Origin of the sequence: Ramlibacter sp. (assembly GCF_035627355.1) — a bacterium.
Taxonomy (GTDB): domain Bacteria; phylum Pseudomonadota; class Gammaproteobacteria; order Burkholderiales; family Burkholderiaceae_C; genus Ramlibacter.
In genome coordinates this window covers 1-45880 of record NZ_DASPLW010000033.1, presented here as the reverse complement: position 1 = coordinate 45880, position 45880 = coordinate 1, and the positions used below count along the sequence as shown (strand labels likewise).

At 69.9% G+C, this 45880-nt stretch carries 46 protein-coding genes and 2 pseudogenes; 25 read left to right on the top strand and 23 right to left on the bottom strand.

Going from position 1 to position 45880, the window contains the following annotated elements; translation table 11 throughout:
* Window positions 1-403: solute carrier family 23 protein (locus VEC03_RS09055; protein ID WP_324914512.1), on the top strand; the 403-nt coding region annotated here is incomplete at its 5' end.
* Between the two features lie 48 nt (window positions 404-451).
* On the opposite strand, the gene VEC03_RS09050 is transcribed toward VEC03_RS09055, so the two are convergent.
* Window positions 452-1021, bottom strand: coding sequence for a cob(I)yrinic acid a,c-diamide adenosyltransferase (locus VEC03_RS09050; protein WP_324914511.1), 570 nt, complete (start codon window positions 1019-1021; stop codon window positions 452-454).
* A gap of 158 nt (window positions 1022-1179) precedes the next feature.
* Between VEC03_RS09050 and VEC03_RS09045 the strand changes: the two genes are divergently transcribed.
* A complete protein-coding gene (locus VEC03_RS09045) occupies window positions 1180-1959 on the top strand; it encodes a hypothetical protein (protein WP_324914509.1) in 780 nt (259 codons plus the stop codon).
* A gap of 46 nt (window positions 1960-2005) precedes the next feature.
* Window positions 2006-3430, top strand: a complete 1425-nt coding sequence (locus VEC03_RS09040; RefSeq protein ID WP_324914508.1) for an FAD-binding oxidoreductase — start codon at window positions 2006-2008, stop codon at window positions 3428-3430.
* A gap of 139 nt (window positions 3431-3569) precedes the next feature.
* Here VEC03_RS09040 and VEC03_RS09035 read toward each other — a convergent pair whose 3' ends face one another.
* From VEC03_RS09035 to mnmG, 7 genes are all read right to left on the bottom strand, one after another.
* Complete coding sequence (locus VEC03_RS09035) at window positions 3570-4550, bottom strand: CsgG/HfaB family protein (RefSeq protein WP_324914507.1); 981 nt, start codon at window positions 4548-4550, stop codon at window positions 3570-3572.
* Window positions 4551-4663: 113 nt separating this feature from the next.
* Complete coding sequence (locus VEC03_RS09030) at window positions 4664-5584, bottom strand: ParB/RepB/Spo0J family partition protein (RefSeq protein ID WP_324914505.1); 921 nt, start codon at window positions 5582-5584, stop codon at window positions 4664-4666.
* Window positions 5585-5596: 12 nt separating this feature from the next.
* The gene (locus VEC03_RS09025; protein WP_324914504.1) at window positions 5597-6136 is read right to left on the bottom strand and encodes an RBBP9/YdeN family alpha/beta hydrolase; all 540 of its coding nucleotides are present in this window, start codon (window positions 6134-6136) and stop codon (window positions 5597-5599) included.
* 52 nt (window positions 6137-6188) lie between these two features.
* Window positions 6189-6959, bottom strand: a complete 771-nt coding sequence (locus VEC03_RS09020) for a ParA family protein (protein WP_324914502.1) — start codon at window positions 6957-6959, stop codon at window positions 6189-6191.
* 6 nt (window positions 6960-6965) lie between these two features.
* Window positions 6966-7580, bottom strand: coding sequence for a LysE family translocator (locus VEC03_RS09015; RefSeq protein WP_324914501.1), 615 nt, complete (start codon window positions 7578-7580; stop codon window positions 6966-6968).
* A gap of 38 nt (window positions 7581-7618) precedes the next feature.
* Window positions 7619-8263 (bottom strand): 16S rRNA (guanine(527)-N(7))-methyltransferase RsmG, encoded by a 645-nt coding sequence (gene rsmG / locus VEC03_RS09010; RefSeq protein ID WP_324914500.1) that lies wholly within the window; start codon window positions 8261-8263, stop codon window positions 7619-7621.
* Complete coding sequence (gene mnmG / locus VEC03_RS09005; RefSeq protein WP_324914498.1) at window positions 8260-10209, bottom strand: tRNA uridine-5-carboxymethylaminomethyl(34) synthesis enzyme MnmG; 1950 nt, start codon at window positions 10207-10209, stop codon at window positions 8260-8262. Before mnmG ends, rsmG begins: the two co-directional genes overlap by 4 nt.
* 128 nt (window positions 10210-10337) lie before the next feature.
* Here mnmG and VEC03_RS09000 point away from each other — a divergent pair, with 128 nt between their 5' ends.
* From VEC03_RS09000 to VEC03_RS08990, 3 genes are all read left to right on the top strand, one after another.
* Window positions 10338-10919, top strand: coding sequence for an NAD(P)H-dependent oxidoreductase (locus tag VEC03_RS09000; RefSeq protein ID WP_324914497.1), 582 nt, complete (start codon window positions 10338-10340; stop codon window positions 10917-10919).
* 13 nt (window positions 10920-10932) lie between these two features.
* Window positions 10933-11184 carry a YkgJ family cysteine cluster protein gene (locus VEC03_RS08995; protein ID WP_324914496.1) on the top strand — a complete coding sequence of 84 codons (252 nt, stop codon included), beginning with the start codon at window positions 10933-10935 and terminating at the stop codon, window positions 11182-11184.
* An 82-nt stretch (window positions 11185-11266) separates the two neighbouring features.
* Window positions 11267-12022: a class II aldolase/adducin family protein gene (locus VEC03_RS08990; protein ID WP_324914494.1), complete on the top strand. Its 756-nt coding sequence runs from the start codon at window positions 11267-11269 to the stop codon at window positions 12020-12022.
* A gap of 19 nt (window positions 12023-12041) precedes the next feature.
* On the opposite strand, the gene VEC03_RS08985 is transcribed toward VEC03_RS08990, so the two are convergent.
* A complete protein-coding gene (locus tag VEC03_RS08985; protein WP_324914493.1) occupies window positions 12042-13262 on the bottom strand; it encodes a hypothetical protein in 1221 nt (406 codons plus the stop codon).
* 101 nt (window positions 13263-13363) lie between these two features.
* Here VEC03_RS08985 and gstA point away from each other — a divergent pair, with 101 nt between their 5' ends.
* Window positions 13364-13972, top strand: coding sequence for a glutathione transferase GstA (gene gstA, locus VEC03_RS08980; protein ID WP_324914492.1), 609 nt, complete (start codon window positions 13364-13366; stop codon window positions 13970-13972).
* Here the strand turns inward: gstA and VEC03_RS08975 are convergent.
* Complete coding sequence (locus VEC03_RS08975; RefSeq protein ID WP_324914491.1) at window positions 13965-15167, bottom strand: YbfB/YjiJ family MFS transporter; 1203 nt, start codon at window positions 15165-15167, stop codon at window positions 13965-13967. The genes gstA and VEC03_RS08975 overlap by 8 nt on opposite strands.
* Window positions 15168-15281: 114 nt before the next feature.
* Between VEC03_RS08975 and VEC03_RS08970 the strand changes: the two genes are divergently transcribed.
* Window positions 15282-16391, top strand: a complete 1110-nt coding sequence (locus VEC03_RS08970) for an alkene reductase (RefSeq protein WP_324914489.1) — start codon at window positions 15282-15284, stop codon at window positions 16389-16391.
* Window positions 16392-16427: 36 nt separating this feature from the next.
* Window positions 16428-17306 (top strand): pirin family protein, encoded by an 879-nt coding sequence (locus VEC03_RS08965; protein WP_324914488.1) that lies wholly within the window; start codon window positions 16428-16430, stop codon window positions 17304-17306.
* A 10-nt stretch (window positions 17307-17316) separates the two neighbouring features.
* Here VEC03_RS08965 and VEC03_RS08960 read toward each other — a convergent pair whose 3' ends face one another.
* Window positions 17317-17715: a hypothetical protein gene (locus VEC03_RS08960; protein WP_324914487.1), complete on the bottom strand. Its 399-nt coding sequence runs from the start codon at window positions 17713-17715 to the stop codon at window positions 17317-17319.
* 225 nt (window positions 17716-17940) lie between these two features.
* Between VEC03_RS08960 and VEC03_RS08955 the strand changes: the two genes are divergently transcribed.
* On the top strand, window positions 17941-18423 hold the full coding sequence (locus VEC03_RS08955) for a Spy/CpxP family protein refolding chaperone (protein WP_324914485.1): 483 nt from the start codon (window positions 17941-17943) through the stop codon (window positions 18421-18423).
* Window positions 18424-18513: 90 nt separating this feature from the next.
* Here the strand turns inward: VEC03_RS08955 and VEC03_RS08950 are convergent, their stop codons facing one another.
* Window positions 18514-19032, bottom strand: coding sequence for a hypothetical protein (locus VEC03_RS08950; RefSeq protein WP_324914484.1), 519 nt, complete (start codon window positions 19030-19032; stop codon window positions 18514-18516).
* Window positions 19033-19198: 166 nt separating this feature from the next.
* Window positions 19199-19759, bottom strand: a complete 561-nt coding sequence (locus tag VEC03_RS08945; RefSeq protein ID WP_324914483.1) for an acyloxyacyl hydrolase — start codon at window positions 19757-19759, stop codon at window positions 19199-19201.
* Between the two features lie 184 nt (window positions 19760-19943).
* On the opposite strand from VEC03_RS08945, the gene VEC03_RS08940 reads away from it, so the two are divergent.
* The 4 genes from VEC03_RS08940 to VEC03_RS08925 are packed head-to-tail and all read left to right on the top strand — an operon-like array spanning window position 19944 to window position 24484.
* Window positions 19944-20711, top strand: a complete 768-nt coding sequence (locus VEC03_RS08940; RefSeq protein WP_324914481.1) for an endonuclease/exonuclease/phosphatase family protein — start codon at window positions 19944-19946, stop codon at window positions 20709-20711.
* Between the two features lie 8 nt (window positions 20712-20719).
* On the top strand, window positions 20720-21967 hold the full coding sequence (gene clsB, locus VEC03_RS08935) for a cardiolipin synthase ClsB (RefSeq protein ID WP_324914480.1): 1248 nt from the start codon (window positions 20720-20722) through the stop codon (window positions 21965-21967).
* A complete protein-coding gene (locus VEC03_RS08930; protein WP_324914479.1) occupies window positions 21964-23046 on the top strand; it encodes a lysylphosphatidylglycerol synthase domain-containing protein in 1083 nt (360 codons plus the stop codon). Before clsB ends, VEC03_RS08930 begins: the two co-directional genes overlap by 4 nt.
* 52 nt (window positions 23047-23098) lie before the next feature.
* On the top strand, window positions 23099-24484 hold the full coding sequence (locus VEC03_RS08925; protein WP_324914478.1) for a UdgX family uracil-DNA binding protein: 1386 nt from the start codon (window positions 23099-23101) through the stop codon (window positions 24482-24484).
* A gap of 23 nt (window positions 24485-24507) precedes the next feature.
* Here the strand turns inward: VEC03_RS08925 and VEC03_RS08920 are convergent, their stop codons facing one another.
* Window positions 24508-25008 (bottom strand): hypothetical protein, encoded by a 501-nt coding sequence (locus VEC03_RS08920; RefSeq protein WP_324914477.1) that lies wholly within the window; start codon window positions 25006-25008, stop codon window positions 24508-24510.
* Between the two features lie 181 nt (window positions 25009-25189).
* Here VEC03_RS08920 and VEC03_RS08915 point away from each other — a divergent pair, with 181 nt between their 5' ends.
* Complete coding sequence (locus VEC03_RS08915; RefSeq protein ID WP_324914476.1) at window positions 25190-25657, top strand: SRPBCC domain-containing protein; 468 nt, start codon at window positions 25190-25192, stop codon at window positions 25655-25657.
* Between the two features lie 67 nt (window positions 25658-25724).
* Here VEC03_RS08915 and VEC03_RS08910 read toward each other — a convergent pair whose 3' ends face one another.
* The 3 genes from VEC03_RS08910 to VEC03_RS08900 all read right to left on the bottom strand — a co-directional run bounded on the left by VEC03_RS08910 (window position 25725) and on the right by VEC03_RS08900 (window position 27571).
* A complete protein-coding gene (locus tag VEC03_RS08910; protein ID WP_324914474.1) occupies window positions 25725-26054 on the bottom strand; it encodes a hypothetical protein in 330 nt (109 codons plus the stop codon).
* Window positions 26051-26896 (bottom strand): SDR family NAD(P)-dependent oxidoreductase, encoded by an 846-nt coding sequence (locus tag VEC03_RS08905; protein ID WP_324914473.1) that lies wholly within the window; start codon window positions 26894-26896, stop codon window positions 26051-26053. Before VEC03_RS08905 ends, VEC03_RS08910 begins: the two co-directional genes overlap by 4 nt.
* 99 nt (window positions 26897-26995) lie before the next feature.
* Window positions 26996-27571, bottom strand: coding sequence for an NnrU family protein (locus tag VEC03_RS08900; protein ID WP_324914472.1), 576 nt, complete (start codon window positions 27569-27571; stop codon window positions 26996-26998).
* Window positions 27572-27718: 147 nt separating this feature from the next.
* Here VEC03_RS08900 and VEC03_RS08895 point away from each other — a divergent pair, with 147 nt between their 5' ends.
* Window positions 27719-29599: a PAS domain S-box protein gene (locus VEC03_RS08895; protein ID WP_324914470.1), complete on the top strand. Its 1881-nt coding sequence runs from the start codon at window positions 27719-27721 to the stop codon at window positions 29597-29599.
* On the opposite strand, the gene VEC03_RS08890 is transcribed toward VEC03_RS08895, so the two are convergent.
* Window positions 29579-30790 (bottom strand): arabinose transporter, encoded by a 1212-nt coding sequence (locus tag VEC03_RS08890; RefSeq protein ID WP_324914469.1) that lies wholly within the window; start codon window positions 30788-30790, stop codon window positions 29579-29581. The two genes, VEC03_RS08895 and VEC03_RS08890, sit on opposite strands and share 21 nt — an antisense overlap.
* 31 nt (window positions 30791-30821) lie before the next feature.
* Between VEC03_RS08890 and VEC03_RS08885 the strand changes: the two are divergent.
* Window positions 30822-31018, top strand: a pseudogene (locus tag VEC03_RS08885) (sulfate transporter subunit); the annotation flags it as partial.
* A 58-nt stretch (window positions 31019-31076) separates the two neighbouring features.
* On the opposite strand, the gene VEC03_RS08880 reads toward VEC03_RS08885, so the two are convergent.
* The 4 genes from VEC03_RS08880 to dnaA form a co-directional block, all read right to left on the bottom strand.
* Window positions 31077-32054: an HNH endonuclease gene (locus VEC03_RS08880; protein ID WP_324914466.1), complete on the bottom strand. Its 978-nt coding sequence runs from the start codon at window positions 32052-32054 to the stop codon at window positions 31077-31079.
* A 166-nt stretch (window positions 32055-32220) separates the two neighbouring features.
* Complete coding sequence (locus tag VEC03_RS08875; RefSeq protein WP_324914465.1) at window positions 32221-34878, bottom strand: DNA gyrase subunit B; 2658 nt, start codon at window positions 34876-34878, stop codon at window positions 32221-32223.
* Between the two features lie 177 nt (window positions 34879-35055).
* Window positions 35056-36162, bottom strand: coding sequence for a DNA polymerase III subunit beta (gene dnaN / locus VEC03_RS08870; protein WP_324914463.1), 1107 nt, complete (start codon window positions 36160-36162; stop codon window positions 35056-35058).
* A 250-nt stretch (window positions 36163-36412) separates the two neighbouring features.
* Entirely contained in the window at window positions 36413-37783 is a 1371-nt protein-coding gene (gene dnaA, locus VEC03_RS08865; RefSeq protein WP_324914461.1) for a chromosomal replication initiator protein DnaA, read from the bottom strand.
* A gap of 234 nt (window positions 37784-38017) precedes the next feature.
* Between dnaA and rpmH the strand changes: the two genes are divergently transcribed.
* From rpmH to mnmE, 5 genes are all read left to right on the top strand, one after another.
* Window positions 38018-38152, top strand: coding sequence for a 50S ribosomal protein L34 (rpmH, locus tag VEC03_RS08860; RefSeq protein ID WP_027101598.1), 135 nt, complete (start codon window positions 38018-38020; stop codon window positions 38150-38152).
* A gap of 64 nt (window positions 38153-38216) precedes the next feature.
* On the top strand, window positions 38217-38645 hold the full coding sequence (locus VEC03_RS08855) for a ribonuclease P protein component (RefSeq protein ID WP_324914458.1): 429 nt from the start codon (window positions 38217-38219) through the stop codon (window positions 38643-38645).
* A complete protein-coding gene (gene yidD / locus VEC03_RS08850) occupies window positions 38642-38914 on the top strand; it encodes a membrane protein insertion efficiency factor YidD (RefSeq protein ID WP_324914456.1) in 273 nt (90 codons plus the stop codon). The genes VEC03_RS08855 and yidD overlap by 4 nt, the downstream gene beginning before the upstream one ends.
* Complete coding sequence (gene yidC, locus VEC03_RS08845) at window positions 38911-40632, top strand: membrane protein insertase YidC (protein WP_324914455.1); 1722 nt, start codon at window positions 38911-38913, stop codon at window positions 40630-40632. Before yidD ends, yidC begins: the two co-directional genes overlap by 4 nt.
* Window positions 40633-40719: 87 nt before the next feature.
* Window positions 40720-42099 carry a tRNA uridine-5-carboxymethylaminomethyl(34) synthesis GTPase MnmE gene (gene mnmE / locus VEC03_RS08840; protein WP_324914453.1) on the top strand — a complete coding sequence of 460 codons (1380 nt, stop codon included), beginning with the start codon at window positions 40720-40722 and terminating at the stop codon, window positions 42097-42099.
* Window positions 42100-42122: 23 nt separating this feature from the next.
* Here mnmE and VEC03_RS08835 read toward each other — a convergent pair whose 3' ends face one another.
* Window positions 42123-44108, bottom strand: coding sequence for a monovalent cation:proton antiporter-2 (CPA2) family protein (locus VEC03_RS08835; RefSeq protein WP_324914451.1), 1986 nt, complete (start codon window positions 44106-44108; stop codon window positions 42123-42125).
* 35 nt (window positions 44109-44143) lie between these two features.
* Here VEC03_RS08835 and VEC03_RS08830 point away from each other — a divergent pair, with 35 nt between their 5' ends.
* From VEC03_RS08830 to VEC03_RS19120, 3 genes and pseudogenes are all read left to right on the top strand, one after another.
* Window positions 44144-45184 (top strand): KpsF/GutQ family sugar-phosphate isomerase, encoded by a 1041-nt coding sequence (locus VEC03_RS08830; RefSeq protein ID WP_324914449.1) that lies wholly within the window; start codon window positions 44144-44146, stop codon window positions 45182-45184.
* The gene (locus tag VEC03_RS08825; protein ID WP_324914448.1) at window positions 45184-45723 is read left to right on the top strand and encodes a KdsC family phosphatase; all 540 of its coding nucleotides are present in this window, start codon (window positions 45184-45186) and stop codon (window positions 45721-45723) included. The genes VEC03_RS08830 and VEC03_RS08825 overlap by 1 nt, the downstream gene beginning before the upstream one ends.
* A gap of 17 nt (window positions 45724-45740) precedes the next feature.
* Window positions 45741-45880, top strand: a pseudogene (locus VEC03_RS19120) (LPS export ABC transporter periplasmic protein LptC); the annotation flags it as partial.

The following is a 45880-nucleotide window of genomic DNA, read 5'->3' as shown; positions in this document are numbered from 1 at the left end:
GAACATCGGCGTGATGGCCGCCACCAAGATCTATTCGACGGCGGTGTTCGTGGTCGCGGCCCTGATCGCCTTGCTGCTGGGCTTCTCGCCCAAGTTCGGTGCCGTGATCCAGGCCATCCCGCTGCCGGTGATGGGCGGCGTCTCCATCGTGGTGTTCGGCCTGATCGCCGCGGCCGGCGCCAAGATCTGGGTCGACAACAAGGTCGACTTCTCGGACAACCGCAACCTGATCGTGGCCGCCGTCACGCTGGTGCTGGGCACCGGCGACTTCACGCTCAAGTTCGGCGGCTTCGCGCTGGGCGGCATCGGCACCGCCACCTTCGGCGCCATCCTGCTGTACGCCCTGCTCAGCCGCGGAGGCCAGCGGCCGGCGGGCGCGACCGCCGCCAGCGCCTCGCGCTGACCTTCACTACCTCGATGCCGGCGGCTCCGCCGGCGTCGGGGTCCATCCTCAATCGGCAGCGGTCGAACGGGCCAGCTTCTCGCTCTTCCAGTACACGTCGTCGCCGCCGTTCATGCGGTTGAGCACGCGGGCCAGCACGAACATCAGGTCGGACAGCCGGTTCAGGTAGCGGCGCGGGGTGTCGTGCAGCGCCTCGGCCTGCCCGAGCGCGACCACCGCCCGCTCGGCGCGCCGCGCGACGGTGCGGCACACATGGGCCTGGGCGGCGGCGCGGTTGCCGCCCGGCAGGATGAATTCCTTCAGGCGCGGCAGATGGGCGTTGTGCCTGGCCAGCGCCTCGTCCAGCACTGCCAGTGCCTCGGGCTTGAGCAGTTCGTAGCCCGGGATCGACAACTCGCCTCCGAGGTTGAACAGCTGGTGCTGCACTTCCACCAGCAACTCGCGCACCTCGTCGGGCACCGTCTCGCACAGCAGCACGCCGACGTGCGAGTTCAACTCGTCGACGTCGCCGAGCGCCTGCACGCGCGGGCTGCTCTTGGGGACGCGCGTGTTGTCGCCAAGTCCGGTGGTGCCGTCATCGCCGGTGCGCGTGGCGATCTGGCTCAGGCGGTTGCCCATGTGCGCTCCTTCGCTGATGTGGTGGATCGACGGGATTGTCCCACCCGGGCACAAGCCCTCCGGCGAATGCGGGTGCGAAGCGTCCTACGTCCACTGGCGCGCACGCACGACAGCGGCGGCCAACGGCCGCGCCACCATCGGACGGAAGGAGTGCCGCGATGACATCCCCCGTTCCATTTACGGCGCGCCGGCTGCTGCTGGCGGCCATCGTGCCGGCGCTGTGCGCGCCGATGGCGTTCGCACAGCTGCCGGCACGCAGTTCGACCTCGCCGCCGGCCGCGTTCAGTTCGCGCCCTGCCGCTGCGCCGGTGACGGTGCCGAGCCCAGGGACCGCGGCCGCAGCGGGCGCCAGCAGTGCGACGCTGCCCGCCGGCGTTGCGCCGCCCACGGGGGGCACCGCCGCCATCGCCCCGCCGACGACCGTCCCGGGTCCCGTGGTCGTGCCCGGGACGCCCAACGTCGCCGGCACCGTGCCGATGATTCCCAGCACCGTGCCCGTGGCCCCGGGCAGCACGCGCGGCGTGGTGATCATTCCCGGCGCACCGGCGCCGGCCGTGCCGGGAACCGCCGGCGTCGTGCCCGGCACCACGGCGATACCGGGGGCCGATGCGACCGGCACCGTCAATGCGGGCGCTGCGACTACCGGCGTCGGTGGCGTGGTGGTGGTCCCGGCGCAGCCGTCCGCCGGCGGCGGTTACGCGGGCGGGCTGACCGGCGGCACGCCCTCGGTCTCGCCGCAAGCCACCGTGGCGGTGCAGGGACCGCTCACCGCGCTGCAGATCGCACAGTTCTTCCTGCAGGCGGACGGCGACGCAGATGGCCTGCTCAGCCGGGCCGAGGCGCTGCGGCTGCCCGTGGTCACCATGACCTTCGAGGACATGGACCGCAACCGCGACGGGGTGGTCTCGCGCTCGGAGTACAGCGACAGCCTGCAGTGAACGGCGCCGCAGCCGCGTAAACTGGCCGCTGTCCAGGAGACCCGCCATGAACGCGCCGACCGCCGTGTCCCACCTCGTCCCCGAATTCCACCCGCGCCCGGTGCCGCAGGCGCTGCTGGATGCGCTCGCGCAGCGCTTCGGCGCCCAGTGCTCCACGGCCGCGGCCATCCGCGAGCAGCACGGCCGCGACGAGTCGTCCTTTCAGGTGCCGCCGCCGGCGGCCGTGGTGTTCGCGGAAAGCACGCAAGACGTGGCCGACGCGGTCGCGCTGGCGGCGCAGCAGGAGGTGCCGGTGATCCCCTTCGGGGTCGGCTCCTCGCTGGAGGGCCACCTGCTGGCGGTGCAGGGCGGCATCAGCATCGACGTGTCGCGCATGAACAAGGTGCTGGCGGTCAATGCCGAGGACCTGACGGTCACCGTGCAGGCCGGCGTCACGCGCAAGCAGCTGAACGAGGAAATCAAGAGCACCGGGCTGTTCTTCCCGATCGACCCCGGCGCCGACGCGACCATCGGCGGCATGAGCGCGACGCGCGCCTCGGGCACCAACGCCGTCCGCTACGGGACCATGCGCGAGAACGTGCTGGCGCTGGAAGTCGTGACCGCCAGCGGCGAGACGATCCGCACCGGCACGCGCGCCCGCAAGTCGGCCGCGGGCTACGACCTCACGCGCCTGATGGTGGGCAGCGAAGGCACGCTGGGCATCATCACCGAGGTCACGCTGCGGCTGTACCCCATCCCGGAGGCGATCTCGGCGGCGGTGTGCTCCTTCCCCAGCATCGAGGCGGCCGTGCGCACCGTCATTCAGGTGATCCAGCTCGGCGTGCCGATCGCGCGCGTGGAACTGATCGACGCCAACACGGTGCGCATGGTGAACAAGCACAGCAAGCTGTCGCTGCGCGAGGAGCCCATGCTGCTGATGGAGTTCCACGGCTCGCCGGCCAGCGTGAAGGAGCAGGCCGAGACGGTGCAGGAGATCGCCGGCGAACATGGCGGCAATGCCTTCGAGTGGGCCACCACGCCGGAGGAGCGCACCCGCCTTTGGACCGCGCGGCACAACGCCTACTTCGCCGCCATCCAGTCACGCCCGGGCTGCCGTGCCATCTCCACCGACACCTGCGTGCCGATCTCGCGGCTGGCCGACTGCCTGCTGGACTCGGTGGCCGAGGCCGACGCCGGCGGCCTGCCCTACTTCCTGGTCGGCCACGTGGGCGACGGCAACTTCCACTTCGGCTACCTGCTGGATCCGGACGACCCGCGCGAGCGCCAGGTCGCCGAGGAGCTCAATCACAAGCTGGTGGCGCGCGCCCTGGCGCTGGGCGGCACCTGCACCGGCGAACACGGCGTGGGCCTGCACAAGATGGGCTTTTTGGTCGACGAGGCCGGCGCCGGCACGGTCGACATGATGCGCACCATCAAGCGCGCGCTCGACCCGAAGAACATCCTGAACCCCGGGAAGATCTTCTCGCTTTAGCCAAGGCCCACGCTCGGGTCCTCATTCGTCCGCGCGGAATAACATGCAGCGCGGACACCCCTTGAGCGAAGATCCGGCTCCGCCGGTCTTCGCTCAACTGACCAGGCCACTTCCGAATCGCGCAGCGATTTGGAAGTGACTATTGTTTGCGGACGAAGATCGCCTTGACCCAGCCCGAGCCCTTGGGCGTGGCCATCTTCATGAAGCCGCCCTGCTCCTCGCCCTCGAAGATCATCTCGTCGGTCTTGCCCAGGGTCATGAGCTCGGCGCCCTCGTTCGCGCCGCGGTAGACCTTCACGCCAGCGATCTTGGGCACGTACACGTCACCGGCCGCGCCGGCGCCGGCCTTGACGCTGGCGGCGGCATTCGCCTGCGAGGCCGGGGCGGCCTTGGCCTGCACCAGCTGCGGGTTGTTGCGCACCTGGACCACGATCTGGTTCCAGTTGTCGAGGAAGGAGGCGGCGACGATCTTGCCTTCGGCCGTGTTGCCATAGCCGCCCAGCGCCGCACCGCCGCCACCGCCGAACAGGGCGCCGCCGAGCGCGAAATCGGTCTGCTGGGCGCTGCCCTGGGCCGCGGCCACCTGCAGGCCCGAGCGGGTGTCGGACATCATCATGGAGGTCTGGGCTTCCTTGAACTTCAGCCCGCCGGCGATCGCGCCCACCACGCCCAGCTTGCCGCCCAGGCCACCCAGCAGGCCGCCGCCGAAGCCACCCGCGTTGGGGTTGGAGAACACCACGCTGGGGGTGACCACGAAGTCGGCCGCCACCAGCTGGCCCTGCCCCATGTTCTGGCCGGCCTGCAGCTGGCCGCCGGCGGCCAGCGCGCGCTCCTGCATCACGTTCTGGAAGCCGGCCCCGCGCTCGACGATCTGGAAGCAGTTGGACTGCTGGATGATCAGCCGGATCATCCCGGTGGGCGAACCCAGCCCCATGGACTGCAGCGACTGCAGCACCGCGTCCTGCGGCTCGACCACGGCCAGCGTGCCCTTGGGCGCATCGCACTTCTCCACCTTGGTGGCGTCGCCGGCCGGGCCGCTGGCGCCGCCCAGCGTCTGGGCCAGCACGAACGGGGACAGCGCGGCCAGCAGGCCGGCGCCAAGCAGGGAACGGGTACGCATCGTCGGGACTCCTGAAGGATGAGGTGCGCGCCGACCCCCGGCGCACGTGACCAATTGTTAAAGGCCCCGATTGTGCCGGCAGCCCAGCCGTTTGCCGAGCGGGAAATGCGGCGTCAGCCCGCGCGCAGGCGTTCGATCAGGCCGTTGAGTTCGTCCAGCGAGCCGAAGCGGATCGCCAGCTCGCCGGCCTCCTCGGTGCGCCCGGCGCGCTTGACCCGCTTCTTCACCCGGATCTCGACCTCGGCCGTGAGCAGGTCCGACAGCTCCTCCTCCAGCCGGCGCAGGTCGCGCGACTTCTCCTTCTTCGGCTTGGGCGAGGTGAGCTGGAACTCGGCGCCGATCCTCTTGACCAGCGACTCGGCCTCGCGCACCGACAGCTTGCGCGCGGTGATCTGGTTGGCTGCCGTGATCTGGGCCGCCCGCTCCAGCGCCAGCAGCGCGCGCGCGTGGCCCATGTCGAGGTCGCCGGCCATCAGCATGGTCTGCACCGGGTCGGCCAGGTTCAGCAGCCGCAGCAGGTTGGACGCGGCGCTGCGCGATCGGCCCACGGCCTGCGCCGCCTGCTCGTGCGTCAGGCCGAAGTCGCGGACCAGCCGCTGCAGGCCCTGCGCCTCCTCGAGCGGATTCAGGTCCTCGCGCTGGATGTTCTCGATCAGCGCCATGGCGGCGGCCGCTTCGTCGGGCACGTCGCGCACCAGCACCGGCACGCTGTCCAGGCCGGCCAGCCGCGCCGCACGGAAGCGGCGCTCGCCGGCGATGATTTCGTACTTGCCCGCCTGCGCACCGTTGGCCAGCTTGCGCACCAGGATCGGCTGCATGATGCCCTGCGCCTTGATGCTCTCGGCCAGTTCGTACAGCGCGCCTTCGTCCATGCGGGTGCGCGGCTGGTAGGTGCCGGGCACCATGTCGGCCAGCAGCAGCGAGGCCGGCAGGCCGGGGTTGGTGGCGGGCGCGTCGGCGCCCGCCTCGCCGGTGGAGGGGCCGAGCAGGGCTTCCAGGCCGCGGCCCAGTCCCTTGGGTTTCTTGGTCGCCATGGTTGTGTGTTCCTAGAGTTGGATCAGGTCCTGCAGCAGCGCATGGCCTTGCGGCCAGCTGCCCAGTCCGGAATCGGCATTGACGTGGCCGGCGGCGCCGAGATCGACCACGCGGCTGCCCCAGGCCTGCGCCAGCTCGCCGGCGCGCTCGAAGGTGCAGAAGGGGTCGTTGCGGCTGGCCACCAGCACGCTCGGGAATGGCAGCGGCCGGCGGGCGATCGGGGCCCAGCTCGAGAGTTGCTCGCGGATCTCCAGCCGCTCGGTGTCGCCGGGCGCCACCAGCAGGGCGGCCTTCACCCGGTCCGTGTGGCGCGATACCGAGGCCCAGGCCGCCACCAGGATGCAGCCCAGGCTGTGCGCCGCCAGCACCGCCGGTTGCCCGCGCGCGAGCAGCACCTCCTCCAGCCGGGCGATCCAGTCGCCGCGCAGCGGCCGCATCCAGTCGTGCTGCTCCACGCGCAGGTAGCCGTGCTGCGCTTCCCACAGCGACTGCCAGTGCTGCGGGCCGCTGTTCTCCCAGCCGGGCAGCAGCAGGACGTCCGCGGTCTTCATCAGCTATCGAATTCGGAGCAACAGACCAAGAACGGATGCAGCTTTCCGGCCATCACATCCTCCGCACCCGTTCGACCATCTCGTTCGCGAAGTCGACGAAGGCCTGGCTGCCGCGGGCCGAGGGATCGAACACCACGCCGGGCAGTCCGTAGCTGGGCGCCTCGGCCAGCCGCACGTTGCGCGGGATCACGGTGTCGAACACCTTCTCCTTGAAGTGCGCCTTGAGCTGCTCGCTCACCTGCTGCTGCAGCGTGATGCGCGGATCGAACATCACGCGCAGCAGGCCGATGATCTGCAGGTCCTTGTTCAGGTTGGCGTGCACCTGCTTGATGGTGTTGACCAGGTCGGTCAGGCCCTCGAGCGCGAAGTACTCGCACTGCATGGGCACGATCACCCCGTGGGCGGCGCACAGGCCGTTGAGGGTGAGCATGGACAGCGAGGGCGGGCAGTCGATCAATACGAAGTCGTACTCGCCCTGCACCTGGGCCAGCGCCTCGCGCAGGCGGCGCTCGCGCCGCTCGACGTCCACCAGTTCCACCTCGGCGCCGGCCAGTTCACGGTTGGCACCCAGCACGTCGTAGCCGCACTTGTCGCTGTGCACGCGGGCCTCGGCGATGGTGGCCGACTCCAGCAGCACGTCGTAGACGCTGTGTTCGAGCTTGCGCTTGTCCACGCCCGAGCCCATGGTGGCGTTGCCCTGCGGGTCCAGGTCGACCATGAGCACGCGCTGGCCGACCTTGGCCAGGCCGGCCGCGAGGTTGACGGTGGTGGTGGTCTTGCCGACCCCACCCTTCTGGTTGGCGATGCAGAAAATCCGGGCCATCGCGCTTTACCGGGAGATGGCCAGCTTGACGCCGAAGCCGAGCAGGAACAGCCCGGCCACCTTTTCCAGGGTCCGGCCGATGACCGGGTTGGCGCGCAGGCGGGCGGCCAGGAAGTGGGTCAGCAGCACGGCGACCAGGCCATAGGCGAAGGTCAGCGCCGCGATGGTGGCGGCCATCACGGCGAAGGTCAGCAGCCCCTGGTGGCGCTGGGGGTCGACGAACAGCGGGAAGAAGGCCATGTAGAAGACGATGGCCTTGGGGTTGAGCAGGGTGATCAGCGCGGCCTGCCGGAAGTAGTGGCCGGTATGGATAGTCAGGATGGGCGCCGCCCCCGGCTTGGCCAGCAGCATCTTCAGGCCCAGCAAAGCCAGGTAGGCCGCGCCCAGCCACTGCACGGCATGGAAGGCGGCCGGATAGGCCAGCAGCAGCGCGGCGACGCCGGCCACCGCCGCCCACATCAGGACCTGGTCGCCGGCGATGATGCCCAGCGTGGCGGCCAGCCCGCCGGGGACGCCACCCTTGCCGGTGGAGGTGATCAGCGCCAGGTTGCCGGGACCGGGGATGGCCAGGAAGACGATGATGGCGACGACGAATGCGCCGTAGTCCGTGACCCCGAACATGAATCCCCCGGTTTTGCCTGTGCAGCGGCGAGTGTAAGTCAGCCGCGCGTGCCGACCGGACGCATCCAGACGATGCAGCGCTCGGCATCCAGCCCCGGGACGGCCAACTGTTCCACGTGAAACACGTCCACCCCGGCGGGCAGCGCATCGATCTCCGCCTGCGGGTGCTTGCCCTTCATCGCCATCCAGATGCCCTGCCCCGCCAGCGCCTGGCGCGAGCCGCCGACGAAATCGGCCAGCGAAGCGAAGGCGCGCGAGCTGACGACGTCGTAGCGGTCCTGCACGGCCTCGACCCGGGCATGGATGCCGCGCAGGTTGGGCAGGCCCAGCGCGCCGGCCACCTGCTGGACGAAGGCCGCCTTCTTGCCGACCGCGTCCAGGCAATCCACTTGCCAGCCGGGGCAGCAGATCGCCAGCACCGCGCCCGGAAGGCCGGCGCCCGAGCCGACGTCCAGCAGGCGGCCCGCCTCCCCCGCTTGCCGGCGAAGCGGCGCGACCACGGCCAGGCTGTCCAGCAGGTGGTGGGTGAGCATCTCCCCGGGCTCACGCACGGCGGTCAGGTTGTAGACCTTGCTCCACTTGCCCAGCAGGTCCAGGTAGCCGAGCAGCCGCTCCACCTGCTCCGGTTGCAGCTGCAGGCCCAGCGCTGCCAGCCCGGCATCCAGATCTGCGCGCAAGCTCATGCCGCCTGCTTGGACTGGTTGGCGGCGTCGGCGAATCCCGCGAAGCGGTTCTTCTTCAGGTGAATCAGCAGCAGCGAGATGGCCGCCGGCGTTACGCCCGAGATCCGCGAGGCCATGCCGAGGGTCTCGGGCCGGTGCTTGGTGAGCTTCTGGCGGACCTCGATCGACAGCGCCGTCACCTGCATGTAGTCCAGCTCGGGCGGCAAACGCAGGTTCTCGTAGTGGGCGGCGCGCTCGACCTCGTCCTTCTGGCGCTCGATGTAGCCCGCGTACTTTGCACCGATCTCCAGCTGCTCCACCACCGGCTCGTACAGCTCGCCCAGTGTTTCACGTGAAACAGCCGGGCTGGCATGACGACCACCCTCCAGCGACATCAGCGCCTCGTAGGCGACGCCGGGGCGCCGCAGCAGGTCGGCCAGGTTGTGCTCGTGCTCGATCGCCTTGCCCAGCACCCGCTCCGACTCGGCAGCCGGGAGGTTGCGGGGGCTGACCCAGGTGGCGCGCAACCGCTCTGTTTCACGTGAAACAGCGTCGCGCTTGCGGCAGAAGGCATCCCAGCGGTCATCCGGGACCAGGCCCAGCCGCCGCCCGGTCTCGGTCAGCCGCATGTCGGCGTTGTCCTCGCGCAGCTGCAGCCGGAACTCGGCCCGGCTGGTGAACATGCGGTAGGGCTCGGTTACGCCCTTGGTGATCAGGTCGTCCACCAGCACGCCCAGGTAGGCCTCGTCCCGGCGCGGCAGCCAGGCTTCGCGGCCCTGGCACTGCAGCGCCGCATTGATGCCGGCGAACAGCCCCTGGGCGGCCGCCTCCTCGTAGCCGGTGGTGCCGTTGATCTGGCCGGCAAAGAACAGGCCGGCGATCTGGCGGGTCTCGAAGCTGGCCTTGAGCGAACGCGGGTCGAAGTAGTCGTACTCGATCGCATAGCCCGGCCGCAGGATGTGGGCGTTCTCCAGCCCCGGCAGGGTACGCACCAGCGCGTACTGGATGTCGAACGGCAGGCTGGTCGAGATCCCGTTCGGGTAGAACTCGTTGGTCGTCAGTCCCTCCGGCTCCAGGAACACCTGGTGGCTGTCCTTGCCGGCGAAGCGGTTGATCTTGTCCTCCACGCTCGGGCAGTAGCGCGGCCCCACCCCTTCGATCTTCCCGGTGAACATCGGGCTGCGGTCGAAGCCGGAGCGGATGATCTCGTGGGTGCGCTCGTTGGTGTGAGTGATCCAGCACGGCACCTGGCGCGGGTGCATGGCGGCGTTGCCCATGAAGCTGAACACCGGCAGCGGGTCCAGGTCGCCGGGCTGCTCCTCGCAGCGGGAGAAGTCGATGGTGCGGCCGTCGATGCGTGGTGGCGTGCCGGTCTTCAGCCGCCCCTGCGGCAGCTTGAGCTCCTTGAGCCGGGCCGACAGCGACACCGCCGGCGGATCGCCCGCCCGGCCGGCCGCGTAGTTGTCCAGGCCGACGTGGATCTTGCCGTCCAGGAAGGTGCCGGCGGTCAGCACCACCGTGCGCGAGCGGAACCGGATGCCGACCTGGGTGACGGCGCCCACGACCCGGTCGCCCTCCACCATCAGGTCGTCCACCGCCTGCTGGAACAGCGTGAGGTTGGGCTGGTTCTCCAGCCGGCGGCGGATCGCCGCCTTGTAGAGGATGCGGTCGGCCTGGGCCCGGGTGGCGCGCACGGCCGGCCCCTTGGAGCTGTTGAGGATGCGGAACTGGATGCCGGCCTCGTCGGTGGCGATGGCCATGGCGCCGCCCAGTGCGTCCACCTCCTTGACCAGGTGGCCCTTGCCGATGCCCCCGATCGAGGGGTTGCAGCTCATCTGGCCCAGGGTCTCGATGTTGTGGGTCAGCAGCAGGGTCTTGCAGCCCATGCGGGCGGCCGCCAGCGCGGCTTCGGTACCGGCGTGGCCGCCGCCGACGACGAGGACGTCGAACTCTTCGGGATAAAGCATGGGGAGGCGCCGGTTCCGGGGCGCAGCGGTCGCAGGGGAAGGCCCTGATTTTACGGTCGGGGCGGGATTCGCGCGGCAGCAAGCGCTCACTGGCCGTGCGGCCCGCATGGATGTGGTGCAATCCCGGGATGCGCCTTCTCGTCTTCGCCGGCAGTACCCGGCAGCAGTCGTACAACCGCCGCCTCGCGGCCGTGGTCGCCCGCATGGCCCGCCAGCAGGGTGCCGAGGTCAGCCACATCGAACTGGCCGACTTCGACGTCCCCCTGTACAACGCCGACCTCGAGGCGCGCGGCACGCCGGCCGACGTGATGCGCCTGAAGCAGATCGCCTTCGAGCATCCGGCCTGGATCATCTGCGCGCCGGAATACAACGCCAGCTACCCGGCCCTGCTGAAGAACACGCTGGACTGGATCTCCAGCCCGGTGAAGGCGGACCCGGTCTGGAATGACGACTTGCGTGCCACGCGCGGCAAGGTGGTGGGCATGCTCAGCGCCTCGCCCGGCGCCCTCGGTGGCCTGCGCTCGCAGAGCCACCTGGCGCCGCTGCTGCTCACCCTGCGGTGCTGGCTGGCGCCCGAGCACTTCGCCCTCGGCCGTGCTGCCGAGGCCTTCGACGCCGATGGCGAACTGGTCGACGCGGCAGCGCGCCAACGCGTACAGGCCGTGCTCGACCAAGTGCTCTGGGCCGCGGCCCGGCTGCACGCGCCCTGACGGACATCCGGCCATGGAATGCCGACCGCACTGCGCCGCCTGCTGCATAGCGCCATCGATCAGCAGCCCGATCCCGGGCATGCCCGCCGGCAAGCCGGCGGGCATGCGCTGCGTGCAGCTGGACGGCGAGGACCGCTGCAAGCTGTTCGGCCACCCCAGCCGCCCGGCCGTGTGCAGCAGCTTGCGCCCGCAGGCCGAGATGTGCGGCGACACGCGCGAGCACGCCCTGCACTACCTGCGCCGGCTGGAAGCGCTGACCGCCTGAGCGACGCGCCCTGTCCCTTGGCCGACAGGCAGCCGGCGCCGATCGGATGAACAATCCGCTGGCCACACGCCAAGGAGCCGCCATGAACATCGCGTCCATGAAGGAAGTCGTCAGCGCCGAGGAATGGGCGCTGCGCGTGCAGCTTGCCGCCTGCTACCGCCTGGTCGCGCTGTACGGCTGGAGCGACCTCGTCTTCACCCACATCAGCGCCCGCGTGCCCGGCCCCGATCACCACTTCCTGATCAACCCCTACGGGCTGATGTTCGACGAGATCACCGCCTCCTCGCTGGTCAAGGTCGATCGGCAGTGCCGCAAGGTGATCGACTCGCCCTTCCCCGTCAACCCGGCCGGCTTCACCATCCACAGCTGCATCCACGACGCGCGCGCCGACGTCGGCTGCGTGCTGCACACGCACAGCCGCGCGGGCGTCGCGGTCAGCGCGCAGAAGTGCGGCGTGCTGCCCATCAGCCAGCAGAGCACCTTCGTGCTGGCCTCGCTCGCCTACCACGACTACGAAGGCGTGGCGCTGCGCGACGACGAGAAGCCGCGGCTGGTGGCGGACCTGGGCGAGCGCAACTTCCTGATGCTGCGCAACCACGGGCTGCTGGTCGTCGGGCCGACCGTGCCCGACGCCTTCCTCTCGATGTACATCTTCGAGAACACCTGCCGCATCCAGATCGACGCGCAGGCCGGCGGCGAGCTGGTGCAGGTGAACCCCGCCATCCTGCAGGGCATGGCGCAGGTGATGAAGACGGCGACCGCCGGCCAGGGCGCGCAGATCGCCTGGCCCGCGCTGCTGCGCAAGCTCGATCGCACCGACCCCTCGTACCGGGACTAGGCCCGCCGCGCCCGCGCGATCAGCGCCCGAACAGCCCGCGCAGGCCCTTCTCGACCTTCTCGCCCAACTGCGAAGCCGCCGACGCGCCGGGCAGCGACACGCCCGCCGGCGTGACCGAGGGCTGGTCCAGCGTACCCGCCACCTGCAGCGGCACTCCGGCGACGGAGCCCAGTGGCCCGGCCGTCAGCTGGGCGTTCACCCGGCCGTTCAGCGAGCGGTCGGCCGCCAGCGTCACGTGGCCGGTGGCCGAGAGCAGGCCGGAGTTGGCGACCAGATTGGTCAGCTGCACCACGCGGCCCTGCGTGGCCACCTGCCCGGTCAGCGTGTCCAGCGCCGTCTGGCCGCTGCGGCTGACGCCCAGCGTGCGCACCGCCTGCGCCAGGTCCACGCCCTGCAGCACCGCGTTACGCACGGTGAAGCGGGTCTGGCTGCGCAGCGCGTCGGCCAGCGCGGCGGGATCGCGGAAGTCCGCCTGCAGCGTGGTGCGTGCCTCCAGCTTGCCCGTGAGGGTGCGGCTGGGCGCCGTGAGCGCCGACACCTCGACGCCGTTGGTGGCCAGTTCGCCCGACAGCCGCCAGGCGCCGCTGCGCTGCGACTGCAGGCGCAAGGGCCCGCTGATGGTGCCGCCGCCGATGTCCGCCCGCAGCTGCCAGGCCTCGGCCTCGCGCTGCAGGCGCGCCTTGGCGCCGGCAAAGCGGCCCGCCACCACGTCCACGCGCAGCGAGCGCGGCAGCGGCTCGCTCTCGAACGCCACCTCGGCATCGACCGTCAGCCGCTGCGACTTGGCATCGACCCAGGTCACATGATCCAGCACGATGCGCCGCGGCAGCATGGGGCCCGCGGCATCGGCCGCCGGCTTGGCGCCGCCCGAGGGATCCTGCTTCTGCAAGCGCGTGGCCAGGGCCACCAGCCCCTGCTGCGGCAGCACCGCGTTGCGCACCACCAGCGCGTCCAGCGCCGGCTGGCCGGCCAGCAGCGAGGACCAGACCGGGCGCGCCTCGACGCGCTCCAGCGTGAGCGCCGGCCGGGTCTGCACGCGCACGTCCTGCACCGCCACCGAGGGCAGCGGCCACACGGCGATGTCGATGCCCCCCAGTTGCACCGTAACGCCCAGCGCCTGCGAGGCCTGCTGCTGCGCCCGCTGGCGGAAATCGTCGCTGGAGGCCCAGCGCCACAGCCCGAACAGCGCCACCGCCACCAGCAGCACCAGGCCGAGCGCGAGGCCCAGCAACCACTTCATCCCAGCTCGCATGTGCGGATTGTCGCAAGGCCTGCCGCAGCAAGGAATCCGTGGCCGGGCTAGCATCCCCACTTCCCGATTTCCGACTGCATTTTTCCAACATGAAGCTTTATTACTCACCCGGCGCATGCTCCCTCTCGCCCCACATCGTGCTGCGCGAAGCCGGCCTCGCCTTCGAGCTGGTGCTGGCCAGCACCAAGTCGCACAAGCTGCAGGACGGCACCGACTACTACGGCATCAACCCGCTCGGCTACGTGCCGCTGCTGGAACTCGATGACGGCACCCGCCTGCGCGAAGGCCCGGCCATCGTGCAGTACGTCGCCGACCAGGTGCCGACCAGGAACCTGGCGCCGGCCAACGGCACGCTCCCGCGCTACCGGCTGCAGGAGTGGCTGACCTTCATCGGCACCGAGGTCCACAAGTCCTTCACGCCGCTGTTCATGCCGGCCATGCCGGAGGAAGGCAAGCAGATCTTCCGCGACCGCATCGCCGGCCGCCTGCAGTGGGTCGATGGCCAGCTGGAAGGCAAGCAGTACCTGATGGGCGATTCGTTCAGCGTGGCCGACGCCTACCTGTTCGTGGTCACCAACTGGGCCAAGCCGATGAACCTGGACCTGACCGCGTACAAGCACCTGCTCGCCTGGCGCGAGCGCATGGCGGCCCGTCCGGCCGTGCAGGAAGCGATGAAGGCCGAGGGCCTGCTCAAGTAGTCGCCGGGCGGGGCAGCGGCTGCTGGCGCCACGCCAGCAGCGCCCCCACCCACAGCGCGCCGGCCGAATACAGCAGGCCGCGCGCCAGTCCGCCCGGCCCGTCGGCGATCCAGCCGACCACGGTCGGGCCCACGATCTGCCCCGCGGCGAACACGATCGTGAAGGCGCTGATCCCGCTGGCCCAGTGCGCCGCCGCCAGGTTGTGCCGCACCAGCGCGGTGGTCGAGGCCACCACCGACAGGAACACCCCGCCGAACAGCAGTCCCGAGGCCAGCACCAGCGGCCAGGCGGACGTCAGGGCCGGCATCACCGTCGCCACCCCCAGCAGGCCATTGAGCAGCGCCAGCGGCTGGCCGCCGTGGTAGCGATCCAGCAGGCCGGCCCACAGGCGCGAGGACGCGATCACCGCCACGCCCAGCAGCGCGTAGAACAGCGTCACCCGGCCAGGACCCGCGCCCTGCTCGCGCAGCAGCGCGATTACGAAGGTCATGTAGCCGATGTAGCCGACCCCGAACAGGCTGTAGCCGGCCAGCCCGGGCCCGAAGTCGCGCCACGCGAACGGCCGCGCACCGGCATCGGCGTGCGCCGAACTCGCGCCCGGCCCGGCGCCCGCCAGCACGCGCGCCGGCCATGACAGCACCAGCGTGCCGACGACGCAGGCCAGCGCCAGCACCCACCAGGCCCAGGCCCAGCCGTGCGCAACGGTTGCGGCCGCCTCCAGCACCACCGGCACCAGCAGCGCCGACAGCGTGATCCCCAGCCCGGTGCCACCGTAATAGAGCCCGAGCAGCAGCCCGCCCCGCTGCGGCTGCAAGCCGGCCAGCCGGGCGGCCAGCACCCCGCCGGCGATGAAGACGAAGGCACTGGCGACACCGGCCAGCAGGCGCTGCAGCAGCAGCGGCGTGGCCTCGATGAAGAAACCGGACAGGGCCATGAACAGGCTGGCCAGGACGGACCCCACCAGCAGCAGGCGCGAGGCCCCGAAGCGCGCCATCAGCCACGGCGTGGCCAGCGCCCCCAGCAGGTAGCCCAGCGCGTTGGCCGTGTTCATGCCGCCGGCCAGCGCATACGACCACTGCAGGTCCGCGCGCATCGGCGGCAGCAGCAGCGCGTAGGCGAAGCGCGTGATGCCCAGCGACACCGCGGCGCCGAGCGACAGGGCGATGGCGAGGGTGATGTGGGGAATCGGCGCCATCGGTTCTGCTCGGCCGCCATTGTCGGCGATGGCACGGATCGCATCGGCTTGCAAGCCGCGGGCCTTTGCCGGGTCCGCTACGCTTCCAAGCCAAAGAACAAGGACCCGCCCTTCATGCCCACTCTGTTCGATCCCGTGCGCGCCGGCGACCTGGCGCTTCGCAACCGCATCGTCATGGCCCCGCTGACGCGCAACCGCGCGCCCGGCGCCGTCCCCAACGCGCTGATGGCCGAGTACTACGCGCAGCGCGCCAGCGCCGGCCTGCTGGTCACCGAGGGCACCGCCGTCAGCCACCAGGGGCAGGGCTATGCCGACGTTCCGGGGCTGTACGCGCCCGAGCAGCTCGAAGGCTGGCGGCGCGTCACCGAGGCCGTGCATGCGCGCGGCGGCTGCATCGTCACCCAGCTGTGGCACGTCGGCCGCGTCTCGCACGTGGCGCTGCAGCCCGGCGGCGCGGCGCCGGTCGGACCCTCGGCCATCGCGGCCAAGACCAAGACCTTCCTGATCCGCGACGGCGCCGTCGGCTTCGTCGAGACCTCGACGCCGCGCGCGCTGCAGGCACAGGAGCTGCCCGGCATCGTGGAGGACTTCCGCCGCGCCGCGCGCGACTCGGTCGGCGTCGCCGGATTCGACGGCGTCGAGTTGCACGCGGCCAACGGCTACCTGCTGGACCAGTTCCTCAAGCGCAACGCCAACCAGCGCGACGACGCCTACGGCGGCTCGATCGAGAACCGCGCCCGCCTGCTGCTCGAGGTGATGCAAGCCGTGGCGGAGGCCGCCGGGCCGGGGCGCACCGGCATCCGCCTGTCGCCGGTCACGCCGGCCAACGACATCCACGACCCCGAGCCGCAGCCGCTGTTCGAATACGTGCTGCGCCAACTCGCGCCACTCGGATTGGCCTACGTGCACGTGATCGAAGGCGCGACCGGCGGGCCGCGCGAACTGCCGGATCGCCCGTTCGACTTCGACGCGCTACGGCGCGCCTATCGCGATGCGGGCGGTCGCGGCGCCTGGATGGTCAACAACGGCTACGACGCCGCCCTTGCCGATCGCGCCCTGGCGCATGGCGCCGACCTGGTGGCGTTCGGGCGCAGCTACATCGCCAATCCCGACCTGGTGGAGCGCCTGCGCACCGGCGCCCCGCTGAACCAGCCCGACCGCGCCACCTTCTACGGCGGCGGTGCGGCCGGCTACACCGACTACCCCACCCTGGTCGCCGGCTGAGCTGGAGAAATCGCCAACCGTCCGCATCTGGAAACGATGAACACCCTCGTCCAACACCCGCGCCGCGTCGAGCGCGTGGTCACCGGCCAAGCGACGCAGGACGGCGCCGGGGTCAAGCTCACCCGCCTGCTGACGCAGGACCTGCAGCGCCGCCTCGATCCCTTCCTGATGCTGGACAACTTCGCCAGCGACGACCCCGACGACTACGGCGCCGGCTTTCCCGACCATCCGCACCGCGGCTTCGAGACGGTCACCTACATGATCAGCGGCCGCATGCGGCACCGCGACAGTGGCGGCCACGAGGGCCTGCTGCAGAACGGCGGCGTCCAGTGGATGACAGCCGGCCGCGGCCTGGTGCACAGCGAGATGCCCGAGCAGGAAGAAGGCGTGATGGAAGGCTTCCAGCTCTGGCTGAACCTGCCCGCGCGCGACAAGCTCTGCGAGCCCTGGTACCGCGACATCCAGAGCGCCGAGATCCCGGAAGTGCGCACGGCCGAGGGCGTGACGGTGCGCGTGATCGCCGGCGAAAGCCAGGGCGTGCGTGGCAGCGTGCAGCGGGAGGTCACCCGGCCGCTGTACCTGGACCTTCACTTCGGCACCGATCCGGCCCAAGGCCTGGTGCAGGCGCTGCCCGCCACCCACAACGCCTTCGTCTGCGTCTACCGCGGCAGCGTGCAGGTGGGCGAAGGCGAGCAGGCCACCGTGGTCTCGCGCGGCCGACTGGCGGTGCTGGCCAATGAAGGCGACGGCGTGCTGCTGCGACCGGCGCCGGGCACAAGCGAACCGGCGCGCGCGCTGCTGATCGCCGGTGCACCGCTGCGCGAGCCGATCGCGCAGTACGGCCCGTTCGTGATGAACACGCGGGAGCAGTTGCTGGAAGCGGTCGAGGACTTCAACCGCGGCCGCTTCAGCTGAGCAGCGAGCGCTACTGGCTGGGCGGGGCCGGCGGTCCTTCGACCGGGGCGGGGCCCGCGCCGGCTTCGTGCAGGTTGTCCCAGCCGCGCGCCTCTTCCAGCACGCGCGCCACGTTGTGGCGGATCGCCGAGGTGACGCCGGTGCGGCGCTCGGCCGCCTCGAAGGCGTCGCGCTGGGCGCGCACGCGCGACTCGTGCAGCACGATCGCGCCGGTGCTCTCCCGGTCCTCGGCCGGCAGCGGCTCGACGTCGCTCAGCACCAGGCCGGGCACCGGATGCGGCGGCGCGTTCTCGATCTCCTGCGGCTGGGCCGACTGGCCCTGCGCGACCAGGGCAGCCGCGGCCAGCAGCACGAAGGCCGCCAGCTGCCACGCGTGCGCCCGGTCCAGGGTCCTGTGTACGCCATCCATGGGCCCATGCTGGTGGCACCGCAGCGTTCCGTCTGTGGCCGCCGGCGAAGTCTTGTCGTAGGACGCGCCCCCCAGCCGTTCGAGGCCTTGCACCCCTGTCACGTCAGATGGGCAGCCTTTACATACTCGCTACCTTGGACGCATGGATCACTTACAGGTGGCCGCGAGACTTGCTTCCAACCTGAGGCGGATGGACCGCAGGCTCTTCGGAAAGGAAGGAAGACCATGAAACTGAACGTTCGCAGGCACGTGCTGGCTGCTGCCCTGGTGGCCGGTGTCACCGGCGTCACCGCCGTCAACGCCGTCGCGCAAGCCCAGCCGCCCGTGAATGCAGAGGGCAAGCACAGCCATCGCTTCGACCGCTCCAGGATGGTCGAGCGACACAACCAGCGCCTGGCGGACCTGAAGCAGAAGCTGCAGGTCACCCCGGAGCAGGAAGCGGCTTGGACCAGCTTTGCCAATGCCATGCAGCCGCCGGCCCAGCGGCAGCGGCTGGACCGCCAGGCGCTGGCGGGCATGAGCACGCCGGACCGCCTGGACCACATGCGCGCTTTGCGCGAGCAGCGCAACGCCGAGATGGACCGGCGCGCCGAAGCGACCAAGGCCTTCTATGCGCAGCTGGGTGCCGAGCAGAAGAAGACCTTCGATGCCGAGACCGCGCGCATGTTCCAGCGCGGCGGCCGCCACATGGGGCGGCACCACGGCTGAGCCGCAGCGCCGCTCGCGGCGCCGCATGCGAAAAAGCCTGCACGGCGGACCGTGCAGGCTTTTTTCATGGTGACGACCGGTTCGGTACGCTCAGTACAGCATCGGATCGTCCGGGTTTGCGTTCGGGCGGCCGCCCACCATGGTGCTGGCCTCGCCGGCACCGTGCGGGACGCGCTGGACCAACTGCTCGCGCGGATAGAGCACGCGGGTGCCGTCCACCACCGGGTTGTGGGTCGACATGTTCGGCACGCCGTTGGTCATGGTGCTGGCCTCGCCGGCGCGGGTCGGGATGTTGCTGGTGACGGTGGCGCTGTAGTTGGGAATCACGCGCGCATCACCCGGCGCGCCGAGGACGGCGGTATCGGGCGCCGAGGCGCTGTCCAGCGGGACATCGGTGGCGCTGGTCACCGGCGGGTGCTGCAGCAGCGGATCGTTGCTGGTGGCCATGTTCGGCTGCCCGTTCGTCACGGTGCTCGCTTCACCGGCGTTCACCGGCACGTCGCTGGTGGGCGCGGCCGTGCCGTGCGCCAGTGTGTGGTCGGCATAGGCGCCGCCGGCGGCCAGCAGGCCGGCCAGCAGCAGGGAGGCGGTTGTCCTGGCTCGTTGCATGGTGTGGTCCTCTCGAGTGATCAAAAAGCAGCGCCCCAGTCAGGTGGGGCGTGAGGAAACCTTAGCTCCGGGTGCGGGTGCGCAGTGACGGACGCGCGTCACGGCCCCTGTAGGACGGGTGGGTTCGGCGCCGCGAGCAGGAACCTCGGCGCTTCGTGGGCCTGCGTCAGAAGCGGGTGGCGTAGCGCAGCATGACCAGGTCGACGCCCGGATTGGGGTCTTTCAGTCCGGCATTGGAGGTGTGCTGCCAGCGCAGGCTGACCTCGTGCTCGCCCGCGCGGCCGAAGCTGTGGCCCAGCGCGAGGTTGTCGCTGAAGTTCCAGCGCGACCCCTGGTTGCGCGCCGGAGTGACGAACCGGCGGTCGATCACGGACAGGCCGATGCCGGCCTCCACGAACCAGGGCGAGCGGCCTTCGGCGAAGCGGTAGCGCAGCATGGGCACCACACCGACCTGCGTGAAGCCCTGGTGGCCGCCGCCGAAGCCGCGTGCGCGCCAGTGGCTGGCGAACAGCTCCGTGCTGGCGGTCAGTTCGCCGCCGCCGGCCTGCCGGCTCCAGCGCCAGGGCCAGACCAGGCCCAGGCTGCCGGCCCGCAGGCCCGACTCGCCCCCGCCGCCCTGCACGTACAGCCCGGCCGGCCGCAGTTCCTGCGCCCAGGCGGGGGAAGGCGCCAGCGTGGCAAGGAAGGCAGCGCTGGCGAGGACGGCTCGGAGGGCGGCGATCGGCATGGGAGGCAGGCGCGGTGGAGGCAAGCCAGCATTGTGGGCCAATGCGCAGCGCCGCAGGCCCGCGCCCGGCGGCGTCGCACGCCCTTTCCCAGCGTGCGCCGCGTCCTTCCCTGCCTGCCGTCCTACACCCCACCGCAGAGCGGGCCGGTACAAGGTTTGCTGCAGGGAGACCAGCACGACGGCCATGACAGAGATCCCGGCGAATGCCGCGCCGCTGACGGTGATGACGGTCAACATCCACAAGGGATTCACCTTCTTCAACCGCAAGTTCATCCTGCCGGAGCTGCGCGATGCGGTCCGCAAGGTGGGCGCCGACGTGGTCTTCCTGCAGGAGGTGCTGGGCACGCACGAAGGGCACGGCCGCAGGGTGGTCGACTGGCCGGACGGCCCGCACTACGAGTTCCTGGCCGACACCATCTGGCCGCAGTACGCCTACGGCCGCAACGTGGTCTATCCCAAGGGCGACCACGGCAATGCGCTGATGTCCAAGTTCCCCATCGTGAGCTACCAGAACCACGACGTGTCCCTGCCCGGACCGGAAAAGCGCGGCCTGCTCCACTGCGTGCTGCGGCTGCCCGGCCAGGCCATCGACGTGCATGCCATCTGCGTGCACCTGGGGCTGGCCGAGTCGCATCGCGTGCAGCAGCTGGAGCTGCTGTGCGACATGGTGCGCAGCGAGGTGCCCGACAACGCGCCGCTGATCGTCGCCGGCGATTTCAACGACTGGCGCCGCCGCGCCAACGTCGTCCTGGAGCGCGAGATCGGGCTGCGCGAGGTGTTCGTCAACGCGTATGGCGAGCCGGCGCGCACCTTCCCTTCGCGCTTTCCGATCCTGTGCCTGGACCGCATCTACGTGCGCAACGCCTCGGTCCACCTGCCGGTCGTGCTGCCGCGGCGGCCCTGGTCGCACCTGTCGGACCACGCGCCGCTGGCCGCCGAGATCCACCTGTGAGGGGACCCATGCAACCGCGCTGGTACGACGGCAACCGCTTCACCCTGCTGGAGAACGGCGAGCAGTTCTTCCCGCGCGTGTTCGCCTGCATCGCCAACGCCCGCAAGGAGGTGGTGCTGGAGACCTTCATCCTGTTCGAGGACAAGGTCGGCCTGCAGCTGCACGAGGCGCTGGTCGCCGCCGCCCGGCGCGGCGTGCAGGTGGACGCCACCATCGACGGCTGGGGTTCGCCGGACCTGTCGGAGCGCTTCATCGCGGACCTGTGCGAAGCGGGCGTGCGGCTGCACGTGTTCGATCCCGGCCCCCGGCCCTTCGGCCTGCGCCCCAACCTGCTGCGCCGGCTGCACCGCAAGATCGTGGTGGTCGACGGCGAGGTCGCCTTCATCGGCGGCATCAACTACTCGGCCGACCACCTGGGCGACTACGGACCGCAGGCCAAGCAGGACTACTCGGTGGAGGTGCGCGGCCCGCTGGTCGGCGAGATCCACCGCTTCGCCCACGCGGCGCTGGCCGCCGGCTCGCGCCACAACCCCACCCGCCGCTGGTGGCGCTGGCGCCGGCAGGCGCGCGCGGCGCCCGAGCAGCTGCCGCATGCGGGCAGCGCCCGCGCGATGCTGGTGACGCGCGACAACGGCCGGCACACCACCGACATCGAGCGCCAGTACCGCATCGCGATCCGGGCCGCGCGCGAGCGCGTGCTCATCGCCAACGCCTACTTCTTCCCCGGCTACCGCCTGATCCGCGACCTGCGCCGCGCCGCGCGCCGCGGCGTCGACGTGCGGCTGATCCTGCAGGGCACGCCCGACATGGCCATCGTCAAGGTCGGCGCCAGCGCGCTCTACAGCCACCTGCTCAAGGCCGGCGTGCGCATCTACGAGTACTGCGACCGGCCGCTGCACGGCAAGGTCGCGCTGGTGGACGACGAGTGGGCGACGGTCGGCTCCAGCAACCTGGATCCGCTGAGCCTGCAGCTGAACCTGGAGGCCAACGTCGTCATCCGTGACCGCGCCTTCAACGCCGAGCTGCACGAGCGGCTCGACGCGCTGCTGAGGCAGAGCTGCCGCCAGGTGCTGCCGGAAGCGCTGGAAGGCGCGGGCGGGCTGCTGCATCTCGTGCGCAGCTTCATCGCCTTCCACCTGGTGCGCATCTACCCGACGGTCAGCGCCTGGCTACCGCGCCATCGCCCACGGCTGATCCCGGCCGTGCCCGGCCCGGTCACGGCCGGCGGGCCGACGATCGTGGAGGAGCGTCGATGAGCACGCGCTCGATACGCACGGCCGAATTCGACGCGCCGCACGGCGTGCACGGTCCCCCCCACCGGAAACACCCGGTGCGCAACCCGGCGCGCGAGGGCACCCGCCTGAGGCAGCGTCCCTGGTGGCCGCACGTGCGGCGCGGCGCTTCGCTGCTGTTCTTCGCGCTGGTAGCCTGGCTGCTGTGGCGCTACGGGCGCAACATCGCCTGGGACGACGTGCTGCAGTCGCTGCGCGAGCTGCCGCCACCGGCGCTCGCCGCCGCGGTCCTGCTCGCCGCGGCGAGCCACCTGCTGTACGCCTGCTTCGACCTGATCGGTCGGCGCTACACGCGCCACACGCTGCGCACCGGCATCGTGATGGCGGTCACCTTCATCAGCTACACCTTCAACCTGTGCATCGGCTCGCTGGTCGGCGGGGTCGGCTTCCGCTACCGGCTCTATTCGCGGCTGGGGCTGAAGACGGGCGTGATCACCCGCATCGTCTCGATGAGCATGCTGACCAACTGGCTGGGCTACAAGCTGCTCGCCGGCTTCCTGTTCCTGGTGCACCCGTTGGCCCTGCCGCCCGAGTGGCACATGGGCAACCACGGGCTGCAATGGATCGGCGCCGGGCTGGTGGCGTTGTCGCTGGGCTACCTGCTGGCCTGCTGGAAGATGGGCGACCACGTGTGGAACTGGCGCGGCCACGAGCTGTACCTGCCGCCGTGGCGCATGGCCGTGGTGCAGATGACGATCTCCTGCATCAACTGGAGCCTGATGGCCGGGATCATCTGGGTGCTGCTGCAGCGCCAGCTCCCCTACACCGACGTGCTGACGGTGCTGCTGGTCGGTGCGATCGCCGGCGTGGTGCTGCACGTGCCGGCCGGGCTGGGCGTGTTCGAGGCCGTGTTCATCGCGCTGCTGGGCCACCGCATCGGCGAGGGTCCGCTGCTGGCCGCGCTGCTGGGCTACCGCGCCGTCTACTACATCGGCCCGCTCGTGATCGCCGCCCTGCTGTACCTGGTGATGGAGGCGCGCGCGCGCCGGCTCAAGCGCCGTGCCCACATCGGCCGGCCGCAGCGGCAGGGAGCATCGCCGTGACGCGAAAACCCCCCGCCAATACGCGCGCCACTGCAGGGCCGGAGGCATGACCATGCCGATCCTGTCCGGCGACACCGACCTGGCGGGCTTCCGCCGGCAGGCGCGCGAACTGCTGGCGCACCAGGTGCCGCCGGAGGACGTGCAATGGGAAACGGTGCACACCCTCACCGACGACCTGGCCGCCGAGCCCGCCGATGCGGCCGAGCCCCGCCCCGACCTGCCGCGGGCCGCCGCGGCCATCGTGCCGGCCTCCTTCATGCGGCTGGTCGAGATCGTGGTGCTGCACCAGGATCCGCAGCGCTTCGCCCTGCTGTACCGGCTGCTGTGGCGGCTGGTGCACGAACCCGGGCTGCGCGGCAATGCGCTGGACGCCGACATGCTGCAGGCCCAGCAGATGGCGCAGTCGGTCAGGCGCGAGATGCACAAGATGAAGACGACCCTGCGCTGGCGCGCGGTGCCCGCCGGCGCGCCGCCGGAGGAGGCTCTGCACCTGGCCTGGTTCGAGCCGACCCACCACATCGTCGAGGCGCTGGCGCCATGGTTCGCGCGGCGCTACCCGACGCTGCGCTGGGCCATCCTGACGTCGCAGCGCTCGGTGTACTGGGACGGCCAGCGGCTGCTGTTCGGCCCCGGCGCCCAGCCCGGCGACGACCCCGGGCCCCAAGGCAGCGACGAGCGCTGGCTGGCAGCATGGCAGCGCGTGTTCCGCCAGCCAGCCGGGAACGCCACCGCGATCGACGGCGCACCCGCGCCGGAAAGGAGCGACACCATGGCCGCACGCAGCGCCGCCACATCGGCCAGCCCGATCCCGCGCCCGGTCGCCGCCGAACCCGCCGACACCCTGGCCAGCGACGGCATCGCCTCACTGGACGAGCTCAAGGCCGCCACCCAGCGCTGCCGCGAATGCCCGATCGGTGAGCACGCCACCCAGTCGGTCAACGGCGAAGGACGCCTGCACGCGCCGCTGATGCTGGTGGGCGAGCAGCCCGGCAACCAGGAAGACCTGCAGGGCCACCCCTTCGTCGGCCCGGCCGGGCGCCTGCTGGACCGCGCGCTGGAGACGATCGGCCTGGCGCGCGACATCGTGTTCGTGTCCAACGCCGTCAAGCACTTCAAGTTCGAGCTGCGCGGCAAGCGCCGCATCCACAAGACGCCGAGCCAGCGCGAGGCTGCGGCCTGCCGGCACTGGCTGGAGGACGAGATCGCGCTGGTGCGGCCCAAGGCGCTGGTGGCGCTCGGCGCCACCGCGGCCCGATCGCTGCTGGGTCGCAGCGTGTCGGTCACGGCCGAGCGGGGCCAGTGGCTGGAGCGCGCCGACGGGCTGAAGGTGCTGGTCACCCTGCATCCCTCGGCCCTGCTGCGGCTGCTGCCCGAGGACCGGGAGGCCGGCTTCCAGGCCTTCGTGGCCGACCTGCGCAAGGCGAAGACGGTGCTCTGACGCGGCCTGGACGGAGCGCGGCCTCACTCGACGCTGTCGATCCCCCCGACACCCCGGCGCGCCCGCTCGATGCTGCGGCGCATGCCACGCTCGGCCTTGTCGGCCGGACGCTGCTGCTTCTCGATGCCGCTGCCGTCGCCGCGGCGCGGCGCGACATCCACCCCGCCGCGATCCTTGCGCGGTTCCAGTTCGCGATCCGGCGTGCTGGGCAGTTCGCGGTCCGGGCTGGGCGGCCGATCCAGCCCAGGGTCGCGCGGAACGGCCGGGCCGCTGTCCTCGCCCGGGCGCCGGCGTGGCAACTGCAGACCGCCACCCTGGTCTTCGGTGCTCTGCGCGCCCAGGCCGCCCTGCGGCGGGCCGGACATCGCGCCAAGCCCCGACTGCGCGCCGGCGATCGCGGGCCGGCCTTCGAAGGTGGCGGCCGAACCGGTGCTCTGGCCATGCGCGTCGGACAAGGTCAGCAAGGCCACCACCAGCACCGCCGCGGCGGCGGCCCAGTGCCATGGCGAGTGGTGCATCTTCATGGCGCTCTCCTGCAGCTTTCCGATGCAGCCCAGTGTCGGCCCGGCCCTGCGCAGGCACGAGCCGTCGACGGCCACAGAACGCGTAGGACCCGGCTGTCCGGGCCGCAGGCGGCCCAGCCCTACAAGCGCCGGCGAAGCGCTCCGGCTTACGCGGCGGCCCCGGCCCCCGATAAACCCAGCCATGGCCACCTCCACCATCGTGCGCGTGCAACGTGCCTTCGACTGCACGGCCGAGGCGATCTACGACGCCTGGCTGGATCCGCGCATGGCGCGGCAATTCTGGTTCGCGACGCCGCCTGCCGGCGAAGTGATCCGCTGCGACATCGAGCCCGGCGTGAACGGCCGCTTCACCATCGTCGACCGCCGGCCGCTGGAAGCCGACCCGTCGCGCCATCTCGACGTGGAACACACCGGCCGCTTCCTGCAGCTGGACCGGCCGCGCCGCATCGCCTTCACCTTCGGCTTGCCGCAGTTCCAGTCGCACGAGACCGCGGTGATCATCGACATCGAGCCGCAGGGCGACGGCTGCCAGCTCACGCTGCGCCACGACATGGGACCGGCGGACGAGGAAACGCGCGAGATGCTCGAGCGTGCCGAGGAAGGCTGGGGCCGGGTGCTGGCCAACCTGGAGCGGGCGCTGAAGGGCTGAGCCACTCGGGCGCGCCATCCGGCCGCCCAAGGGCCAGGGTCTGGTTTGTCCTGCCGTGAACCGATGGTCAGCCGGCGCCGCGGGGGCCGCGCCCGGCACCCTTGCCTCCGGTGCGGGCTTCGACGACGTTCTGCGGCCCCGCGGTGATCTGGCGGTCATGGCGGCTTTGAGGCGTGCGCCGGCCCTCGTTGGACTGCGTGGGTGCCTTGTCGCCCTGCTTGTTGTGGTCGTTGGCGTACTTGCCGCTCAACGGCGCCTGCCGGTCCTGCGGACGGACGGACTGCACGCTGCGGCGGCGCGACTGCTCCTCGACCGCGGCGGCGCTGCCGACCATGCCCGACTCGGGGTGTTTGGCGCGGCTCTGTTCCTGCCGCAGGAAATCCTGCTTCTTGCTCATGGCTTGTGCTCCATGCGGGGGTGTTCGTGGGTGGTGCCGGCGTGCTCCTCCTTGCCGCCCTCCGGCTCGGCGATCCTGCGATGCACCTGCGCCACCGTCTGGGCCGGCAGCACCTTGGAGGCCGCCACCTGGACCTTGTTGCGCCAGCCGGTCACCACGTCGGCCTCGCCCTGCAGCATGGCATCGAAGCCGAGCCGCGCGACGTAGGCCGGGTCGTCCTTCTTCATGCTGGAGCCGGCCCGCGTCGCCGTCATGTGGGCGCGGTCGAAGAAGTCGGTGTCGGTCGGGCCGGGGATCAGCAGGCTGACCGTGACCCCGGTGCCCTTGATCTCGTTGCGCAGCGCGTGCGCGAACGAATCGACGAAGGCCTTGGTGCCGTTGTAGACCGCGTGGAAGGACCCGGGCTGGAAGCCCGCCACCGACCCGGTGACCAGCACCCGCCCGCGGCCGCGCGCCACCATGCCGCGCACCACGTGCTGCAGCAGGTAGAGGGTCCCGGTGATGTTGGTGTCGATCACGTGCTGCAGGTCGCCGAAGTCCTGCTCCAGGAAGGGGCCGGCCAGGCCGTGTCCCGCGTTGGCCATCAGCACGTCGACCTCGTGCCCCTGCAGCGCCTGCACCAGCTGGTCCACGCCCTGCCGGCTGGCCAGCTCGGCCTGCACCGTGTGCACCTGGCGCGCGCCGGCCGCCTTGAAATCGGCAACCGCCTTCGCCAGCGGCCGGTCGGCGGCCACCACCAGGTCATGGCCATGCTGCGCGGCGAGCAGCGCGAGGTGGTAGCCGATGCCCGAGGAAGCGCCGGTCACCACCGCCAGCGGGCGCGGCGCCTTGAGATCGTCCATGGAGTTGCTCCGTCGTGTTGCGGACGATTCTGGAAGCGCCCGCATCCGCAGGCTGTCAGACGGCGCCCCGCGCCGATGCGCTCGATGGCCGGTACGGCCTCAGAACGGCCGCACGCCGATCAGCCAGGCATGGCCCCAGAAGGCGAACACGAGGAAGGCGATCACGCCGATCACGATCGTCGAGGCCGTGCCGGCCACCGTGCCCGCCGCGTACTCGACGCGGTTGGCGCGATCACGCTGGCGCGCCGCGCGAAAGCTCAGCACCGCCCACAGCAGGAAGGAACCGAACAGCAGCACGTCGGCCAGCGTGCCGTTGGCCAGCAGGTGCGCGAACGCCCACAGCTTCACGCCGAGCACCATGGGATGGTGCAGCCGGGCCTTGATGGCATTGCGCGGCACATAGGCGGCCGGCAGCAGCACGAAGGCGACCAGCACCAGCAGCGCCGCGACGTGGTTCATGGCCCGCGGCGGGGTCCACAGCACGACCGGATCCTGCCGCGCCAGTCCGTAGCCCCAGACCAGCAGCACGAAGCCGGCCAGCGACAGCACCGAGTAGATCGCCTTGTAGGGCTTCTCGCCGAGGCGATCGATCCAGCGCCGGCGCGCGCCCTCGGCGAACACGCGCGTGGAGTGGACACCCAGGAACAGGACCAGACCGATCAGCAGCAGCGCCATTCCCACCTCCTCGACAGTCGGGAACCGGATTGTGCTCTGGGTGCCTGCACGGCGCAGCCGGCACTGCCAGAATCGGTCTCCGTGGCCGGAACGCACAGCCTTCCCACATCCGGGCCCGGGCGTCCGCTGAGGGCTCTCGCGATTGGCTTGCTCCTGAGCGCCGGCTTCATCGGCCTGCGGCTGTCGCTGCGGCCCTTGCTGCAGGACGAACCCCCGCTGATCCTGCTGCTGGCCGCCCCCATCCTGGCCGCCTGGTTGGCCGGCTTCGGCGCCGGCGCATTTGCCACCGCGGTCTGCGCCGCCGCCGAACTGCTGTGGGTGCAGGAGCCGCCGGCGATTCCGCCCGTCGAGCAGTTGCGGCTCGCCATCTTCGTGGGCTGCGGGCTGCTCTCGAGCTGGCTGATCGCCTCGCGTCGGCACGCCCTGGACGACCTGCGCGTCGAACACGACCAGCTGCTGACCGCGCGCGAGAAGCTGGCCGTGCGCGAACGGCGCGTGCGCGAGACGCTGGAAGCATCGCCCTGCGGAATGATCGTGGTCGGCGCGCAGGGGCGCATCGAGCTGGTCAACCGCGAGGCCGAGCGGCAGTTCGGCTACACGCGCCAGGAGATGGTCGGCATGCCGATCGAGGAGCTGCTGCCCCAGGACGAGCGCGCCGCCCATGCCCGGCTGCGCGAGGTCTACCACCACACGCCGGCGCATCGCCCGATGGGACCGGAGCGCGAACTGCACGGCCGCCGCAAGGACGGCTCGATCTTCCCGGTGCAGATCGGCCTGAACCCGGTGGAGGGCTCCTCGTCCGGGCTGGTGCTGGCCTCGGTGCTCGACATCAGCCGCCAGCGCGCCGCCGAGGCCGCCAGGCGCGAGAGCGAGCGCGTCGCGCAGGCCGCGCAGGACGCCCTGCTGGAGAACGCCGCCATGTTCCAGTCGCTGGCCGACAACATCGCGCAGCTGGCCTGGATGATCGACCGCGACGGCTCCAGCCAGTGGTTCAACCGGCGCTGGTACGAGTACACCGGCACCCGGCCCGGGGAGGCGACCGGCTCGGGCTGGCGATCGGTCCACCCCGACCACCTGGCGCGCGTCAGCGCCAAGTTCCGGCAGCACCTGGCCAGCGGCGATCCCTGGGAGGACACCTTCCCGCTGCGCGGCCACGACGGCAGCTACCGCTGGTTCCTCAGCCGCGCCTTCCCGCTGCGCGACCACGCCGGCCGCATCGTGCGCTGGTTCGGCACCAACACCGACATCACCGACCACCTGGAAGCGACGCAGGCCCTGCGCGAGTCGGACCGGCGCAAGGACGAATTCATCGCGATGCTGGCGCACGAACTGCGCAACCCGCTGGCACCGGTGCGCAACGCGGTCGAGATCCTCAAGCGCACCGACACCGGCGATGCGCGGCTGGTGCGGCTGCGCGAGATCATGGACCGCCAGGTCGGCCACATGGCGCGGCTGATCGACGACCTGCTGGACGTCAGCCGCATCGCGCGCGGCAAGCTGACGCTGCGCGTGGCGCGCTGCGACCTGACCTCCATCACCTGCCAGACGGCCGAGGACTACCGCGCCAGCCTGGAAGCCAGCGGCCAGCGAATGGTGCTGGAGGGCTGCGACGCGCCGGTCTGGGTCGACGGCGACGCCGTGCGGCTGGCCCAGATGCTGGGCAACCTGCTGACCAACGCGGCCCGCTTCCAGCAGGGGCCGGGCACGGTGGTCGTGCGCATCCGGGTGGACCCCGCGGCCGCGCGGGTGCAGCTGTCGGTGGCCGACACCGGCATCGGGATGGACGAGCAGCTGCTGGAGCGCCTGTTCAGCCCTTTTTCCCAGGCCGCCCAGGACATGGCCCGCACCCAGGGCGGGCTGGGGCTGGGCCTGGCGCTGACCCGCGGCCTGGCCGAACTGCATGGCGGCAGCATCGTGGCCGAGAGCGAGGGGCCGGGACGCGGCTCGCAGTTCCGCATCACGCTGCCGCTGGCATCGGTGGGCACGGCCGAGGCGGCCGGCAAGGCTTCAGGCGCGACCCGCGTCTGACCGCTGCATCGCCAGCGCCAGCACCAGCGAGCCCAGCGCGCCGATCGCGCCGGCCAGGTACACCGAGGACAGCCCGGCCTGCAGCGCGAGCAGCCCGCCCAGCGGACCGGCCAGGCCCATCGACAGGTCCTGGAACGCCACGTAGCCGCCCATGGCCGCGCCACGGCTCTCGGGAGGCGCACGGCGCACCGCCTCCACGCCGAAGCCCTGGAACGCCAGCGCATAGCCGCCGCCCGTGAGCGCGGCGCCGGCCCAGGCCAGCGGCTCGCTGGGCGCCCACCAGATCAGCAGCTGGCCAAGGGCTTCGACCGCCACGCACACGGCTGCCACCCGGGCGCCACCGAGCTGGTCGGGCAGGTGTCCCACCAGCAACCGGGCGAGGATGAAGCCGGCACCCAGGCTGGTGAACGCCAGGGCCGCGCTGCCCCAGCCGCGCTCCACCCACAGCAGCGCGACGAAGGCGTTGATGGCCGCATAGGCGAAGGAGGACAGCGTCAGCGCCAGCCCCGGCAGCTTGACCAGGCCCACCACCTTGTAGAACGCCGGCCGCTCGACGCGCGCCGGGCGTTCGCCATGGATGCCGGACACGATCGCCAGCGTCAGCAGCGGCACCAGCACCGTCGCCCAGGCGATGCCGGCGTAGCCCCAGCGAGCGAACACCCAGCCACCGGCGGGCGCACCGGCCGCATAGGCGCCGAACAGCGCCATGCCGATCCAGCCGATCACCTTGCCCGAGTGCTGCGGTCCGAGCCGTGCGATGCCCCAGCTGAGGGCGGCCGTGATGATGAAGGGCTCGGCGATGCCGGTCAGCAGGCGGGCCGCCACCAGCAGCAGGTACGAGATCGTCGGTTGGTCGGTGAACGCCAGCGCGATGAAGTACATCGCCCCGACGCCGCACACGCCGGCAAGCCCGAGTGGCACGGCCACCTTCGGCCCGCGTCCGTCGCTCACCTCGCCGGCCCATTTCCGGCCGACCAGGATGGAGGCGACGTACTGCGCGCCCATCACCACGCCCACGAAGAAGGTGCCTAGGCCCAGCACGTCGTACACGTGGCGCGGCAGCACCGGGAAGGCCATGCCCATGGGGAAGAAGCCCACGAAGACCGCCAGCATGAGCGGCAGCAGGGGGACGAAGGCGGACCAGAGCGATGCGCCGGTGCGCGCGGAAGGAATCGGAGTTGTTGTCGGCACGCCCGAATGGTGCCATCCCACCGGTGCAGACCAGGACATCGCCGGAAAGAACTTCTACCGGCCGACGGCCTCAGCCAGGGCGAAGGCGAAGGCGAAGGCGAAGTATTCGAAGCAGTTCCCCAAGCTGAACTTGTTCACCATCGACCAGGCATTCGGCAGGTTGGGCAGGCGACCAAGGTGCACTTTGCGGATGGGGGGAGCTTTGATGAGATCTACTCGAAGAAGTAGATTGACTTGGGAGAACGCACCGGGTGTTCGACTCAAGTCCGGTGCGTCGATCGTAGAACTAGGCGCCAATCACCCGCGCCTCAAGAAAAATGTTCTCGCGATGGAAATCCAGATACTTCCGCTGCCCAGCTGAGAACGCTCCAACGTTCTGCAGCATGCCGCTGTTGATACCCATGCGCTCGATGGCCGCCATGTCAGCAACCGGGGAGACGAGGACTTTTCCCGAATCCTCGAAGGAAATGAATCCTCGATCGAAGAGCAAATCAACATCGGGGGTCAGAAGGAAGCCATTCTCACCGTCCAATCGCTCCTCGTTGCTTGCATCGCGCCAAGGTTTGGTATGACTCGCTCGGAGGTACTCCAACTTGTCCACCTTAGTGACCCGACAACGTCTTTCCACTGCGGAGACGCGCGATCGAAAGAGACCCTGACCTCGCCTGGCAAGTACAAGGGCACTCTTCTCAGTTTCACTTGCAGCGCTCGCCTTCAGTTGTTCAATCTGGTGTTCTTCCCACTGCGCCTGTCCGGTTAGCACTGCACTCGTGATCGAATCTTCAGCACTCCAGCTCTGGGTGATTGCACGCGCCTCTGCACCAATCAAGTCGATTAGTTGACCCGCGAGAAGCGAGCCGACTCGGGTCAAGTAGACCGACTGCAATCCATTGCCATTCGGCTGTAGCGGTGAGTACTTGGTTGGAAGATAGGGCCGCAATCGATCGATATGCTCGACCGGCCTGATTGGATCCTTCAGGCGAACAAAGCGCACGTCCACCCGCCATCCAATCAAATCCCAGTACGCGCCTACTTGTCCAAACTCCATCGGCTTTGGCGCCTCGTAGGCATTCGATAGAGCGATTCCGATCGCTGGAATCCTCGTATCTGAGAACGAAAAGATCACGTCGCCGGGTGCAACTTCCTTCATGAACTCATAGAACGGATTGAGGGCACCATTCTTGTTGCGCTTGGGTGACCAGAGATAACCGCCTGCAAGCTCGTGCTTGAGGGTCTGGTTTTGGTTCACCCACCAGTAGCGCATGGAGCCGGACAATACACGGCTGCGCTGCCCATAGCCAACAACGACCGCACCGTCCTAAGTGCAATAAAAAAAAGGAACGTTCTATTTAAACGTTCCTCTTACTTCCGTGGGTCTCGACAGACCAACGCGGCTCAAACCTGCTGCGCGATGGTTCTCTGTCTGTCGCCTACACGTCGATATTCGCAGCCCTCAACGCATTCGTCTCGATGAAGTCCCTGCGCGGCTCCACTTCATCGCCCATCAGCATGGTGAACACCTTGTCGGCCTCGATCGCGTCCTCGATCTGCACGCGCAGCAGGCGGCGCACGCTGGGGTCCATGGTGGTTTCCCAGAGCTGCTCGGGGTTCATTTCGCCCAGGCCCTTGTAGCGCTGGCGTGAGGTGGTGCGTTCGGCTTCGCCGATCAGCCACTGCATGGCCTCGCGGAAGTCGCCCACCTTTTCCTCCTTGGCGCGCTCGCCCTCGCCGCGCATCACCTTGGCGCCTTCGTGCAGCAGGTCGCGGAAGGTGTCGGCGGCGTCGGACAGGGCCTGGTAGTCGGCGCCGTGCACGAACTCCTGCGTGATCACGCTGCTCTTGACGTTGCCGTGGTGGCGACGGCTGATGCGCAAGATGGGCTTGTCGGTGCGGGCATCGAACTCGCCGGCCACTTCGGCCAGGGGCGAGTTGTTGGCGCGGTCGATCTCCTGCAACTTGGCCTGCAGCGCCAGCGCCGAGGCCTCGGCCTCGGCCACCGTGTCCAGGTTCAGGCGCACGCCATCGGCGATGGCACGCAGGGCCTCGACGTCCATGAAGCCGGACAGCCGGTCGATCACGCGTTCGGCCACTTGGTGCTTGCGAGCCAGTTCGGCCAGGGTCTCGCCGCTGATGATGGTCGGTTTGTCGCCGCCGGTGGAGATGCTGGCGCCGTTCAGCGCCACGCGCAGCAGGAAAGCGTCAAGCTCCACGCCGTCCTTCAGGTACAGCTCCTCCTTGCCGGCCTTCACCTTGTACAGCGGCGGTTGCGCGATGTAGATATGGCCGCGCTCGACCAGCTCCGGCATCTGCCGGTAGAAGAAGGTCAGCAGCAGCGTGCGGATGTGGGCGCCGTCGACGTCGGCGTCGGTCATGATGATGATGCGGTGGTAGCGCAGCTTGTCGACGTTGAAGTCGTCGGCGTCGGACTTGCCGTGACCGTTGCCGTTGCCGTTGCCGTTGCCATTGCCATTGCCATTCCCGTTGCCGTGCGCGCTGCCGCCAGCCTTGCCGATGCCGGTGCCCAGCGCGGTGATCAGCGTCAGGATTTCGTTGGACGTCAGCAGCTTCTCGTAGCGCGCCTTCTCCACGTTCAGGATCTTGCCGCGCAGCGGCAGGATCGCCTGGAACTTGCGGTCACGCCCCTGCTTGGCGCTGCCGCCGGCGGAGTCGCCCTCGACGATGTAGATCTCGCACAGCGCCGGGTCCTTCTCCTGGCAATCGGCCAGCTTGCCGGGCAGGCCCATGCCGTCCAGCACGCCCTTGCGCCGCGTCATCTCGCGCGCCTTGCGGGCCGCCTCGCGTGCGCGGGCCGCCTCGACGATCTTGCCGACGATGGTCTTGGCGTCGTTGGGGCGCTCCTGCAGGTAGTCGTGCAGCTTGCTGGCCACCACGTCTTCCACCGGGCCGCGCACCTCGCTGGACACCAGCTTGTCCTTGGTCTGGCTGGAGAACTTGGGCTCGGGCACCTTCACGCTCAGCACGCAGGTCAGGCCCTCGCGCATGTCGTCGCCGGTGATCTCGACCTTGGCCTTCTTGGCCAGTTCGTTCTCCTCGATGTACTTGTTGATCACCCGCGTCATCGCCGCGCGCAGGCCGGTGAGGTGGGTGCCGCCGTCACGCTGCGGGATGTTGTTGGTGAAGCAGAGGACCTGCTCGTTGTAGCCGCTGTTCCACTGCATCGCGACCTCGACGCCGACCATGCTCCCCTGGTCGCTGGCCTTCTCGCCCACCGCATGGAAGGCGTTGGGGTGCAGCACCGACTTGCCCTTGTTGATGAAGTCGACGAAGCCCTTGACGCCGCCGGCACCCGAGAAGTCGTCGCTCTTGCCGGTGCGCTCGTCGACCAGCTTGATGTTGACGCCGTTGTTCAGGAACGAGAGCTCGCGCAGCCGCTTGGACAGGATCTCGTAGTGGAAGTCGTTGTTCTCCCTGAAGATCTCGGTGTCCGGCAGGAAGTGCACCTCGGTGCCCCGCTTGTCGGTCTCGCCCAGCACCAGCATGGGCCGCACCAGCGCCCTCTCGCCGTCGGGCCCCGTCTGCTCGCTGACTTCGCCGCTCTTGACCACGAAGCCCTTGCTGAACTCCAGCACGTGCACCTTGCCGTGGCGCCGCACCGTCAGGCGCAGCGACTTGGACAGCGCGTTCACGCAGCTGACGCCCACGCCGTGCAGGCCGCCCGAGACCTTGTAGCTGTTCTGGTTGAACTTGCCGCCGGCGTGCAGTTCGGTCAGCGCGATCTCGGAGGCGCTGCGCTTGGGCTCGTGCTTGTCGTCCCACTTGATGGCCGTCGGGATGCCGCGGCCGTTGTCCACCACGCTGATCGAGTTGTCGGTGTGGATGGTCACCACGATGTCGTCGCAGTGGCCGGCCAGGGCCTCGTCGATGGAGTTGTCCACCACCTCGAACACCAGGTGGTGCAGGCCGGTGCCGTCGGACGTGTCGCCGATGTACATGCCCGGGCGCTTGCGCACCGCCTCCAGCCCCTCCAGGATCTGGATGGCGCTCGCACCGTAGTCGGTGGCGGGGGCGGTTTCGGGGCGCTGGTCGGCCGGCTGGGTGCCGGTGCTCGGGTCGTTTTGCTCAGGCATACACGTCTTTTCTCTGTCGCTTGAAACACGCAACCCGCCGGTCGGCGGGTGCGGTTTCCTCTTCCGTCATTCGGTCCTTACGTCATCCCCGCGCAGGTGGGGATCCAGCGCAACGCGCCTGCGGCGCTGTCGAATGCGCAAGCCCTGGATTCCCGCCTACGCGGGAATGACCTGTCACTAAATCCTCATCGGCATGACCACGTACTTGAAGTTCGCGTCTTCCGGGTTGGTCACCAGGGCCGAGCTGTTGGCGTCGGCCAGTTCGATCTTCACCATCTCCTGGCCCATGTTGGCCAGGGCGTCGATCAGGTAGGTGACGTTGAAGCCGATCTCGATGGTGTCGCCGCCGTAGTCGATGTCCAGTTCGTCCACCGCCTCTTCCTGCTCCGCGTTGTTGCTGGCCACGCGCAGCGTGCCCGGCTCCAGCGTCAGGCGCACGCCCTTGAACTTCTCGCTGGTCAGGATGGCGGTGCGCTGCAGGCTCTTGAGCAGCGGGTCGCGGCCCAGCGTGACCTGGTTCTTGTGGTTCTTGGGGATCACGCGGTTGTAGTCGGGGAACTTGCCTTCGACCAGCTTGGTGACGAACTCCATGCCGCCGAAGGTGAAGCGCGCCTGGTTGGGCGCGAACTGCATCTGGATCGCGCCTTCGGCGTCGGACAGCAGGCGCTGCATCTCCAGCACCGTCTTGCGCGGCAGGATCACCTCCTGGCGCGGCACGTCGACTTCCAGCGTGGCGCTGGCGAAGGCCAGGCGGTGGCCGTCGGTGGCCACCAGCGACAGCTGCTTGCCCTCGGCCACGAACAGGATGCCGTTCAGGTAGTAGCGAATGTCGTGCACCGCCATCGCGAACGACACCTGCGCCAGCAGCGCCTTCAGGGTCTTCTGCGGCACGCTGAAGACCGGGCCGAAGCTGGCCGACTCCTGCACCAGCGGGAAGTCCTCGGCCGGCAGCGTCTGCAGCGTGAAGCGGCTCTTGCCGCCCTTGAGCACCAGCTTGCTCTGGCTGGTCTCCAGGCTGACGGTCTGGTCGGACGGCATGGTGCGCAGGATGTCGATCAGCTTGCGCGCCCCCACCGTGGTGGTGAAGTTGCCGCTGTCGCCATCCAGGTCGGCGGTGGTCCGGATCTGGATCTCGAGGTCGCTGGTCGTCAACTGCAACTGGGTGCCTGTCTTGCGGATCAGCACGTTGGCCAGGATCGGCAGCGTGTGCCGGCGCTCGACGATGCCGGCAACCGATTGCAGCACCGAGAGCACTTTTTCCTGCGTGGCCTTCAGGACGATCATGTGGGCCTCTCCTCTTCTGAATTCTTTGTTTAAAGGTAGTAGTAGCTAGGTAAGGGGCGGCGTCCCGTGTGGACAAGGCGCATTTTCCCCTTTTTCATCAGGTACTTGCGGTTGCCGAAAGGGTGTGGGCGGGTGCGCTTCCGGGCCGCTTCGCCGATGGGGACAACCTGGCCGCGGAGCGCGCTCCTGTGGATAAGCGGGCAGTTGTGCCGGAATGCTCCACAGGGTTGTTCCAGGCCGTCATCCGCCATCAGCCCTTCAGCGTCTGTTCCAGCACGTGCAGCTGCTGGTTCAACTCGGTGACGTTCTGGCGCTCCTGGGCGATCTTGCGCACCGCGTGCAGCACCGTCGTGTGGTCGCGGCCGCCGAACAGCTCGCCGATCTCGGGCAGGCTTTTCTGGGTCAGCTCCTTGGCCAGGTACATGGCGATCTGGCGCGGGCGGGCGATCGAGGCCGGGCGCTTCTTGCTGTACATGTCGGCGACCTTGATCTTGTAGTAGTCGGCCACCGTCTTCTGGATGTTCTCCACGCTGATCTGCCGGTTCTGGATCGACAGCAGGTCGCGCAGGGCCTCGCGGGCCAGCTGGATGGAGATCTCCTTCTGGTTGAAGCGGCTGTAGGCCAGGATCTTGCGCAGCGCGCCTTCCAGCTCGCGCACGTTGGAGCGCACGTTCTTGGCCACGAAGAAGGCCACTTCCTCGGGCATCTCGGCGCCTTCGGCGGCCGACTTGTTGATCAGGATGGCCACCCGCATCTCCAGCTCGGGCGGCTCGATGGCCACCGTCAGGCCGGAGTCGAAGCGCGAGATCAGCCGCTCGTGGATGTCGGCCAGCCCCTTGGGGTAGGTGTCCGAGGTCATCACGATGTGGCTCTTCTTGGCCAGCAGGGCCTCGAAGGCGTTGAAGAACTCCTCCTGCGTGCGGTCCTTGTTGGCGAAGAACTGCACGTCGTCGATCAGCAGCAGGTCCAGCGAGTGGTACTTGCCCTTGAACTCGTCGAAGGTCTTGCGCTGGTAGGCCTTAACCACATCGGAGACGAACTGCTCCGCGTGGATGTAGAGAACTTTGGAGCCGGGGCGCTCGGCCAGCAGCTTGTTGCCGACGGCATGGACCAGGTGGGTCTTGCCCAGGCCCACCCCGCCATAGATGAACAGCGGGTTGTAGAGCTGGCCGGGCGTGCCGGCCACGTGCATGGCGGCGGCGCGCGCCATGCGGTTGGCCGTGCCCTCGACCAGGGTGTCGAAGGTCAGGGCCGTGTTGAGCCGGTTCTTGAAGGTGCCGGACGGGCTGTCGTCGGCCAGCTCGACCGGTTCGGCCGGCGGCGGCATCTCCGGGGCAGAGGCTGCGACGTAAGGTTTCGCGGGCGCTTCACGCTGAGCGAGCGCTAACTCAAGTTGCACCGGCTGGCCGTAGAGCTTTTCCAGCGTGGCCGCGATGCGGCCGGCGTACTGGGCCCGAACCCAGTCGAGCTTGAAGCGGTTGGCGACGTACAACGTGACCCGGGAAAAGTCGTCCGTGACCCGGGCCCCCAGCGGCTTGATCCAGGTGTTGAACTGCTGTTCCGGGAGTTCCTGGGCGAGCTGGTCCATGCAGGCCTGCCACAGGCCGTCCCCTCCCCCCATGGCCGAACCTCCCGGCAGGCTGTTGCCAAATCCCTCGCTCATCCGGTTCGCCGCCCTCTGTGGATAGTTGTCATTCTCGGAAACCCCCGATTGTAATTTATGAAGAAGTTATCCACACCGGGTTTTCGCTATTGCGCGCGAGGGCGGCCGGGCGCGGTGAAAGGCGGCTTTCTTGTCCAGCCGGGCGATTTCGCCGATAATCGCGGGTTTCCCTGACGCCAAGCAGACCAAGACATGAAACGCACCTACCAACCCTCCAAAGTGCGCCGCGCCCGCACCCACGGCTTCCTGGTCCGCATGAAGACCCGTGGCGGCCGTGCCGTGATCAACGCCCGCCGCGCCAAGGGCCGCAAGCGCCTGGCCGTCTGAGGCCGGCCCGGATCGCGCCCCGCCGCGGCTGCCTGGGCCAAGCCCGACCAAGCCAGCCCCATCCGTGCAGCGGCTCAGGACACGGGCGCAATTCGAGGCCGTCATGGCCGCCGGCCGCACCGTCGCCCGCACCGAGCACTTCGCGCTGCACCGCGCCCCGCTCGGTCCCGATCCGGAACCCGGTGCCACCGCCCCAGGTCCCACAGGGCCGGAACCCCCAGGGTCGCCGGCCCTGTTTGCTGTCCGGCACGAACCCTGGCTGGGCGCCATCGTTCCCAAGCGCTGGGCCCGCCGAGCCGTCACCCGCAACGCCATCAGGCGCCAGATCTACACCGTGAGCCAGCAATTCGAAGCCGACCTGCCCGCCGCCGCGCACGTGGTGCGGCTGCGTGCCGGCTTCGATCGCGCGCAGTTCCGCAGCGCCAGTTCGCCGGCGCTGAAGGCCGCGGTGCGCACCGAGCTGCAGCGCCTGTTCGGGGAGCTGCGCCGGTGATCCGCTCCGTCCTGATCGGCCTGGTCAAGGGCTACCGGCTGCTGCTGTCGCCCTGGCTGGGATCGGCCTGCCGCTTCACCCCCAGCTGCTCGGCCTACGCGCTGCAGGCCCTGCAGCAGCACGGCGCCGCTGCCGGCAGTTACCTGACGGTGGCGCGGCTGGTGCGCTGCCATCCCTGGTGCGCCGGTGGCGTGGACGAGGTGCCGGACCAGGCGCCGCGGCTGTTCACCCGCCTGCTGGCGCCCCACTCGCAGAAAAAGACGTCATGAACGACATTCGCCGCACCATCCTCTGGGTGGTCTTCGGTTTCTCGCTGGTCCTGCTCTGGGACCAGTGGCAGATCCACAACGGGCGCCAGGCCACCTTCTTCCCGCAGCCCACGCGGCCGGCCGCCACGGCCGCGGCCGATCCCGCCAGCGCACCGTCAGCCGTCCCGGCCGCTTCGGCACCTGCGACGGGTGCCGCCCTGCCGGGCGTGGCGGGCACCGCCACGCCGCCGTCCGCCGCGCCGCAGGCCCCGCAAGAGCGCTTCACGGTCACCACCGACCTGCTGCGCGCCACTTTCGACACCGTGGGCGGTTCGCTGGTGCGCACCGAGTTCCTGCAGGTCAGCGCCGACTCCAGCAGCGGCAAGGAAGGCACCAGCACCTTCGTGCTGCTGCAGGACGAACCGGGGGCCCAGGGCAAGACCTACGTCGCCCAGAGCGGGCTGATCGGGGGCGACTTCCCCAACCACACCACGCCTATGGCGGTCAGCGGCGAGCGTGAACTCAAGCCGGGCAGCGACGAACTGACGGTGCGGTTCGAGTCGCCCGCGGTCGGCGGCGTCAAGCTGGTCAAGACCTACACGCTGCGCCGCGGCCACTATGAAGTGGGCGTGACGCACGAGGTGGTCAACGTCGGCGGGCAGCCGGTGTCGCCGCAGCTGTACATGCAACTGGTGCGCGGCGGCTTCGCCGATGCCGGCTCCTCGTTCATGAACCCGACCTCCACCTTCACGGGGCCGGCGGTGTTCACGGCCGACCAGAAGTTCCAGAAGGTCGAGCCGTCGGAGATCGACAAGAACAAGGCCGACTTTCAGAAGGAGGCCACCGCCGGCTACGTGGCGATGGTGCAGCACTACTTCGCCAGCGCCTGGATCCTGCCGGACGGCACCCAGCGCGAGAACTTCGTGCGCAAGGTGGACAACCGCTATTCGGTCGGCATGATCGCGCCGCTCAAGCCGGTGGCCCCGGGCGCCAGCGCGGTCCAGGAGTCGCGCTTCTTCGCCGGTCCGCAGATCGAGAAGATGCTGGAGAACATCTACCCCGGCCTGGACCTGGTGAAGGACTACGGGATGTTCACCATCCTGGCCAAGCCGCTGTACTGGCTGATGGACCAGATCCACTCGGTGCTGGGCAACTGGGGCTGGTCGATCATGGCGCTGGTGCTGGTGATCAAGATCGCCTTCTACTGGCTGCAGGCCAAGGGCTACGAGAGCATGGCCAAGATGAAGGCCATCAACCCCAAGGTGATGCAGCTGCGCGAGCGCTACAAGGACAACCCGCAGCAGATGCAGCAGGAGATGATGCGCATCTACCGGGAGGAGAAGGTCAACCCGCTGGGCGGCTGCTTCCCCATCATGATCCAGATCCCGGTGTTCATCGCACTGTACTGGGTGCTGCTGACCAGCGTGGAGATGCGCAACGCGCCCTGGATCGGCTGGATCCACGACCTGGCCTCGCCGGATCCCTTCTACATCCTGCCGCTGGTGATGACCCTCACCACGCTGCTGCAGACGGCGCTCAACCCGGTGCCGCCCGATCCCATGCAGGCCAAGCTGATGTGGTTCATGCCGCTGGCGTTCTCGGTGATGTTCTTCTTCTTCCCGGCCGGCCTGGTGCTGTACTGGATCACCAACAACGTGCTGTCGATCGCCCAGCAGTGGCTGATCAACACCCGCATGGGCGTGCCGCCGCAGTTCAACCTGCCCAAGTTCAAGAGCTGAGCGCCGCAGGCGCGATGCGCTTGAACCCCACGCGCAGGCGGGGATCCACGAAGGGCCGCGCAAGCGGCCCTTATGCTTTGCAATTCCATGCTCCCCCGCCACGACCAGCCGATTGCCGCCATCGCCACCGCGCCGGGTCGCGGCGCGGTCGGCATCGTTCGCGTGTCCGGCCGCACCGTGCAGCCGGTGATCGACGCGGTCTGCGGCCGCGCGCTCCGGCCGCGCGAGGCCACTTACCTGCCCTTCCGGGCCCCCGATGGCGCGCCCATCGACCAGGGCCTCGCCATCCACTTCCCGGCCCCGCATTCCTACACCGGCGAGGACGTGCTGGAACTGCAGGCGCACGGCGGACCGGTGGTGCTGCAACTGCTGCTGGCGCGCTGCCTGGAGGCGGGCGCCGGCATCGGGCTGCGGCTGGCGCAGCCGGGCGAATTCACCGAGCGCGCCTTCCTCAACGACAAGATCGACCTGGCGCAGGCCGAGGCCATCGCCGACCTGATCGACGCCAGCACCGAGGCAGCGGCGCGCAGCGCCAGCCGTTCGCTGGCCGGCGAGTTCTCGCGCGAGATCCACGAGCTGCGCGACGCGCTGATCCACTTGCGCATGCTGGTGGAGGCCACGCTGGACTTCCCCGAGGAGGAGATCGACTTCCTGCGCCAGGCCGACGCCCAGGGCCAGCTGGACCGGCTGCAGGCCCGGCTGGCGGCCGTGATGCAACGCGCGCGCCAGGGCGCGCTGCTGCGCGAGGGCATCAAGGTGGTGATCGCCGGCCAGCCCAACGCCGGCAAGAGCTCGCTGCTCAACGCGCTGGCCGGCGCCGAGCTGGCCATCGTCACGCCGGTGCCGGGCACCACGCGCGACGTGGTGAGCCAGACCATCCAGGTCGAGGGCGTGCCGGTGCACGTGGTCGACACCGCCGGCCTGCGCGAGAGCGAGGACGTGGTCGAGCGCATCGGCATCGAACGGGCCTGGTCGCAGATCGCCGCCGCCGACGCGGTGCTGTTCCTGCACGATCTCACGCGGGCGCAGGAGCCGGGTTACCGCGAAGCCGACCGCGAGCTGCTGCAGCGGCTGCGCGCGCACGTGCCCGAGTCGGTGCCGGTGCTGCAGCTGTGGAACAAGGCCGATGCGGCAGCGGGCGCCGCCGTGCCCGACGGCGGCCTGCGGTTGTCGGCCCGCACCGGCGACGGACTGCAGGCGGTGCGCGCCCGGCTGCTGGAGATCGCCGGCTGGCAGGCCGCGCCGGAAGGTGTCTACATCGCGCGCGAGCGCCACCTGCAGGCGCTGCGCCGGGTCGATGCCCACCTGATGGAATCCGCCGCCCTGCTGGCCGGCGAAGTGCCGGCGCTGGACCTGCTGGCCGAGGAGCTGCGGCTGGCGCAGAACGCGCTGAACGAGATCACAGGCGAGTTCAGCGCCGACGACCTGCTGGGCGTGATCTTCTCGAGCTTCTGCATCGGGAAATAGCGGACCCGCCGCCTGCCCTCACGCTAGCCCCCGAGCAGCTTCTCCTCCGCTAGCGCCAGCGCAGCCGGCTTGCCCGACAGCACCACCGTGTCGCCGCCCTCGAGCGGTGGGTCACCCTCCAGCGCCGCCGCCTTGCCGTCCGCGTGGCGCACGCTGACCACCCGTACGCCCATGGCGTGGAAAGCGAAGTGGGCGAGCCGCCGGCCGACCGAGCGGCCGCCGGGCGGCAGCGTGACGGTCGCCAGCCGCTCCAGCTGGCGTTCGTCGGCGGTGTCGTCGTCGGCCCCATGGAAGTAGCCGCGCAGCAGGCTGTAGCGGGCGTCGCGCTGGTCGCGCACCAGCCGGATCACGCGCCGCATCGGCACGCCGACCAGGGCCAGCGCGTGGCTGGCCAGCATCAGCGAGCCTTCCAGGGCTTCGGGCACCACCTCGGTCGCGCCGGCGGCCTGCAGCTTGTCGATCTCGCGGTCGTCCTGGGTGCGCACGATCACGGGCACCTGCGGCGCGTGGGCGCGCGCGTGCGCCAGCACCTTGATAGCGCCCGGCACGTCCAGGTAGGTGACCACCACCGCGCTGGCCCGCGCCAGTCCGGCGGCCATCAGCGACTGCAGCCGGGCCGCGTCGCCGAACACCACCGAGTCGCCGGCGGCAGCCGCCTGCCGCACCCGGTCGGGGTCGAGGTCCATCGCCATGTAGGGGATGCCCTCGCGTTCCAGCATCCGTGCCAGGTTCTGGCCGCTGCGGCCGTAGCCACAGATGATCACGTGCCGGTTCACGTTGATCGAGCGCCGGGCGATGGTGGTCATCTGCAGCGACTGCTGCAGCCACTCGCTGGCCACCAGCTTCATCACCAGCCGGTTGCTGTACATCACGATGAAGGGCGTGGCCAGCATGGACAGCACCATGCTGGCCAGGATCGGGCTGCGCAACCCGTCCGGCAGCAGCCCCTGCTGCTGCGCCAGGGTCAGCAGCACGAAGCCGAACTCGCCGGCCTGCGCCAGGTACAGGCCGGTGCGCAGCGACACGCCGGTGGTGGCGCCCAACGCCCGGGCCAGCAGGGTGACCAGCACCAGCTTGAACAGCACCGGCAGCGTCACCAGCAGCAGCACCAGCGGCCAGCGGTCGGCCACCACGTGCCAGTCCAGCAGCATGCCCACGCCGATGAAGAACAGGCCCAGCAGCACGTCGTGGAAGGGCCGGATGTCGGTCTCGACCTGGTGCTTGTATTCCGTCTCGGCGATCAGCATGCCGGCGATGAAGGCGCCCAGCGCCAGCGACAGCCCGGCCAGTTCGGTCAGCCAGGCCAGCCCCAGCGTGACCAGCAGCAGGTTCAGCACGAACAGCTCTTCGCTCTTGCGCCGGGCGACAAGCGTCAGCCACCAGCGCATCAGCTTCTGGCCGCCGGCCAGCAGCAGCCCCACCAGCACCGCGGCCTTCAGCAGGGCCAGCGCCAGGCTCGTCAGCAGCTGCTCGGGTTCGCTGCCGAGTGCGGGGACCAGTACCAGCAGCGGCACCACGGCCAGGTCCTGGAACAGCAGCACCCCGATCACCCGCTTGCCGTGCTCCGAGTCCAGCTCCAGCCGCTCGGCCATCAGCTTGAGCACGATGGCGGTGCTGCTCATGGCCAGCGCCGCGGACAGCACCAGCGCCGTCTGCCAGCTCATGTGCCACAGCCCCGGGGCGATCGCCGTCAGCGCCAGGGTGCCCAGCGTGCCGACCAGCACCGTGAGCGCCACCTGCAGCAGGCCCAGGCCGAACACGTGGGTGCGCATGGTGCGCAGCCGCGACAGGCTGAATTCCAGCCCGATCACGAACATCAGGAACACCACGCCGAATTCGCCGATGTAGTGCACCTTGGCCGAGTCCTGCTCCAGCGAGAGGGCGTTCGGGCCGATCAGGACACCGGCGAGCAGGTAGCCCAGCATCGGCGGCAGCTTGAAGGAGCGGCAGGCCACCACGCCGAGCACCGCGGCCAGCAGGTAGACCAGCATCAGCTCCAGCGTGGACATGTGCCGATGCTAACGGGCACCCTAGAATCGCCGCCATGCCCGCTTCCCTCCCCTCGGCGCCGGCCGCCGCCGCACAGCCGGCCCCGGGCAGCTCCGACCCCGACTTCGATTCCGCCCGCGCCCTGCGCCTGGCGCAGGAGACTTTCGACATCGAGGCGGCCGCGGTGCAGGGCCTGAAGGCGCGCACCGGCGAGTCGTTCGGGCGCGCGGTGCAGGCCATGCTGGCGGTGCGCGGCCGCGTCGTCGTCATGGGCATGGGCAAGAGCGGCCACATCGGCCGCAAGGTGGCGGCGACGCTGGCGTCCACCGGCACGCCTGCGCTGTTCGTGCATCCCGCCGAGGCCAGCCACGGCGATCTCGGCATGATCAAGGCCGTCGACCTGGTGCTCGCCATCTCCAATGGCGGCGAGAGCGACGAGATCACGGCCATCCTGCCGGTGCTCAAGCGGCTCGGGGTGCCGCTGGTGGCGATCACGGGCAACCTGCACTCCACGCTGGCGCGGCACGCGGACATCGTGCTGGACAGCGGGGTGGAGAAGGAGGCGTGCCCGCTGAACCTGGCGCCGACCGCCAGCACCACCACCCAGCTCGCCCTGGGCGATGCCCTGGCGGTGGCGCTGCTGGACGCGCGCGGCTTCCGCGCCGAGGATTTCGCCCGCTCGCACCCCGGCGGCGCGCTCGGGCGCAAGCTGCTGACCCACCTGAGCGACGTGATGCGCACCGGCGACGCCGTGCCGCGCGTGCCCGCGGATACGCCGTTTCCCCAGTTGATGCGGGAGATGAGCGCCAAGGGCCTGGGCGCCTCCGCCATCGTCGATGCCGACGGGCGGGTGCTGGGCATCTTCACCGACGGCGACCTGCGCCGGCTGATCGAGAAGGGCGTCGACCTGCGCCAGGTGCGCGCCAGCGAGGTGATGCACGCCAGCCCGCACACCATCCGCGACGACGCGCTGGCCGCCGAGGCGGCCGAACTGATGGAGCGCTACCGCATCACCAGCGTGCTGGTCGTCGACGCCCAGGGGCGCCTGTGCGGCGCCATCAACAGCAACGACCTGATGCGGGCCAAGGTCATCTGATGCCGGCACTCGCCTTCGCGCCGGAACTGCTGCTCGCCGCCCAGGGCGTGCAGGTGGCTTTCTTCGACGTGGACGGCGTGCTCACCGACGGCGGGCTGTACCTGTCGGCCGAAGGCGAGATGCTCAAGCGCTTCCACATCCTGGACGGGCTGGGGCTCAAGCTGCTGCAGCGTGCCGGCATCACGCCGGTGGTGATCACCGGGCGCGACTCACCGGCGTTGCGGGCGCGGCTGGCGGCGCTGGGCGTCGCCAAGGTCCACTACGGGACCGAGGACAAGGCCCCGGCGGCACAGCGCACGCTGGCCGAGCTGGGCCTGGGCTGGGACCGCGCCGCCGCGATCGGCGACGACTGGCCCGACCTGCCGGTGATGCGCCGCTGCGCCTTCGCGGCCGCGCCCGCCAACGCGCACGTGGAGGTCCGGGCGGCGGCGGCCTACGTGACCCGCGCCAGCGGCGGGCACGGGGCGGCGCGCGAGTTCTGCGACCTGCTGCTGGTGGCCAGCGGGCGGTACGCGAGCCTGCTGGAACAGTACGAGTGAGCTCCGCCACGCTGCCCCTGCTGCAGGCCTGGCGCTGGACACGCAGCACCTGGGACCGGCTCGCCATCTACCTGCCGGTGATCCTCATGGGGCTGCTGGCGCTGGGTACCTACTGGCTGGCCAGCAACACGCCGTCGTTCATGGGGGCCCCGGCGGC

Bases quoted from the DNA above. Each gene is read 5' to 3' on its own strand.
- VEC03_RS09050 (WP_324914511.1), bottom strand. From the start codon at position 1,021: ATGGGCAACCGCCTGAGCCAGATCGCCACGCGCACCGGCGATGACGGC.
- VEC03_RS09045 (WP_324914509.1), top strand. From the start codon at position 1,180: ATGACATCCCCCGTTCCATTTACGGCGCGCCGGCTGCTGCTGGCGGCC.
- VEC03_RS09040 (WP_324914508.1), top strand. From the start codon at position 2,006: ATGAACGCGCCGACCGCCGTGTCCCACCTCGTCCCCGAATTCCACCCG.
- VEC03_RS09035 (WP_324914507.1), bottom strand. From the start codon at position 4,550: ATGCGTACCCGTTCCCTGCTTGGCGCCGGCCTGCTGGCCGCGCTGTCC.
- VEC03_RS09030 (WP_324914505.1), bottom strand. From the start codon at position 5,584: ATGGCGACCAAGAAACCCAAGGGACTGGGCCGCGGCCTGGAAGCCCTG.
- VEC03_RS09025 (WP_324914504.1), bottom strand. From the start codon at position 6,136: ATGAAGACCGCGGACGTCCTGCTGCTGCCCGGCTGGGAGAACAGCGGC.
- VEC03_RS09020 (WP_324914502.1), bottom strand. From the start codon at position 6,959: ATGGCCCGGATTTTCTGCATCGCCAACCAGAAGGGTGGGGTCGGCAAG.
- VEC03_RS09015 (WP_324914501.1), bottom strand. From the start codon at position 7,580: ATGTTCGGGGTCACGGACTACGGCGCATTCGTCGTCGCCATCATCGTC.
- rsmG (WP_324914500.1), bottom strand. From the start codon at position 8,263: ATGAGCTTGCGCGCAGATCTGGATGCCGGGCTGGCAGCGCTGGGCCTG.
- mnmG (WP_324914498.1), bottom strand. From the start codon at position 10,209: ATGCTTTATCCCGAAGAGTTCGACGTCCTCGTCGTCGGCGGCGGCCAC.
- VEC03_RS09000 (WP_324914497.1), top strand. From the start codon at position 10,338: ATGCGCCTTCTCGTCTTCGCCGGCAGTACCCGGCAGCAGTCGTACAAC.
- VEC03_RS08995 (WP_324914496.1), top strand. From the start codon at position 10,933: ATGGAATGCCGACCGCACTGCGCCGCCTGCTGCATAGCGCCATCGATC.
- VEC03_RS08990 (WP_324914494.1), top strand. From the start codon at position 11,267: ATGAACATCGCGTCCATGAAGGAAGTCGTCAGCGCCGAGGAATGGGCG.
- VEC03_RS08985 (WP_324914493.1), bottom strand. From the start codon at position 13,262: ATGAAGTGGTTGCTGGGCCTCGCGCTCGGCCTGGTGCTGCTGGTGGCG.
- gstA (WP_324914492.1), top strand. From the start codon at position 13,364: ATGAAGCTTTATTACTCACCCGGCGCATGCTCCCTCTCGCCCCACATC.
- VEC03_RS08975 (WP_324914491.1), bottom strand. From the start codon at position 15,167: ATGGCGCCGATTCCCCACATCACCCTCGCCATCGCCCTGTCGCTCGGC.
- VEC03_RS08970 (WP_324914489.1), top strand. From the start codon at position 15,282: ATGCCCACTCTGTTCGATCCCGTGCGCGCCGGCGACCTGGCGCTTCGC.
- VEC03_RS08965 (WP_324914488.1), top strand. From the start codon at position 16,428: ATGAACACCCTCGTCCAACACCCGCGCCGCGTCGAGCGCGTGGTCACC.
- VEC03_RS08960 (WP_324914487.1), bottom strand. From the start codon at position 17,715: ATGGATGGCGTACACAGGACCCTGGACCGGGCGCACGCGTGGCAGCTG.
- VEC03_RS08955 (WP_324914485.1), top strand. From the start codon at position 17,941: ATGAAACTGAACGTTCGCAGGCACGTGCTGGCTGCTGCCCTGGTGGCC.
- VEC03_RS08950 (WP_324914484.1), bottom strand. From the start codon at position 19,032: ATGCAACGAGCCAGGACAACCGCCTCCCTGCTGCTGGCCGGCCTGCTG.
- VEC03_RS08945 (WP_324914483.1), bottom strand. From the start codon at position 19,759: ATGCCGATCGCCGCCCTCCGAGCCGTCCTCGCCAGCGCTGCCTTCCTT.
- VEC03_RS08940 (WP_324914481.1), top strand. From the start codon at position 19,944: ATGACAGAGATCCCGGCGAATGCCGCGCCGCTGACGGTGATGACGGTC.
- clsB (WP_324914480.1), top strand. From the start codon at position 20,720: ATGCAACCGCGCTGGTACGACGGCAACCGCTTCACCCTGCTGGAGAAC.
- VEC03_RS08930 (WP_324914479.1), top strand. From the start codon at position 21,964: ATGAGCACGCGCTCGATACGCACGGCCGAATTCGACGCGCCGCACGGC.
- VEC03_RS08925 (WP_324914478.1), top strand. From the start codon at position 23,099: ATGCCGATCCTGTCCGGCGACACCGACCTGGCGGGCTTCCGCCGGCAG.
- VEC03_RS08920 (WP_324914477.1), bottom strand. From the start codon at position 25,008: ATGAAGATGCACCACTCGCCATGGCACTGGGCCGCCGCCGCGGCGGTG.
- VEC03_RS08915 (WP_324914476.1), top strand. From the start codon at position 25,190: ATGGCCACCTCCACCATCGTGCGCGTGCAACGTGCCTTCGACTGCACG.
- VEC03_RS08910 (WP_324914474.1), bottom strand. From the start codon at position 26,054: ATGAGCAAGAAGCAGGATTTCCTGCGGCAGGAACAGAGCCGCGCCAAA.
- VEC03_RS08905 (WP_324914473.1), bottom strand. From the start codon at position 26,896: ATGGACGATCTCAAGGCGCCGCGCCCGCTGGCGGTGGTGACCGGCGCT.
- VEC03_RS08900 (WP_324914472.1), bottom strand. From the start codon at position 27,571: ATGGCGCTGCTGCTGATCGGTCTGGTCCTGTTCCTGGGTGTCCACTCC.
- VEC03_RS08880 (WP_324914466.1), bottom strand. From the start codon at position 32,054: ATGCGCTACTGGTGGGTGAACCAAAACCAGACCCTCAAGCACGAGCTT.
- VEC03_RS08875 (WP_324914465.1), bottom strand. From the start codon at position 34,878: ATGCCTGAGCAAAACGACCCGAGCACCGGCACCCAGCCGGCCGACCAG.
- dnaN (WP_324914463.1), bottom strand. From the start codon at position 36,162: ATGATCGTCCTGAAGGCCACGCAGGAAAAAGTGCTCTCGGTGCTGCAA.
- dnaA (WP_324914461.1), bottom strand. From the start codon at position 37,783: ATGGGGGGAGGGGACGGCCTGTGGCAGGCCTGCATGGACCAGCTCGCC.
- rpmH (WP_027101598.1), top strand. From the start codon at position 38,018: ATGAAACGCACCTACCAACCCTCCAAAGTGCGCCGCGCCCGCACCCAC.
- yidC (WP_324914455.1), top strand. From the start codon at position 38,911: ATGAACGACATTCGCCGCACCATCCTCTGGGTGGTCTTCGGTTTCTCG.
- mnmE (WP_324914453.1), top strand. From the start codon at position 40,720: ATGCTCCCCCGCCACGACCAGCCGATTGCCGCCATCGCCACCGCGCCG.
- VEC03_RS08835 (WP_324914451.1), bottom strand. From the start codon at position 44,108: ATGTCCACGCTGGAGCTGATGCTGGTCTACCTGCTGGCCGCGGTGCTC.
- VEC03_RS08830 (WP_324914449.1), top strand. From the start codon at position 44,144: ATGCCCGCTTCCCTCCCCTCGGCGCCGGCCGCCGCCGCACAGCCGGCC.
- VEC03_RS08825 (WP_324914448.1), top strand. From the start codon at position 45,184: ATGCCGGCACTCGCCTTCGCGCCGGAACTGCTGCTCGCCGCCCAGGGC.